Genomic DNA, 53,027 nt, shown 5'->3' on the forward strand with positions numbered 1-53,027 from the left:
GGCCAGTTCCGCGCCAACAGCCCGCGCAACGACGCGAGCATGGAAGACATGTCGATGAACGGGCGCGGCGCGTTCACCTCCGACCGTTTCAACTTCGGCGGCGGTGAATACGCCTTCAACGAAAAACGCACCCAGGTCGGCGTGTGGTACGCGGAACTGTCCGACATCTACCAGCAACAATATTTCAACCTGACCCACAGCCAGCCCATCGGCGACTGGACCCTGGGTGCCAACCTCGGCTACTTCACCGGCAAGGAAAACGGCAGCGCGTTGGCCGGCGACCTGGACAACAAAACCGCGTTCGCCATGCTCTCGGCCAAGTACGGTGGCAACACCTTTTATGTCGGCCTGCAGAAAGTCGGCGGCGATGATGCCTGGATGCGCGTCAACGGCACCAGCGGCGGCACCCTGGCCAACGACAGCTACAACTCCAGCTACGACAACGCCAAGGAAAAATCCTGGCAAGTGCGCCACGACTTCAACTTCGCCGCCGTCGGCGTGCCGGGCCTGACGTTGATGAACCGCTACATCAGCGGCGACAACGTGCACACCGCCACCGTTGACGACGGCAAGGAATGGGGCCGCGAAAGTGAGCTGGCTTATACCGTACAGAGCGGTGCGCTGAAGAGCCTGAATGTGAAGTGGCGTAACTCGACGATGCGTCGGGATTACAGCACCAATGAGTTCGATGAAAACCGGTTGATCATCAGCTATCCGCTCAGCCTGCTGTAAAAACCAAACATGGATGGAGGCTGTACCACCGTCATCGCGAGCAGGCTCGCTCCCACAGGGAATCGGTGCCGCGCACAAAATCAGTGCTCACTGAAGATCCCGTGTGGGAGCTTGCTCGCGATGACTTTGGCACATCCAACATCATCGCCAACTGACCCACCGCTATCGCGAGCAAGCTCGCTCCCACAGGAAATGAGGTAATCCCTTAAGCGCGCGATTCGACGCCCAGTTCGTCCCACACCGACTCGGCCAGATGAAAAGTGGCGTTGGCCGCCGGGATGCCGCAGTAGATAGCGCTCTGCATGATCACTTCCTTGATCTCGCTGCGGCTCACGCCGTTGTTGGCAGCGGCGCGCAGGTGCAGTTTGAGTTCTTCGTTGCGGTTCATGCCGATCAGCATGGCGATGGTAATCAGGCTACGGGTATGGCGCGGCAGGCCCGGACGGGTCCAGATGTCGCCCCAGGCGTGGCGGGTGATCATCTCCTGGAACTCGCTGTTGAACTCGGTCAGGGCATTGAGGCTGCGATCGACGTGGGCGTCGCCCAGCACCGCGCGGCGTACTTGCATGCCTTCGTCGTAACGTTGTTTCTCGTCCACAAAAAACTCCTCAGGCGCGGCTGGAATCAAGCAGGAAATCCAGTACCCGGGTGCTGAACGCAGCGCCGGCCTGGACGTTGGACAGGTGCGCGGCATGGAACTCGGCGTACTCGGCCCCACTGACCCGCTCCTGGATAAAGTGCCCACCCGACGGCGGTGTCACGGCATCTTCGGTGCCGGCGATCACCAGCAGCGGCACGCGAATCGACGACAACTGCTCGCGAAAATCGGCATCACGCACCGCCGCACAGTTGGCCGCATAACCCTGGGGCGAAGTGGCGGCGAGCATGTCGGTGATTTTTTTTGCCGTCGCAGGCTGCGCTTCAGCAAAGTCGGGGGTAAACCAACGGGCAATCGAGGCATCGCGCAACGCTACCATCGCTGCCTTGCCGTCGCGCAGCACGGTTTCGATGCGCGGGTTCCACACCGACGGATCGCCGATCTTGGCCGCGGTGTTGCACACCACCAGTTTGTACAGGCGCTCGCCGGCGTTGATTCCCAGCCATTGGCCGATCAACCCGCCCATGGACAAGCCGCAGAAATGCACCTTGTCGAGGTTCAACTGATCAAGCATCGCCAGCACATCGCGACCCAGTTGTTCGATGCTGTACGGCCCTTCCGTGACCAGCGACTGGCCATGGCCGCGGGTGTCGAAGCGCAGCACGCGAAAGTGTTCGCTGAAGGCCGCGACCTGCTCGTCCCACATGTGCAGATCAGTGCCCAGGGAATTGGAGAGCACCAGCACAGGGGCGTCTTGCGGCCCATCAAAACGATAGTTCAGATCGCCCTCGGCGAGTTTGACGAATCCCACAACAATCTCCTTTCAGGCGTTCAAGGCAAGGTGTTCGGCCACGGCCCGGGCGACCCAGGTCTGGGCTTGTCCGAGGTAGTGCGCCGGGTCGAGCAGATGATCAAGCTCGGTCGCGGATAGCTGCGCAGTGACCTGAGGTTCATCCCCCAGCACATCACGCAAATGCCGTTGTTCAGCCACGGCGCGCTTGCAGCATTGCTCCAGCAGATGGTGCGCCGCGTCGCGTCCCACACGCTGGGCCAGGACGATGCTCACCGCTTCGGCCAGCACCAGCCCCTGGGTCAGTTCGAGGTTGCGGGCCATGCGCGCCGCGTCCACTTCCAACCCTTCGGCCAGCAGCCGCGCCTGCTGCAAGGCCCCGGACACCAAGCAACAGATCTCCGGCAAGGTTTCCCATTCGGCGTGCCACAGGCCCAGGCTGCGCTCGTGTTCCTGGGGCATGGCGCTGAACAGCGTCGACAACAAGCCAGGCACGCGCGTCGCCGCGCCGATCAGCACTGCCGCACCCACCGGGTTGCGCTTGTGCGGCATGGTGGACGAACCGCCCTTGCCCGGCGCCGAGGGCTCGAACGCTTCGCCGGCCTCGGTCTGCATCAACAGGCTGATATCACGGCCGAGTTTGCCCAGACTGCCGGCGATCAGGCCCAGCACTGAACCAAACTCCACCAGGCGATCGCGCTGGGTGTGCCACGGCTGCTCGGGCAGGTTCAGTTGCAATTCGGCGGCCAAGGCTTCGGCGATGGGCAAGGCGTGTTCACCCAAGGCCGCGAGGGTGCCGCAAGCACCGCCAAACTGCAGCACCAGCAAGCGCGGCTTGAGTTCTTTCAAACGTTGGCGACTGCGGGTGATCGCTCCCAGCCAACCAGCGATCTTCATACCCAGGGTCACCGGCGTGGCGTGCTGCAGCCAGGTGCGTCCGGCCAGCGGCGTGGCGGCGTAGTGTTCGGCTTGTCGGGCCAGGGTGGCGGCCAACTGCGCCAGCTCGCCTTCGATCAGCCCCAAGGCCAGGCGCAGTTGCAGCACCAGCCCGCTGTCCATCACGTCCTGGCTGGTGGCGCCCAGGTGCACGTAGCGCTCAGCTTCGGCATCCTCGGCGGCGATGCGCTTGCCCAACGCCTTGACCAGCGGGATAGCCGAATTGCCAGCGCTGGCGATCGCTTCGCTCAGTGCCGAAAAATCGTACAGCTGCGCACGACAAGCCTGCTCGATCGGCGCCACGGCACTTTGCGGAATCACCCCGACCCGCGCCTCGGCCCGGGCCAAGGCGGCTTCGACGTCAAGCATGGCCTGGACCCGGCCCGCATCGCAGAACACCTCGCGCATGTCGCGGGCGGTGAAGTAGGCATCGAATAGTTGATTGCCCGGTCGTTCGCTCATAAACAGTCCTTGGGAAGTGGATGCCTTGTGATCAGGATTGCTGTGGCCCCAGTGACTCAAACAAACCTTGAATGATCAGGTGGGTTCAAAGGTCATGGTGCAAATACGCCGGCTGCTTGGGCAGGCGCAGGCTGAACAGGAACGCCACCACCATCATCACCGTGACATACCAGTAAAAAACGTTCTCCATGCCCTGGGCCTTCAGGCTCAAGGCAACGTACTCCGCCGAGCCGCCAAAAATCGCATTCGCCACCGCATACGCCAACCCTACCCCCAGCGCCCGCACTTCGGGTGGAAACATTTCCGCTTTCACCAGGCCGCTGATGGAGGTGTAGAAACTGACGATCGCCAGCGCCAACGTGATCAGGATAAACGCCAGGAACGGGCTGCTGATGCTTTTGAGGGTGAGTAGGATCGGCACGGTGCACAACGCCCCCAGGCCACCGAACCAGAGCATGGAATTGCGTCGGCCGATCTTGTCCGCCAGCATGCCGAACAACGGCTGCATGCACATATACAGGAACAGCGCGCCGGTCATGATGTAGCTGGCGGTCTTGGCGTGCAGGCCGGCGGTGTTCACCAGGTATTTCTGCATGTAGGTGGTGAAGGTATAGAAAATCAATGAACCGCCGGCGGTGTAGCCCAGCACGGTGATGAACGCCGCCTTGTGGTCGCGAAACAGCGCCGCGATGCTGCCAGCGTCCTTGTTTTCGCGCATTTCCTTGCTGCTGGTTTCCTTCAGGGAGCGTCGCAGGAACAGGGAAATCAACGCAGCCACGGCGCCGACCACGAACGGGATCCGCCAGCCGTAGGCACGCAGTTCATCTTCGTTGAGAAACTGTTGCAGGATCACCACCAGCGACACCGCCAGCAGTTGCCCACCGATCAGCGTCACGTACTGGAACGAGGCAAAAAATCCGCGCTGGCCCTTGAGGGCGACTTCGCTCATGTAGGTGGCGGTGGTGCCGTACTCGCCGCCCACCGACAAGCCTTGCAGCAGGCGCGCGAACAATAGCAGCACCGGCGCCCAGACGCCGATGTCCTTGTAGGTGGGCAGGCAGGCGATGAGCAACGAGCCGAAACACATCATCAGCACCGAGATCATCATCGAATTCTTGCGCCCGTGCCGGTCCGCCACCCGACCGAAAATCCAGCCGCCGATGGGCCGCATCAGGAACCCGGCGGCGAATACACCGGCCGTGTTGACCAGTTGCACCGTGGGGTTGTCGGACGGGAAGAACGCCGGGGCGAAATAAATTGCGCAGAACGCATAGACATAGAAGTCAAACCATTCGACCAGGTTGCCGGATGAAGCACCGACGATGGCGAAGATGCGCTTGCTGCGTTCTTCACCGGTGTAGTGGCTGATGATGGGGGTGGCCATGGATTATTCACTCGTTGGGGAATGGACAAAGTCTAGACACACTTCGTAACAGACCCGTTCCACAAACAGACGTTGAAGCGACAGCGCCTGTATTGACGCCATCGCGAGCAAGCTCGCTCCCACAAGGACGATGATCGTTCCCACGCTCTGCGTGGGAATGCCTCAACGGACGCTCTGCGTTCGGCTCTGGATGTGACGCAGAGCGTCACGGGCAGCATTCCCACGCGGAGCGTGGGAACGATCATCGCCTGTCAACATTCAGTAATCGAAGAACACCGTCTCGGCATCCGTGCCCTGAAGGATCACGTTCCACTGGTACACGCCCGACGCATCAGGCTTGGCCACGATTGTGCCGCGACGTTCTTCGGGCACGCAGGCCAGCAGCGGGTCGGTTTCATTGGCCTGTTCGCCATCGAAGTAGATGCGCGTCAGCAAATGCTTGACCAGCCCGCGCGCGAATACCAACACCACCAGGTGCGGTGCCTGGGTCGTGCCACTCAATCCCGGCACAGTGCCCGGCTTGATGGTGGTGAAGCGAAAACGCCCTTCGGCGTCCACCGGCACCCGGCCGAAACCTTCGAAATGCGGGTCCAGGGGTTTGTCCTGGTCGTCTTCCGGGTGGGCGTATTTGCCGGCGGCGTTGGCCTGCCAGACTTCCAGCATCGCGTCGTTGACGAACTGGCCGTTGCCGTCGACCACCTGCCCGGTGATCGCCACGCGTTGGCCGAGGGTTTCGGCGACGGTCAGGTCTTCGCGGTTCAGCCAGGTCAGGCCGATGTGGTAGTACGGGCCAACGGTGTGGGACGTGGTGGCGGTGAGCGTCATCTTATTTCTCCATCGGCGTGGCATCGCGGCCGCGCAAGACGATGTCCCAGCGGTAACCGAGGGCGTAGTGAGGGACAGTTTTTTCCAGGTCGAAACGGGCGATCAGGCGTTCCTTGGCACTCGTGTCCGGCACGCAGTTGTAGATCGGGTCGTATTCCAGCAACGGATCGCCAGGGAAGTACATCTGCGTCACCAGGCGCGTCAGAATGCTCGGCCCGAACAGTGAGAAATGGATATGCGCCGGACGCCAGGCGTTGTGGTGGTTGCCCCACGGATAGGCGCCGGGCTTGATGGTCTGGAACTGATACCAGCCATCGGCGTCGGTGACGGTGCGACCGGTGCCGGTGAAATTCGGGTCCAGCGGCGCGTCATGGTTGTCACGATCATGGTTGTAGCGACCGGCGGCGTTGGCCTGCCAGATTTCCACCAGGATGCCCGGTACCGGCTGGCCGTGCTCATCCAGCACGCGCCCGTGAATGATGATCCGTTCACCCAGTGGCTCGCCGGCATGCTGGGCGGTCAGGTCGTGGTCCTTTTCCTGCAAGCGGTCGGCGCCGACAGTCGGGCCGGTGATTTCCGACAACGAATGCGGCAGGAACACCAACGGCTTGGACGGCGAGCGCAGGTTGGTGGACTGGTACGGCGGGTGCAGATACTCCGGCTGGGTGCCCGCTTGAGGGCGACGATAACCAGGCTTGTCAGTCATGAAGCATTCCTCGATTTCTTATTAGTGGAGCGACGCGTCAGACGCGTTCGATGGCCAATGCCAGACCCTGGCCGACGCCGACACACATGGTCGCCAGGCCTTTCTTGCCGCCGGTCTTTTCCAGCTGATGCAGCGCCGTCATCACCAAACGCGCCCCACTCATGCCCAACGGATGGCCGAGGGCAATGGCGCCGCCGTTCGGGTTGACCTGCGGCGCATCGTCCGCCAGCCCCAGATCACGCAGCACCGCCAGCCCCTGGCTGGCAAACGCTTCATTGAGTTCGATCACGTCGAAATCGGCGACCGACAGGCCCAGGCGCTCAGTGAGTTTGCGCACCGCAGGTACCGGGCCGATGCCCATCACCCGTGGCGCGACGCCAGCACTGGCCATGCCCAGCACTTTGCCGCGAGGCGTCAGGCCATGCTTTTCCACCGCTTCGGCCGAGGCCAGGATCAATGCGGCCGCACCGTCGTTGACCCCCGACGCGTTGCCGGCGGTGACGGTCTTGTCCGGGCCGTTGACCGGCTTGAGTTTGCCCAAGGTCTCCAGCGTGGTGTCGGCGCGTGGGTGCTCGTCCTGCTCAACCACGGTTTCGCCTTTCTTATGGGCGATGCGCACCGGAACGATTTCTTCGGCGAAAAAACCCGCCGCCTGGGCCGCCGCCGTGCGCTGTTGGCTGCGCAAGGCGAAAGCGTCCTGGTCGGCGCGGGACACGGCGTAGTCATCAGCCACGTTATCAGCGGTCTGCGGCATCGCATCCACCCCGTACTGGGCCTTCATCAATGGGTTGATGAAACGCCAGCCGATGGTGGTGTCTTCCAGCTTCATGCTGCGGGAAAACGCCGCGTCGGCCTTGCCCATCACGAACGGCGCACGGGACATCGACTCCACCCCACCGGCGATGGCCAGTTCCATCTCACCGCTGGCGATGGCTCGGAACGCCGTGCCGATGGCGTCCATGCCCGAGGCGCATAGACGGTTGAGGGTCACACCGGGAATGCTGTCCGGCAGGCCCGCCAACAGCAGCGCCATGCGCGCCACGTTGCGGTTGTCTTCGCCGGCCTGGTTGGCGCAGCCGAGAAACACTTCGTCCACCGCGCTCCAGTCCACCGATGGGTTGCGTTCCATCAGCGCCTTGATCGGCACAGCCGCCAGGTCATCGGCGCGCACGGCGGACAAACTGCCGCCGAACCGGCCGATAGGGGTTCGAATCGCATCACAGATATACACGTCGCGCATCAGGCTTCTCCCGGTGCCTGGCCGTGGGCCGCCGCAGTGCGAGCTTCGAGATCACGCAGTGCGCGCAGCTCCACTTCGGTCGGCTCGGCGGTGGTTTGCACCTGGTCGGCGAAACGGATCGCCCACCCGGTGGCCGCAATGACCTGCTCGCGGGTCACACCGGGGTGCAGCGCGGTGACCACGAATTCATGGCTGCCGGCTTCCGGCTCCATGATGCACAGGTCGGTGATGATGCCCACTGGACCGGCGCCCGGCAGGCCCAGGCGCTTGCGGGAATCACCGCCTTCGCCGTGACCGACCGAGGTGATGAAATCCAGCTTGTCGACAAACGAACGCGCCGACTGCTTGAGGATGATCAGCACGCTCTTGGCCGAACCGGCGATCTCCGGCGCGCCACCGGCACCGGGCAGACGGACCTTGGGCTGATGGTAATCGCCCACCACCGTGGTGTTGATGTTACCGAACCGGTCGACTTGGGCTGCCCCCAGGAACCCGACATCGATACGCCCGCCCTGCAGCCAGTAGCGGAAAATCTCACCGGTCGGCACGACGGTATCGGCGGTTTCCGCCAGCTCACCGTCGCCGATGGACAGCGGCAGCACGCTGGGTTTGGCACCGATCGGGCCTGATTCGTAGATCAGCACGACGTCCGGCGACGAGGTCAACCGCGCCAGGTTGGCCGCTTTCGACGGCAGGCCGATGCCAACGAAGCATACGGCATTGTTCTTCAAGCGACGCGCCGCGGCGACGGTCATCATTTCGTTGGTGGAGTAGGTCATGGTTTCACCTGCGAAGCGGCTGCCAGTCTGGCCTGGAATTCACTAAAGTCTTTAGTGCCATGGATGTATTCGTTGATCCATGCGGTAAAGGTCTCACGGTCCCGGGCGATCGGATCCCACGCCTGGTAGAAACGGTTGTCACGCTCGGTATAACCGTGGGCGTAGGACGGATGCGCACCGCCCGGTACGTGGCACACCGCGCTCAACGCCCAGGTCGGCAGCACGCAGGCGTTCATCGGTGCATTCAGGTCGTCGACAATTTCTTCCACGGTGACGATGCAACGCTTGGCGGCCAGGGCGGCTTCTTTCTGCACACCGAGAATGCCCCACAGCAGCACGTTGCCCTTGCGGTCGGCTTTCTGGGCGTGGATCACCGTGATGTCCGGGCGCACCGAAGGTACAGCGGCCAGTACTTCACCGGTGAAGGGACAGGTCACGCTCTTGATCAGCGGGTTGACCTTCGGCAGGTCGGAACCGGCGTAGGCCCGCAGCACCGCGAACGGCAGGCCGGAGGCGCCGGCAACGTAGGCGTTGGCCAGGTCGGCGTGGCTGTGTTCCTCGATCTCCAGCGGGTGCGGCCATTGTTTCTCCACGGCATCGCGCAAGCGGTGCAACGACCCTACGCCAGGGTTGCCGCCCCAGGAGAAAATCAACTTGCGAGCACAACCGGCGCCGATCAACTGGTCATAGATCAGGTCAGGTGTCATGCGCACCAAGGTCAGATCTTTCTTTCCCTGACGAATGATTTCATGACCCGCCGCCGTAGGAATCAGGTGAGTGAAGCCTTCGAGCGCGACGGTATCGCCGTCGTTGACGAATTGCTTCACCGCGTCGTGCAGCGAAAGGATTTCAGCCATGGGGCAGGCTCCCGTTTTCCAGTAGACCGACATGAAGAAAAAGGCGCGAGGTTAAGCGCCGAAGTGACTGAAGATTAAGCCTGTGGGAAAAGCCAAACAATCCGATAATCGACTGAGTGTTCGTTTATCGAACGGATTGTTGTTTAGCTATCGATTTATCCACACCGCGAAAACGAGAACCGTGGCGAGGGAGCTTGCTCCCGCTGGGCCGGGCTGGCGTTCCAGCGCGAAGCGGCCCTGTTTTTGGGGCTGCTACGCAGCCCAGCGGGAGCAAGCTCCCTCGCCACAGGGGTGTAGGTTCGGGGTTTCAGGTGGCATCCGCATGGCTGACCATGCCTTTGATCACCACCGCCGTGGTCGCCAGGGCCGCCGGGATCACCAGCGCGGTCAGGACCTGTTCGAAGTTCCAGCCCAGGCCCAACAGGGTCGCGCCCATCCAGGCGCCGAGAATCGCGCCGAAACGACCGATGCCCAACATCCAGGACACACCGGTGGCACGGCCCTGGGTCGGGTAGAAACGCGCCGCCAGCGAAGGCATCGCCGATTGCGCGCCGTTGACACACATGCCCGCCACCAGCACCAGGGTGGCGAGCAAGGTGATGTTGCCCAGGCTCTGCCCCACCGCGTAGGCAAACACCCCCGCCATCAGGTAGAAAAGGCCGATGACCTTGTGCGGATTGAACCGGTCCATCGCCCAACCCACCCCGACAGCGCTCAACACGCCGCCGAATTGGAACAGCGCACCGATAAACGCTGCCTGCTCCATGCTCGCGCCGCTGTCGCGCATCAGGGTCGGCAGCCAACTGGTCAACAGGTAGACGATCACCAGGCCCATGAAATAGGTCAACCACAGAAGCAAGGTGCCAGCGCTGTAGGTACCGGAGAAAATCACCGCCAGCACATTGCGGGCTTTCACGGTTTTCTGTTCCGGCACACTGAAGCTCGCCGCTTGGGCCACCGTGTTCGGTTCGATCGGTGCCAGGGTCTTGCGCACCTTGTCGGTGCCGCGATTGCGCACCACCAAGTAACGCGCCGACTCCGGCAGCCAGAACAGCAACACGACCGCCAGGATCAACGGCAGGATCCCACCAATCAGCAGCAGGCTATGCCAACCGAACGCCGGTATCAGCTTGGCGGAGATGAACCCACCGCCGGCCATGCCCAAGTTGAAGCCACAGAACATGCTGGTCACCAACAGGGATTTCTTGCGTTCAGGGGTGTATTCCGAGAGCAACGTGGTGGCGTTCGGCATCCCCGCGCCCAATCCCAGGCCGGTCAGGAAACGCAATACCAACAATTGATCGACATTGGTGCTGTAGGCCGAGGCCAGGCTGAACGCGCCGAACAGCAGGACCGCGCCCACCAGTACGACTTTTCGCCCGAAGCGGTCAGCCAGCGGCCCTGAACCCAGCGCGCCAAACACCATGCCGATCAGCGCGGCGCTCATCACCGGGCCGAGGCTGGCGCGATCGATGCCCCAATCCTGGGACAGCGCCGGGGCGATGAAGCCCATGGCCGCTGTATCAAGGCCGTCGAGGAAAACAATCAGGAAACAGAGAATCACCACCCGCCACTGATAGCGCGAAATAGGTTGGGCATTGATGAAGGACTGCACATCGAGGCAGTTGCCTACGGAGGTCTGGGGCTGGTTCATTTTATTTTTATTCCACGTGATAAACGCAGGCGAACGATCAGGGACCGGCGAAACACGCCGGATGACGCTGCGCGACATTAATGAGGGCAGGCAAATACCGTCAATTCATCGCCGCCGACTCTGTGCGTTTATCGAACAGCTTAAGTGAACAGCTGCGCGCTCAAGTCGCGGCTAGCCCCCAGCAGGCCTGGCAGGAAGCGCTGTTCCAGCTCATTGCGGCTGACCCGCCCGGCATGGGTGCTGACGTTGAGCGCGGCCACCACTTGACCGGAAGCGTCGTACACTGGCACGGCAATCGAACGCAGGCCCTGTTCCAGTTCCTGGTCGACGATGCACCAGCCTTGCTGCCGCACCTGTTCCAGGCATTCAAGCAATGCCTCGGGGGTGTGCAAGGTGCGGCTGGTCTTGGCTTGCAGGTCGGCATGGTCCAGGTAGTCGCTCAGCGAAGCATCATCCAGGGCCGCCAGGAGAATCCTGCCCATCGAAGTGCAATAGGCTGGGAGACGCCCGCCGACCGACAGATCGACCGAAATCAGGCGCTGGGTGGTGGCTGATCGGGCGATATAGAGGATGTCGTCGCCTTCGAGCGTCGCCATGTTGCAGGCTTCGTGCAATTGCTCGCTCATGCGGTCCAGGTACGGCTGGGCAGAAACGGCCAGCGGCGTCGAGGACAGATAGGCGTGCCCCAGGGTCAGCACTTTGGGCAGCAGCGAATAGGTCCGTCCATCTGTGGTGGCGTAGCCAAGCTTGATCAAGGTATGCAGGCAACGTCTGACGGCGGCGCGAGGGATTTCCGTACGATGGCTGATCTGGGCAATGGTCAGGTGCCGCTTGCGCTCCTGGAAAGCCTGGACCACGGCCAACCCGCGGGCCAGGGACGTCATGAAATCAGGATCGCCGGTCAGGGCCTGGATCCGCTTGGCCGGCGAGGCGACGATCGGTGGCGCGACTGAAGTGAAAGCATTGCGCAATTGGTCGTTCATGTCTGGTCCTTCCCCGGGAATGACGGCTATTACAAGCGGCTGTCCGACGGACAGACAAGGGCCAGACCGCCAACAGTGTTCGATTATCGAACCAGCAACCGATAATCGCAATCCTGCCCGGTATCATGAGTTCGACAGCCGTCGAACGCCCGATAACAAGTTGAGCGAGAGTGACAAGCGATTTGACGTGAAGGCGCGGGCGATATTGAACTTGTCGCCTTGAACGGCATCAGGATATCGGCACTAGCAAGCATCTTCTGAAACCTGATTGACACAAGTTTGCACATACAAACATCGATTCACACAACAACAGGCCCCTTTAAATATTTCCCGATAGTGTTATTCAGCTGGACCGCTATAATGCAACTCAGCGACGGTACGGCCAATCGACCGCTCCCGTACGCAGGCACCTTGGTAATACCCTGGCGCCCGAAGCACCTTTAGGTCGCTTCCCCTGTATTGGCAACAACACGAAGCCCTGATGCTACGTCAGCTGTCAGCTCTGGTGCCGTGGCCGTCTGCATGTCTGCATGCAGTGCGTATCACCAGATTCAATTTCAATTAATTAGGTACAACTGTGACGAAAGACGAACTGCGCGCGGAACTTGAGCGCCAGGAACAACGTTACAAGGAAGTTTACGGCGGGGAAATCACCACCTACGCCGCACAACCTGAACCGGAACGCAAACCCTGGCGTAAGCGCGCCACCGTTCAGGACCAGGCCTTCACCCAGGAACTCCAGAAAATGGAAAAAGAACTCAAAGCCGAAGAGCAGTGACGCGCTGGGCCTGATGTTCTTGTGAAGAGGTCTCCGGCCGCCATCCAGGCCGGAAACCGCAGCGCACGCCCGCCATGAGCGGGCCGCCATCCGCTCCCGCCCGACGGCCGGGAAAGGCTCATGGCCGACCTTCTTTTCAGATATTTCATACAACCGCTCGAAGTGCTCTACAGGGGGCGGCGGTCAGGTTCCAGGACGCTTTGCGCCCCTGAATCAAAGGGTTACGCGCCCCACGGAAAACCTCGCGCCAGAGGCATTCCTACAAATTATTTCGTTGAAGAATGTTGCCGATGAGCAGGCAATGCATCGATTGCCATGGTTTTCTGGCATAATCGCGCCCCCTTATGACCGGGTCAGAAAACCTTCATGATCGATTTATTCAGCGGACTGGATGCTTGGGTGCTTGTGAGCCTCTTGCTCGCCCTGGCTTTTGTCCTCGCCTTCGAGTTCATCAACGGCTTTCATGACACCGCTAACGCGGTTGCCACTGTTATCTACACCAAAGCCATGCCGCCTCATCTGGCGGTGTTCTTTTCCGGTGTGTTCAATTTCCTCGGCGTGCTGCTGGGTGGTGTGGGGGTGGCGTACGCCATCGTTCACTTGCTGCCCGTAGAGCTGCTGATCAATGTGAATACCGGACACGGGCTCGCCATGGTGTTTTCGCTGCTCGCAGCGGCCATTACCTGGAACCTGGGCACCTGGTACTTCGGTATCCCGGCGTCCAGTTCCCACACGTTGATCGGTTCGATCCTCGGCGTGGGCCTGGCCAATGCGCTGATCAACGATATCCCGTTGGCCGACGGGGTGAACTGGCAGAAGGCGATCGATATCGGCGCCTCCCTGGTGTTCTCGCCCATGGCCGGTTTCCTGATCGCCGCCCTGGTGTTGATTGGTCTGAAATGGTGGCGTCCGCTGTCGAAGATGCACAAGACACCGGAACAGCGCCGCAAGATCGATGACAAGAAGCACCCGCCGTTCTGGAATCGCCTGGTACTGGTGATCTCGGCCATGGCCGTCAGCTTCGTCCACGGCTCCAACGATGGCCAGAAAGGTATCGGCCTGATCATGCTGGTGCTGATCGGGATCGTGCCTTCGCAGTTCGTGCTCGACCTGAGCAGCACCACGTATCAGATCGAGCGGACCCGCGACGCGACCCTGCACCTGAGCCAGTTCTACCAGCGCAACAGCGCATCCCTGGGTGAATTCCTGGCGCTGGGCAAGAGCGTGGAAGGCGATCTGCCGGAAAAATTCCGTTGCAACCCGCAGCAGACCGAACCCACCATCGATGCCCTGCTCAACACCCTCAAGGGCGTGGCTGACTACCATTCGCTGCCGTCGGAAAGCCGTATCGAAGTGCGTCGTTACTTGCTCTGCCTGGACGACACGGCGAAGAAGGTTGGCAAACTGCCAGACCTGGCAGCCCGTGAGAAGGACGACCTGAACAAACTGCGCAAGGACCTGACCGGCACCACCGAGTACGCCCCATTCTGGGTGATCCTGGCGGTCGCCCTGGCACTGGGCCTGGGCACCATGGTGGGCTGGAAGCGTGTGGTACTGACCATCGGCGAGAAGATCGGCAAGCAAGGCATGACCTACGCCCAGGGCATGTCGGCGCAAATCACCACCGCATGCATGATCGGCATGGCGAACATCTTCAGCCTGCCGGTTTCCACCACCCACGTACTGTCCTCGGGCGTGGCCGGTACCATGGTCGCGAACAAGAGCGGCCTGCAAGGTGGCACCGTGCGCAACATCCTGCTGGCCTGGGTGCTGACCCTGCCAGCAACGGTGGCGCTGTCGGCCGGGCTGTTCTGGTTGGCGTCCAAGGCCTTGGGCAGCTGATTCCCGCAGCCACAAAAAAGGTGCGATCCTGACGGGTCGCACCTTTTTTTATGCTTAAAACACCTACCCCTGTGGGAGCGAGCTTGCTCGCGATAGCGTCAGGTCAGTCAATATCAATGGCGCCTGGAATACCGCTATCGCGAGCAAGCTCGCTCCCACAATGGTCTTGTGTGGAACAGGGAAAATTTGGCCAAAAAAAAGGGCGACCGAAGTCGCCCAAAATGCCTTGCGTGCTCGTTTTAGCCGGAAAGACCTACGGTTTTTTCCGCTTGTGTGCGTCTTTCCAGATGAATAATCCAAAGCCTGCGAAAAATACGAACATGAGGCCGACCGTCAACACCCCGGCAAACACCACATTATCGAAAAACATGACTGGCCTCCTGGTCTTGCCCCTGTTGCGATGGGTTCAAGTTAACCAATCAGGCCTGGATGAAAATTGACCGGGGTCAATAACGCCCGCAACGGGGCGAAAAGGTGGGGAAATAACTGATCTGCATCAATGGATCGAGGGGGTTCAGCGCTTTTTCGGTTTGTTTTTCGACTTTTTCTTGGGCTTGCCCAACGGCATGGCCTGCTCGAAAGCCTGGCGGACTTCATTGAGGCGCTTTTCGTTGAGGTCGTGAACGCGCTTGGCGCGCTCGGCACTGAGGTCGATCAGCTTGTCGTCTTGGCTCATGGCGTGTGGGCATCGTGCAGTGAATTGCGGATGCGCCCATGATGCGGGGTGTTGACGGCGTTGACCAGCCTGCGTACGTCGGCAAACGCCTGAATCAGATCTGGATATCGACCCACAAGCCCTGGCGCGACTCTTCGTCTATCAGCGGCACCACCGGCACGGTGTTGTCGGCGTTGAGTTCGGTACCCGGCACGGCCAGGTGTTCTTCAGAATCTTCATTGGCCTCGCGGTGGCGCTTGTCGCGCTCCTGCCGGCGACGCTGTTCCTCGCGCAACAGCAGCGCGGCCTCTTCCGGGTCGCGGTTCTGCAGGTCGATGGTGCTTTCGTTGGAGCTTTGCTGCACCGGGACCACGGGCGGTATGTCCGGTCGCTGGCGAACCGGATCCTGTTGAGCGGTGATAGGTACGGCGCTCAAAGGGAGCATGGGTGGCAACATAAAGGTCTCCTGTCTTCAGGTTGTCGGCTGGGAAAGTGGCAGCTTGAACCGCCGGTCTGAAACTTGTGACCCAGTTGGCATTGCAGTGATCCCCGGGGTCGAGCTTGTTTGATCGCTGGGCAAGCGTAAGTTCCGTGCGTCGCTCACTAATCAACGTACGTAAATCCTTTGGTCTGAGGGATCCTTCCGTTAAGATAACCGGCTTTTTCAAGGCGGGAGTCAGGCAGCATGGCGCAGCAGTATCAACCGGGGCAACGCTGGATCAGTGACAGCGAAGCCGAGCTGGGTTTAGGCACCGTTCTGGCACAGGACGGCCGCTTGTTGACCGTGCTCTATCCGGCCACTGGCGACACTCGCCAGTACGCGCTACGGAACGCGCCGCTCACCCGTGTACGGTTTTCGCCGGGCGATGTGATCACTCACTTCGAAGGCTGGAAAATGACCGTGCGCGAAGTCGATGACATCGATGGGCTGCTGGTCTACCACGGCCTCAACGGACAGAACGAAGTCGTCACCCTGCCGGAAACCCAACTGTCGAACTTTATCCAGTTCCGCCTGGCGAGCGACCGTCTGTTCGCCGGCCAGATCGACCCATTGGCCTGGTTCTCCCTGCGCTACCACACCCTGGAACACACCAGCCGCCAGTTGCAGTCTTCGCTTTGGGGCCTGGGCGGCGTCCGTGCCCAGCCTATCGCCCACCAATTGCACATTGCCCGTGAAGTAGCCGACCGCATTGCGCCGCGGGTGTTGCTGGCGGACGAAGTGGGCCTGGGCAAGACCATCGAGGCCGGCCTGGTCATCCATCGTCAACTGCTGTCCGGCCGCGCCAACCGCGTCCTGATCCTGGTGCCGGAAAACCTCCAGCACCAGTGGCTGGTGGAAATGCGTCGACGTTTCAACCTGCAAGTCGCGCTGTTCGACGAAGAACGCTTCATCGAAAGCGATGCCAGCAACCCGTTCGAAGACACTCAACTGGCCCTGGTGGCGCTGGAGTGGCTGGTGGACGACGAGAAGGCCCAGGACGCGCTGTTCGCCGCCGGCTGGGACCTGATGGTGGTCGACGAGGCCCATCACCTGGTGTGGCACGAAGATCAGGTCAGCCCGCAGTACGCGTTGGTCGAGCAACTCGCCGAGACGATCCCGGGCGTGCTGCTGCTGACCGCGACCCCGGAACAACTGGGCCAGGACAGCCACTTTGCTCGCCTGCGCCTGTTGGACCCGAATCGCTTCCACGACCTCAAGGCCTTCCGTGCCGAGAGCGAAAACTATCGCCCGGTGGCCGAAGCCGTGCAGGAGCTGCTGGACAAAGGCCGCCTCTCGCCCGAAGCCCACAAGACCATCCACGGCTTCCTGGGTAACGAAGGCGAAGCCTTGCTGACCGCCGTCAATGATGGCGATGTCGAAGCCAGTGCCCGCCTGGTGCGTGAACTGCTGGACCGCCACGGCACTGGCCGCGTGCTGTTTCGCAACACCCGCGCCGCCGTGCAGGGTTTCCCGGAGCGCAAGTTGCACGCCTATCCGCTGCCGTGCCCGGCCGAATACCTCGAATTGCCGCTGGGCGATCACCCCGAGCTGTACCCGGAAGTCAGCTTCCAAGCCCAGCCGGACGCCAGCGAAGAAGAACGCTGGTGGCGTTTCGACCCGCGGGTCGAGTGGCTGATCGACACCCTGAAGATGCTCAAGCGCACCAAAGTACTGGTGATCTGTGCCCACGCCGAAACCGCCATGGACCTGGAAGACGCCCTGCGCGTACGTTCCGGCATTCCGGCCACGGTGTTCCACGAAGGCATGAACATCCTGGAGCGCGACCGCGCGGCGGCCTATTTCGCCGACGAAGAGTTTGGTGCCCAGGTGCTGATCTGCTCGGAAATCGGCAGTGAGGGGCGCAACTTCCAGTTCGCCCATCACCTGGTGCTGTTCGATCTGCCAGCGCACCCGGATCTGCTCGAACAACGTATCGGCCGTCTGGACCGGATCGGCCAGAAGCACACCATCGAGCTGCACGCGCCGTACCTGGAAACCAGCCCACAGGCGCGGCTGTTCCAGTGGTATCACGAAGCCCTGAATGCCTTCCTCAACACCTGCCCGACTGGCAACGCCTTGCAGCATCAGTTCGGCCCGCGCCTGCTGCCATTGCTGGAAGAAGCCGACGATGGCCAGTGGCAAGCGCTGATCGACGAAGCCCGCACCGAACGCGAGCGCCTGGAGGCCGAGCTGCACACCGGTCGAGACCGTTTGCTGGAGCTCAACTCCGGCGGCGCCGGTGAAGGCGATGCGCTGGTGGAAGCCATTCTCGAGCAAGACGACCAGTTCGCCTTGCCGATCTACATGGAAACCCTGTTCGACGCCTTTGGTATCGACAGCGAGGATCATTCGGAAAACGCGCTGATCCTCAAGCCGAGCGAAAAAATGCTCGACGCCAGCTTCCCGCTGGGCGACGACGAAGGCGTGACCATCACCTACGACCGCAACCAGGCGCTGTCGCGCGAAGACATGCAGTTCATCACCTGGGAGCACCCGATGGTGCAAGGCGGCATGGACCTGGTGTTGTCCGGTTCCATGGGCAACACCGCCGTGGCGTTGATCAAGAACAAGGCCCTCAAGCCCGGCACCGTGTTGCTGGAACTGCTCTACGTCAGTGAAGTAGTGGCCCCGCGTTCGCTGCAACTGGGCCGCTACCTGCCGCCGGCCGCCCTGCGCTGCCTGCTTGACGCCAACGGCAACGACCTGGCCGCCCGGGTTTCGTTCGAAACCTTGAACGACCAGCTCGAAAGCGTGCCACGCGCCAGCGCCAACAAGTTCATCCAGGCCCAGCGCGACCAACTGACGCCGCGGATCAACGCCGGCGAAGAGAAGATCGCCCCGCGCCACGCCGAACGCGTGGCCGAGGCCCAGCGCCGCCTGGCCGCCGATACCGACGAGGAATTGGCACGCCTGACCGCCCTGCAAGCAGTCAACCCGACCGTGCGCGACAGCGAACTGGTAGCCCTGCGCCAACAGCGCGAGCAAGGGCTGGCGATGCTTGAGAAGGCGGCGCTGCGTTTGGAGGCGATTCGGGTGTTGGTGGCGGGCTGATTGCCGCAGTAGTCCGAAAAAAGGCCCGCAGCGATGCGGGCCTTTTTGTGAACATGCCAAACACAGAAATGCCTGGCCAGGACATGGTCAACTGTGGCGAGGGGATTTATCCCCGCTGGGTTGCGCAGCAGCCCCAGAATCCATCATGCGCCGCGATAGTCAGTTGAATGCAGAGGGTTGCTGCGCAACCCAACGGGGATAAATCCCCTCGCCACAATGCCCTGTCGGCTTCAGCTCCAGCCTTGGCCTCGCTTCAAGGACTGTAGTACCCCACCGCCACCAGGAAGTGCCCGACCTTCTTCAGGTACGCGTGCTTGTCCTCGACCTTGCCGGTCACCGGGTTCTTCCACCGATACTCATATTCCCCCACGTCCTGCTTGCCGATCATGGCCAGGATCGGCTCCCCCACCGGCTTGCCATCGGGGTCCTTGACCTTGGCGAAGTCGGTATTGATCAGCCGCAGGTTGGTGCCGTGACCGACATAGCGCCGGGTATTGAGGTCGACGACAAAGACGTACAAGTCATCCTGCAGATAACCACCCTTGAGGGAGTTAACCGCCGTCAGCGTGGCCTTCTCATTTTTCAACAGGTCGCTCGAAGCCTTGTCCAGCAGCACCTTGGCCTGTTCGGCGGAAGCCCGGGGCAGGTAGTAGCCGACAGCCAGAATCCGTTCGCCGACACGCTGGAAATACACATGCTTGCGCTCGACCTTGCCGTCCGACCAGTTCTGCCAACGGTACTCGGCTTGCTGGATGCCGCTGGCCTCGGGAGTCTTCAAGGCGTCCTTGAAAGCTTTGCGCAGGTCCGGGCCCAGCACTTCAGACACGTCTCGCCCGATCAGCGCCGAGGAAGGCCCGCCGCTGGCGAGCATCACACCCTGGGTATCCACCACGAATACATAGCGATCCTTGTCGACGAATTCCCCCTGGCGACTGAAGGCGGCAAAGGCTTTGTCGCCGTTGTCGTGGTAGTAAGCCAAGGCCTTTTCCAGCAGCGAGCGGGCCGCCTGGCCGTCATCCGGTGTCGCTGCATGAACCGGTGCCAGCCCCAGCACAAGCATTGCGCCCAGCCAGGCCATCCTGTGAAAAACCCCCATATGCGCGCCCCTCGTTCTTGTTGGTGTTTCAAGAGCGTAGACGGCGTGGGGTGATGTTGGAGTATTCAGGGAATTGCTGGGGAGCCAGGGGAGTCAGCGGGTATGGTTATTGACAGAGGCGGTGCCATCGCGAGCAAGCACGCTCCCACGCTTGGCAGCGTTTCCTGTGTGCGAGCTTGCTCGCGATAGCGGCGGCACATTCACAATCGCTATCGCGAACAAACGCCCACAGGCTTATTGAGCCCCAGCGCGGAGTTGCTGCTGCAAGTTCTGGATCTGCGCTTGCAAGGTGTTGATGTTACGGGTGACCTGGCCACGGAAGGCGTCGAACTCGGCAGTGTTGCCGCCCTTGTCCTGCTGGCTCTTGAGCACGATCATGTCCTGCTCCAGGCGATCGATGGCCGAGTTTGAGGTGGCTCTTTTCAGGGCGGTGATGTCGGCTCCGATGCTCTTGAGCTGAGCATCCAGGGCACCACCCTCGCCTTGGCTTTTCAGGGCGTTAACTTCAGCCACCAGCGTCTTGACCTGGGCTTGCAGTTCCTTGTTGGACGCTTGCAACTGGGCGTTGGTGTTCTGCTGTTCAGTGGCCTGGGCAATGAGCTGGGCCAGTTCCTTGTCCAGGTCGGCGGACGGACCGAAGGTAGCTTGCTGTTGCTTATACTGCTCCAACAGTTTGTTGTCGAATTGCTTGCCCTGATCCTGCAGCTTGCTTTCCAACTGCTTGATCTGCAGTTTCAAGGCCTCACTGTCGCTCATCACATTGGACTGGCCGGCGACAACCTTGCCGGAAAACTCCTGCAGTCGTCCCGCCGCATCTTCACTGATCCGCGCGAAACTCTCCTGGGTGGCCACCAGTTGCTGCTCCATCAGGGAAATCTGCTGGAAGCTCCACCAGGCCAGGAAACCGAACGCACACAGCAGCGCGCCGACCAATGCCCACAGCGGCCCGGTGCTGGGCCCCTTGACCTTGGCCGCGGCAACGGGCGCCGGGCGTGCTTGCACGTGAGGCTGGCGGTTGGGCAGGAAATCATCGTCATCGGGAATGTCGGCCCGCATCCGCAGGCTCGGTACATCATCGAAGTCGTCGTTGGCATCGTTACGCATGGGCATGGTTCAACCTTTGGGAAACCGGTGATGGCTTGATGCGGCGAGTATAACCCCCTCGCCCGCCGCACCGATTGACCCCGAACCTGGCACTCGGTTCATGACGGGCCGATCAGCGGGTACTCGGGTGGGCTGTCTGGCTAGTCATACAGGCTGCTGTACCTTCCACCAGGCACAAAATTCATCGAGGGCGGTCCACAGGCTGACCTGCGGATCATAATCGAGATAATGCCGGGCCCGGCTGATGTCCAGGGTGAAATTTTTGTTCATGACCTGCATGCCCAGGCGCGACAGCGTCGGTTCGGGGCGCCCCGGCCACAATTTGCAGAAACCTTCATTCAGGGCCGCGACACTATAAGCCAAGCCGTAGGAACGATAACGCCGGACCTGCGGGACTTCCATCTGGCGCATCACATAATTGACCACATCCCACAGTGGAACCGGTGCCCCATTGCTGATGTTATAGGCCTTGCCCAATGCTGAATCGGTAGCCAGCAGGCTGCTGAGCAGCGCTTCGTTGAGGTTTTGCACGCTGGTGAAATCCACTTTGTTCAGCCCGTTGCCGACAATCGCCAGGCGCCCCTTGCGCTGCATTTTCAACAGCCGCGGAAAAATGCTCATGTCACCGGCACCGGTCACGAAACGCGGGCGCAGGGCCAAGACTTCGAGGCCGAACTCCTGGGCGCCGAAGACTTTCTGCTCGGCCAGGTATTTGGTGGCCGCGTAAGGGTGCTTGAAGCGCTTGGGCACCTGTTCTTCGGTCAACCCGAGGTGGTCACGACCGTCGAAGTAGATGGACGGCGAGGACAGATGAACCAGCCGGCGAACCTTTTGCTTGAGGCAGGCCTCGACGACATTTTCCGTGACTTGGACATTGCCCTGGTGGAAATCCTGGTAGCGGCCCCAAAGTCCCACGGAACCGGCGCAATGCACGACGGCGTCGACATCCAGGCACAAATCCCGGGCCAGCAGCGGGTCGCTCAGATCCCCTTGGACAAACTGTGCACCGCGACGCACCAGGTGTTCCACGCTCTCGGCCCGGCGACCATTGACCCGTACATCCAGGCCTTGCTCCAGGGCGAAACGCGCGAAGCGTCCGCCAATGAAGCCGCTCGCGCCGGTGACCAGAATTTTCATGAATGCTCCTAAGAAATGCGGTTACGAGCCTTGCGCTACAACCTGCAATGTTATCTGTGCGCCGCTTTTACCAGCAGCTTGACGTCTACTGCGCCTCCCAAGGCACCAGCCACTGCCGGGAGGAGCGGATCAACTGTTCGGTCAACAAGCCGAGCAACTGCCCGCCATTGCGCCAATGATGCCAGTACAGCGGCACATCGATCGGTTTATCTGCCAGCAACTCCACCAGCACGCCTCGCTCCAGCTGTTCGCGCACTTGCAGCTCCGGCACGAGCCCCCAGCCCAGCCCGACTTCAGCAAGACGAATAAAACCTTCGGAGGAGGGGCACAGATGGTGCTCGAAACCGCCCTCCACGCCTACGGACGCAAGGTAGCGGTGTTGCAGGAAATCATCCGGGCCAAACACCAATGCCGGCGTACGGGCCAGTTGATCGGCCCGCACCCCGTCGGGGAAATGCCGGGCGATGAACGCTGGGCTGGCCAGCGCCCGGTAGCGCATCGCCCCCAGCAAAACACTGCGGGCGCCCGCCACCGGGCGTTCGCTGGCGCAGACACACGCCGCCACTTCACCGGCGCGCATGCGCTTGAGACCAACGGTCTGGTCCTCCACCACCAAGTCGAGCAACAGGTGCTGCTCGGCGCAGAAATCGCCCACGGCCGCCGCCCACCAGGTTGCCAGGCTGTCGGCGTTCAAGGCGATGCGCAAACGCTCCGGCAAACCCTCTTCATCCAGGGCCGGCACCAGGCTTTGCAGGTCGCGCTCAAGCAGACGCACCTGTTGCACGTGATTGAGCAGCCGTCGGCCGATCTCCGTGGGCGCTGGCGGCGTGGCACGTACCAGCACGGGCTGGCCGACGCGCGCTTCCAGCAGTTTGATTCGTTGGGAAATGGCCGATTGCGACAAACCCAACACTTGGGCCGCGCGCTCGAAACCGGCCTGCTCGACCACGGCAGCCAGGGCAGAAAGCAATTTGTAATCGAACATCAGTTTTCCTAATGAGCAATCAGCAGGATTGGTTTTTCTTATACAGGCCTTCCCCGGAGAATGGCCAGCATTGAGACACAAACCGGGGATCAAACCTATGTGGCAAAGTTATATGAACGGCCTGCTGGTGGCCTTTGGGCTGATCATGGCCATCGGCGCCCAGAACGCATTTGTGCTGGCCCAGAGCCTGCGCCGCGAACATCATCTGCCCGTGGCGGCGCTGTGCGTCACGTTCGATGCGCTGCTGGTCGCCGCCGGCGTTTTCGGCTTGGCGACCTTGCTGGCCCAGAGTCCGTTGCTGCTGTCGATAGCCCGCTGGGGCGGTGCGGCGTTCCTGCTCTGGTATGCCAGCCTGGCCCTGCGCCGGGCCTGCTCGAAGCAAAGCCTGCAACAGGGGGAAAACCAGGCTGTACGCTCGCTGCGGGCGGTGCTGCTCAGCGCCCTGGCGGTGACGCTGCTCAACCCCCACGTCTACCTCGACACCGTACTGCTGATCGGCTCCCTCGGTGCCCAGCAGAGCGTGCCTGGCGCCTATGTCGTGGGCGCGGCCAGTGCCTCGCTGCTGTGGTTCTTCACCCTGGCCTTCGGTGCCGCGTGGCTGGCACCCTGGCTGGCTCGTCCAGGCACCTGGCGGATCCTCGACCTGCTCGTGGCGGTGATGATGTTTACCGTGGCGGTGCAATTGATCGTCAACGGCTGATTATTCCAAACCGCTCTGGAACCTCTATTCCACACAGTTGTTGCGTGGTTATGCCGCACCCCCGGTGCTATGATCCGACTCCTGCGCCGCAAAGAGTACAAACTCCCCGGCGCTAGTCTGGCCGCCCGTGATCGGCCTTGCGCTCACCGCAACTGACCTGATTAGGAGAATCACCATGGCTTTCGAATTGCCGCCGCTGCCCTATCCACACGACGCACTGGCGCCACACATTTCCAAGGAAACACTGGAATACCACCACGACAAGCACCACAACACCTATGTCGTGAACCTGAACAACCTGGTGCCTGGCACCGAGTTCGAAGGCAAGACCCTGGAAGAAATCGTCAAGACTTCCTCGGGCGGTATCTTCAACAACGCCGCTCAGGTCTGGAACCACACCTTCTACTGGAACTGCCTGGCGCCAAACGCCGGCGGTCAACCAACCGGCGCGCTGGCTGAAGCCATCAACAAGGCCTTCGGTTCGTTCGACAAGTTCAAGGAAGAGTTCAGCAAGACCTCCATCGGCACCTTCGGTTCCGGCTGGGGCTGGCTGGTGAAAAAGGCCGACGGTTCCCTGGCCCTGGCCAGCACCATCGGTGCCGGCAACCCGCTGACCAGCGGTGACACCCCGCTGCTGACCTGCGACGTGTGGGAACACGCTTACTACATCGACTACCGCAACCTTCGCCCGAAATACGTCGAAGCGTTCTGGAACCTGGTCAACTGGAAATTCGTCGCCGAGCAGTTCGAAGGCAAAGCCTTCACCGCCTAAGCGCCAATGCCAGACAAGAAAACCCGGCGTCGTGCCGGGTTTTTTTTGCCGGCAAAAAAATGACCGCAGGCAAACTACCTCGCGTCTGGAACCCCAAGAAAAAATCCCTGGAGGCCTCAAGTTGCGGCCCCTTCCAACCGACACAATGGTCGTAGAGCAATCACTCTGGAAAAAACGTACACCGGTAAGGTTTCAAGCGAAAACCCTTGTGTTTGATTGTCCCTTTGACTGACATCACAGGATTGCCAATACTCATGGCAACTTGACGCTACCCGCACGGAACAAGGAACCACTCTTTGAAGCTGGAACTCAAGAACAGCTTGTCTGTGAAGTTGCTCCGAGTCGTGCTCCTCTCGGCATTGATCGTTGGCATGGTCTTGAGCTGCGCCCAGATCGTGTTCGATGCCTACAAAACCAACCAGGCCGTCGCCAGTGACGCCCAACGGATCCTCGACATGTTCCGCGATCCTTCGACCCAGGCCGTCTACAGCCTGGACCGGGAGATGGGCATGCAAGTGATCGAGGGCCTGTTCCAGGACGAAGCCGTGCGCATGGCTTCCATCGGCCATCCACGCGAAACCATGCTCGCCGAAAAAAGCCGGCCCTTGCAGCGCTCCGAAAGCCGCTGGCTGACCGACCTGATCCTGGGCAAGGAGCGCACCTTCACCACGCAACTGGTGGGACGCGGCCCCTATAGCGAATATTACGGCGACCTGAGCATTACCCTCGACACCGCCACCTACGGCGAGGGTTTCATCGTCAGCTCGGTGATCATCTTCATCTCCGGGATGCTCCGGGCCCTGGCCATGGGCCTGGTGCTGTACCTGGTCTATCACTGGCTGCTGACCAAACCGTTGTCGCGCATCATCGAGCACCTGACCGAAATCAACCCCGATCGCCCCAGCGCGCACAAGATCCCGCAGTTGCGCGGCCACGAACAAAACGAGCTGGGCCTGTGGATCAATACGGCCAACCAACTGCTCGAATCCATCGAGCGCAACACGCACCTGCGCCACGAAGCGGAAAACAGCCTGCTGCGCATGGCCCAGTACGACTTTCTCACCGGTCTGCCCAACCGCCAGCAACTTCAACAGCAACTGGACAAGATCCTGGTGGACGCCGGACGCCTGCAACGCCGGGTGGCGGTGTTGTGTGTAGGGCTGGATGATTTCAAGGGCATCAACGAACAGTTCAGCTATCAGACCGGCGACCAGTTGCTGCTGGCCCTGGCCGATCGGCTGCGGGCCCACAGCGGCCGACTCGGCGCACTGGCGCGGCTGGGGGGCGATCAGTTCGCGCTGGTCCAGGCCGACATCGAACAGCCCTACGAGGCGGCCGAACTGGCTCAAAGCATCCTCGATGACCTGGAAGCGCCGTTCGCCATCGACGATCAACAAATCCGCCTGCGGGCCACTATCGGCATCACGCTCTTCCCCGAAGACGGCGACAGCACCGAGAAACTGTTGCAGAAAGCCGAGCAGACCATGACCCTGGCCAAGAGCCGCTCGCGCAATCGCTACCAGTTCTACATCGCCAGCGTCGACAGCGAGATGCGTCGGCGTCGCGAACTGGAGAAAGACTTGCGCGAGGCCCTGGCCCGCGAGCAGTTCACCCTGGTGTACCAGCCGCAGATCAGCTACCGCGACCTGCGGGTGGTGGGCACCGAAGCCCTGATCCGCTGGCACCATCCCGAGCACGGCCTGGTGCCGCCGGATCTGTTCATTCCCCTGGCCGAGCAGAACGGCACCATTATCGCCATCGGTGAATGGGTGCTGGACCAGGCTTGCAGGCAATTGCGCGACTGGCACGACCAGGGTTTCCTCGACCTGCGCATGGCGGTCAACCTGTCGACGGTGCAACTGCACCACGCCGAACTGCCGCGGGTGGTGAACAATCTCCTGCAAATGTACCGGCTGCCGCCGCGCAGCCTGGAGCTGGAGGTTACCGAGACCGGCCTGATGGAAGACATCACCACCGCAGCCCAGCATTTGCTGAGCCTGCGCCGCTCCGGGGCGCTGATTGCCATTGATGACTTCGGGACCGGCTATTCGTCCCTGAGCTACCTCAAGAGCCTGCCGCTGGACAAAATCAAGATCGACAAGAGCTTCGTCCAGGACCTGCTCGACGACGAGGACGATGCAACCATCGTCCGGGCCATCATCCAGTTGGGCAAGAGCCTGGGGATGCAGGTCATTGCCGAAGGCGTCGAAACAGTCGAGCAGGAAGCCTACATCATCGCCGAGGGCTGCCACGAAGGTCAGGGGTATTACTACAGCAAACCGCTGCCGGCACGGGAATTGGGCCTTTACCTGAAGCAGGCCGAGCGCAGCAAGGTTTCCATCATCTGACGCCTCCCCTGGGCGCCAAGCCTCGCTTCGCGAGGCAGTTCCTACAGACACTGTCGAAGGCGGCAATCTTCCATCATTAAATAAGAAATATTTACACCTGCAACCCTTTACACATAATGCAAATCTTTCGCATTATGTCGCAGTTTTGCGCACCCTCGCGCCTGTCCCATCCATCATCGAAGCAGGATGTTTGCCATGATTCGTATGCCCCTGGCTACCGCCAGTCTGCTGGCTATCGCTATTTCCCTCGCCGGTTGCGGCGAAGGCAAAGACAAGGCCGCCGCCCCGCAAGCGCCAACGCCTGCCGCCAGCACCGCGGCACCGGCCGCCCCTGCTGCCGCCGGCAAAATCGACGAAGCGGCCGCCAAGGCCGTCGTCGCGCACTATGCCGACATCGTCTATGCCGTCTACAGCGATGCCGAATCCACGGCAAAAACCCTGCAAACCGCCGTCGACGCGTTCCTGGCCAAGCCGAACGCCGAGACCCTGAAGGCCGCCCGGGCTGCCTGGGTCGCCGCACGCGTGCCTTACCTGCAAAGTGAAGTGTTCCGCTTCGGCAACACCATCATCGACGACTGGGAAGGCCAGGTGAACGCCTGGCCCCTGGACGAGGGCCTGATCGACTATGTCGACAAATCCTACGAGCACGCCTTGGGTAACCCGGGCGCCACCGCCAACATCATCGCCAACACCGAAGTCCAGGTCGGCGAAGACAAGGTCGACGTGAAGGACATCACCCCGGAAAAACTCGCCAGCCTGAACGAGCTGGGCGGTTCCGAGGCCAACGTCGCCACCGGCTACCACGCCATCGAATTCCTGCTGTGGGGCCAGGACCTCAACGGCACCGGCCCTGGTGCGGGCAACCGCCCGGCATCGGACTACCTGCAAGGTGCTGGCGCCACCGGTGGTCACAACGACCGTCGTCGTGCCTACCTCAAGTCCGTGACCCAATTGCTGGTCAACGACCTCGAAGAGATGGTCGGCAACTGGAAGCCGAACGTGGCCGACAACTACCGCGCCACCCTGGAAGCCGAGCCCGCCGAAAGCGGCCTGCGCAAGATGCTGTTCGGCATGGGCAGCCTGTCCTTGGGTGAACTGGCGGGCGAGCGCATGAAGGTGTCCCTGGAAGCCAACTCTCCAGAAGACGAGCAGGATTGCTTCAGCGACAACACCCACAACTCGCACTTCTACGATGCCAAGGGCGTGCGTAACGTGTACCTGGGCGAATACACCCGCGTCGACGGCACCAAGATGACCGGCGCGAGCCTGTCGTCCCTGGTCGCCAAGGCCGATCCGGCCGCGGATACGGCGCTCAAGGCCGACCTGGCCGACACCGAGGCCAAGATCCAGGTCATGGTCGATCACGCCAACAAGGGTGAGCACTACGACCAACTGATCGCCGCCGGCAACACCGCGGGCAACCAGATCGTGCGCGACGCCATCGCCGCACTGGTCAAGCAGACCGGTTCGATCGAACAGGCCGCGGGCAAACTGGGCATCAGCGACCTGAACCCGGACAACGCTGATCACGAGTTCTGATCAACGCCGGCTGGCTGAAAAAAAGCGACCTTCGGGTCGCTTTTTCTTGTCTGATGCCCGCCACTCAGTAGACATGAAGCCGAAGCTGTTTTTGTGGCGAGGGGATTTATCCCCGCTCGAGTGCGCAGCGCTCGCCGACAACTGGCAGCGTTGCACAGAGTTCTGGGATTGCTTCGCAATCCAACGGGGATAAATCCCCTCGCCACAGATTCGGTGCTTGCAGGTCCTTGGTGGCTCATCACTGCAACCCCGCAAGCCGCCCTTCGATAAACCGCCGTTCCGGCAGTTGCTGCGTCAGTTCGAGCGCTCGGCGGTACGCCGCCCTCGCCTCGTCCAATCGTCCCAGTTGACGACAGAATTCCGCCTGCGCCGAGTAGGCCAGGTGATAGTCGAGTAATTCCCCACGCTCCAGGATCGCCTCGACCAGGCGCAAGCCGACTTCCGGTCCGTCGCGCTGGGCCAGGGCAGCGGCGCGGTTGAGTTCGATCACCGGCGACGGCACGGCACGCAGCAGCACATCATAAAGCCCGACGATCTGCGGCCAGTCGGTCTGCTCTGCCGTCGGTGCTTCGGCATGCACCGCCGCAATCGCCGCCTGCAGGCAGTACGGCCCGAACCGCCGGGTCTTCAGCGCAGCCTCCACCAATGCACAGCCCTCGGCGATCAGCTCGGCATCCCACAAGGATCGTGCCTGTTCATCCAGCAGGATCAGTTCACCGGTCGATGACGTTCGTGCCGGGCGCCGGGATTCGTGCAGCAGCATCAATGCCAGCAACCCCATCACCTCCGCGTCGGGCAACAACTCCATCAGCAGGCGCCCGAGGCGGATGGCTTCGCGCGTCAGGTCTTCGCGGGTCAGCTCGGCGCCCATCGAGGCCGAATAACCCTCGTTGAACACCAGGTAGATCACCCGCAGCACGCTGTCCAGCCGTTCCGGCAGTTCCGCGCGGGACGGCACTTGGTAGGGGATCCTGGCATCGCGGATTTTCGCCTTGGCCCGCACGATACGCTGGGCAATGGCTGCCGGGGCGGCGAGGAATGCCCGGGCGATTTGCTCGGTGGTCAGGTCGCAGACTTCCCGCAACGTCAGGGGCACTTGGGCATCCGCCGCCAGGGCCGGGTGGCAACAGGTGAAAATCAGCCGCAGGCGATCATCTTCCACGTCTTCGTCACTCCACTGGCCCTGCTCCAGCTCTTCGAGCTGGGCGATCAACATCGGTCGGGACGCGGCGAAACGCGCGCGCCGGCGCAAACTGTCGATGGCTTTGAAACGCCCGGCAGACACCAGCCAGGCCCGCGGGTTGTCCGGCACCCCGTCGCGCTGCCAGCGCTCGACCGCAATGAAGAAGGCCTCGTGCAAGGCTTCTTCGGCGAGGTCGAAGTCCCCCAGCAGGCGAATCAACGTCGCCAGGATCCTCCGCGAGTCTTGCCGATAAACCTGCTCGACCCGCGCCTTGACCGCTTCGACCGGCATCAGTCGGGCATGCCTTGGGGGCCCCACCCTTGGATCAGCAAGGCTGGCTCGCTCCGGGGGCGGAAAATCTTCTGACCCGGGGCGTCGATCGTTCGGCTGATGAATAACGCGTGGGGGGCAGCTGCAAGGTTCATGAATGAAGTCCTGCTTGTATTTATTGTTCAGGGGTTCAGTTGGCGCACCGGTCGCACTTCGACGCAGCCGACCCGGGCCGCCGGGATATTGCCGGCGACCTGGATGGCTTCGTTGAGGTCCTTGGCATCGATCAGGTAGAAGCCGGCCAGTTGCTCCTTGGTTTCGGCGAACGGGCCGTCGATGATCGACAGCTTGCCGCCGCGCATGCGCACCGTGGTGGCGGTCTGCACCGACTCCAGGGCCTCGGCGGCCAGCATCCGCCCACTGCCCTGGATCGATTCGGCATAGGCCATGCACTCGGCGTCCTCCGGGCTGTCGGGCGAGTTGTGCAGCGTGTGTTCGTTGCTATACACCAGGCATAGGTACTTCATGGAAGGCTCCGCGATCGGACTGATCAACTATGGACGGTAGAATGTGGCTCAGCAAAAAAACCGACGATCAGGGTTGTAGGTCGAACAGCGTCGTACCGGCCATCGGGTCGAACGGCGCGGACCAATGTTCATGGACGATCCGCCATTGCCCGGCTACACGCCGGTAGCAGGCCGTCACACGCATCCAGCAGGCCTGTTCCTCGCCCTTGTCATTGGTGCCGCCACAATAGGCCAGCCAGTGGGCGAAGGCGATGTTCTCTGCCGGGGTAATCTTGACCTGATGGAAGTCGAACTTGTGCGGGCCGGGGCACATTTCCATGCAGGCTTGCCAATGGGCCCGGTAAGCGGTCTTGCCCTTGAATTGCAAGGCCTGGATGGCATCGAACGAGACGATGTCTTCGTCATAGAGTGCCATGACCTTTTCAACGTCCTTGGCCATGACCGCTTGGCGATAGGTGTCGATCAGGACCTGGATTTCGGTTTCAGTGGCTTGGGTATTCATGGTGATTCTCCGCAGTTTTTTGTTGAAGACACCCTTTGTCGTTTGGAGAAACAGCAAATCGACAACCCAACAAAAATGATTCAAAGAAAAAATTCGCTAGAATCCAGGTTCTATTCTGCTGGCAAACAACGGACGTTCTTGTGACCGCTCAGCTTGTCCCCTACGAAGACCTGACCCCGCTGCAACGCGAACAGGTCAGTGCCATCGAAATCCACCCCGAACAGATCAAGTTCGCTGGCGATATCCACGGCGCCCTGCACACGCTGCTGTCCAAGCCAGGCCCCGGGGTCAAAGGGTTTGCGCTATTGGCTGAAGAGGTGCCAGTGGCCTTCCTGCTGCTCAAGCGCCCACCGGTACTGCCCGCCTGGGCCAATGAACACAGCGCCACCCTGCATGCCCTGCAAGTCGATCACCGGGCCCAGGGCAAAGGTTATGGCAAGGCCTGCCTACAGGCGCTACCCGCCGTGGCGCGAGCCGCCTGGCCGGAAATCCGCGGGCTGGAACTGTCGGTTGACGCCGATAACGACTCGGCCATCGGCCTGTATTCCCGGCTGGGCTGGGTCGACAGTGGCGAGGCCTACAAGGGCCGCATCGGTTACGAGCGGCGGATGGGGTTGGCGTTCTGATGGACCTTGCCCCATAGACACTCATGACCGTGAAGCACCTGCGCGGGCGCAGGCCAGCCTGTACTGAAGCGGCGACGGTCAGCTTGGCTTGAGCGGGATCCAGATCTCCAGGGTGCCTTCGCCGGTCCTGGGGTTGAAATCCTCGCTGTAGCGCTCGAACTCCGGCAGCTCGGCCGCTGTATGACCGGAATGTGGCAGCCACTCGTTCCAGATGTATTGGAACGTGTCCGGTAGTTGTTTCAACGGCCCCTTGTGTTCGAAGACGGCGTAATACCCAGGCTGGATTTCGACCCAGCGGTACTGTTCCGGCAAATCGTCAAGCCGGCTGATTTCCACGCCAGCGATGTATTCGAACCCACCCTTCCCGTCCGGGTTGCAACACACGCCGTAGGTCACTTCATCTTGCTGCCCTGGCACCTTGCCGAGCCAGGGCAGGAACTTTTCCCAGAGCAAAGGGATGTCCTGGGCAGTGTCCTGGGTAAACCGAGCACCAAAGCCGGCGATAAGCTGAAAACGTCCCTGTTCAAAGCGTGGTTGGGCTGTGTAATCGCGTTTGTGCTTTTCCATGCGGCAACACTCCAGCAAAACGTGAAGTCGGGTTTGGCAGTATAGAAGCCAAACCGTGATTGCCAGGGCCGTTTCGCCTGTCAGATTCCAGGCAAGGCGTTGGCGACAGCTTTTCCTACAAACTCGTTGTAGCCAGAAATGATCACGTACACCGCGAAATAGCAGAAGATCGCGGCGGATGCCCAATAGGAGCAACGCAGCAGTTTATCCCCCAACAATTTGCCACCCTGGGTTGCCGCCAGGCACAGGGCCGCGCACCACAACAATCCGGCGCAGAGAAAACCACTGAGGAACAGCGCCGAGCTGAGCAAGGTGCCACCACCCGAACGCGCGATAAGTGTACCGCCCACCGCAGCGAACCAGAGGATGGCACTGGGCGACGACATGGCCAGGAAAATCCCGCGAAAAAACTCCTGGCGCGAGGAATTGCCCTGCACCTCCCCGGCCTCGGCAAGCACGGCGCTGTGATAAATCGCCGAATGGATCATCTTCGCCGCGAAATACAGCAACAGCACCGAGCCTCCGAGCCACAGCACCCAACGCACCGCCTCGTATTGCAGCAGGACTGTCATGCCCGCCAAGGCCAGGACGGCGTAGATCAGGTCGCCCACGCAGGTGCCCAGGCCCAAGGCGAAACCCTGGAAGTAACCGCGCTGCATCGCCAGGGTGATCATTGCGATATTGGCCACGCCTATGTCCAGGCACAGGGAGAGACTCAGCAGGAAACCGCTGGAAAATTCCATCATTCATTCCGTTCGATTGGGCTACAGCGAATTCAACGGCCCGCAGCCGGCGTTGATGGCTGCGTGGCAAGGTCGACAGTGTCGTCGAAAATAGTTGCGCGCGGCTACTGGACAATCCGACATCCGCCCGATTATCTTGCGCCGCAGGCCACCGCAGTGGCCAACGTCGCTCGGACGGTTCCGGGCGCTCACGTATCTCGAGGCAACAATGGCCGAACAAGGTTCGCCGCGCCGCTTTGCGCGCATCGATCGACTCCCCCCTTACGTATTCAATATCACTGCCGAGCTGAAGATGGCTGCGCGTCGGCGCGGCGAAGACATCATCGACTTGAGCATGGGTAACCCCGACGGCGCCACACCCCCGCACATCGTGGAAAAACTGGTCACCGTCGCCCAGCGGGAAGACACCCACGGCTATTCCACCTCCAAAGGCATCCCGCGCCTGCGCCGCGCCATTTCGCGCTGGTACAAGGATCGCTATGAGGTGGACATCGACCCGGAAACCGAAGCCATTGTCACCATCGGTTCCAAGGAAGGCCTGGCCCACCTGATGCTGGCCACCCTGGACCAGGGCGACACGGTGCTGGTGCCCAACCCCAGCTATCCGATCCACATCTACGGTGCGGTGATCGCCGGCGCCCAAGTCCGTTCGGTACCGCTGGTGCCAGGGGTGGATTTCTTCGCTGAACTGGAGCGGGCCATCCGCGGCTCGATTCCCAAGCCGAAGATGATGATCCTCGGCTTCCCCTCCAACCCCACCGCCCAGTGCGTGGAGCTGGACTTCTTCGAACGGGTCATCGCCCTGGCCAAACAGTACGACGTCCTGGTGATCCACGACCTGGCCTACGCCGACATCGTCTACGACGGCTGGAAAGCCCCGTCGATCATGCAGGTGCCCGGCGCGAAAGACATCGCGGTGGAGTTCTTCACGCTGTCCAAGAGCTACAACATGGCTGGCTGGCGCATCGGTTTCATGGTGGGCAACCCGGAACTGGTCAACGCCCTGGCGCGGATCAAGAGCTACCACGACTACGGCACCTTCACGCCGCTGCAAGTGGCCGCCATCGCCGCCCTTGAAGGCGACCAGCAATGCGTGCGCGACATCGCCGAGCAGTACCGCCAGCGCCGCAACGTACTGGTCAAGGGGCTGCATGAACTGGGCTGGATGGTGGAAAACCCCAAGGCGTCGATGTACGTCTGGGCCAAGATCCCCGAAGCCTATGCCCACCTGGGCTCACTGGAATTTGCCAAGAAGCTGTTGGCCGAAGCCAAGGTCTGCGTCTCGCCGGGGGTGGGGTTCGGGGAATATGGGGATGATCACGTGCGCTTCGCGCTGATCGAAAACCAGGACCGGATTCGCCAGGCGGTACGTGGGATCCGGGGGATGTTCAGGGCCGATGGCTTGGTTCACAAAACCAACGGCTGAGACAAGAACCCATTGTGGCGAGGGAGCTTGCTCCCGCTGGGCCGCGAAGCGGCCCCAATGCGGCCACCGCTGCATTCCAATGAATCGCGGTAGCCGTTTGCGACTGCTTCGCAGTCGAGCGGGAGCAAGCTCCCTCGCCACACATGGTGTGTTGCGCTTAGACCACCAGCGACAGCAACAGGATAAAGATCAACCCCACCACCGACAGGATGGTTTCCATCGCGGTCCAGGTCTTGAAGGTCTCGGCCACGGTCATGTTGAAGTACTGCTTGACCAACCAGAAGCCCGCGTCGTTGACGTGGGACAGGATCAACGAACCGGCACCGGTCGCCAGCACCAGCAGCTCACGGTTCACACCCGGCATCATCCCCACCACCGGCACCACGATCCCGGCACCGGTAATGGTCGCCACTGTCGCCGAGCCTGTGGCAATGCGGATCACCGCAGCCACCAGCCACGCCAGCAGGATCGGCGAGATCTGCGCACTCACCGCCATGTGGCCGATCACGTCACCCACACCACTGGTCACCAGCATCTGCTTGAAGCCACCGCCCGCACCGATGATCAGGATAATCGCGGCGGTCGGCGCCAGGCTGGCGTCCAGCCATTTGAGCATCTGGCTGGAACCGATTCCCTGCTTGTAGCCGAAGGTGTACAGCGACAGCAGCAACGCCAGCAGCAACGCCGAGATCGGGTGGCCGATCATGTCCATCCAGGCGCGGAAGAGATTGCCATCGGGCAGCGCCACGTCAGCGAAGGTCTTGAGCAACATCAGGAATACCGGCGACAGCACGGTGATCAGGGTGATGCTGAAACTTGGCAGCTCGGCAGCATTCGTCTCGCGCGCCAGTTGGTCCACCAGCTCTTGGTTCGGATGGCCGGGGATGTGCTTGGCAATGAACGTACCGAAGATCGGGCCGGCAATGATGGCCGTCGGCAGCGCTACGATCAGGCCATAGAGAATGGTCTTGCCGATGTCGGCACCAAACACGCCAATCGCCAGCAGCGGCCCCGGGTGCGGCGGCACCAGGCCGTGGACCGCGGAAAGACCTGCCAGCAGCGGGATACCGATCTTGATGATCGACACGCCCGTGCGACGTGCAACGATGAACACCAGCGGGATCAGCAGCACGAAGCCGATTTCGAAGAACAGCGGAATGCCCACCAGGAACGCGGCGAACATCATGGCCCACTGCACCTTGTCCTTGCCGAAGGCGCGGATCAGGGTCTGGGCGATCTGATCGGCCCCGCCCGACTCGGCCATCATTTTGCCGAGCATCGTGCCCAGCGCCAGGATGATGCCGACAAAGCCCAGCACGCCACCGAAGCCGTCCTGGAACGCCTTGATGATGGTGCCGGTCGGCATGCCCGACGTCAGGCCGAGGAACGCGGCGGCGATGGTCAGTGCAATGAACGGGTGGAATTTGAACTTGGTGATGAGGATGATGAGTCCGATCACCGTGACCACTGCATCGAGCAGCAGGAACGTCTCGTGGGACATGCCAAACATGGGAGGTGTCTCCTGATTTGTTGTTGTTATTGAAGCAGTTATTGGTTAGCCGTCGGGGTAGCGCTATCTTTCTGACGCAAACTTTTTGAAACTCAGCCAGCAAGCTTCAAACCATGGTCCAACCACCAGACGTAAGCCTGATGCGCCAACTCTTCAACGCTGTGGCTGGACGCATCCAGAGCCAGGGTCAGGGGCTCGCCGACAGGGGATTGCAGGGTGGCAAACTGGCTGTCGATCAACGTCGACGGCATGAAATGGCCGGGACGATGGGAAACACGGTCGGCGGCCACTTCAGGGGTCAATTCAAGGAACACGAAGCCAAGGCCTGGCAAGGCACTGCGCAGACGCTCGCGATAACTGTGCTTGAGGGCCGAGCAGGTCAGCACCGGGCGCTCGCCCTTGGCGTCGACACGGCGCAACTCATCGCACAGGCTGTCGAGCCAGCCGGCACGGTCGTCGTCGTTCAAGGGAATACCGGCGCTCATCTTCTGGATGTTGGCCGCAGGGTGGAAAGTGTCGCCTTCAATGGCAGTGGCGCCGCTCAACTCGCATAGCGCCTGGCTGACGCAAGTTTTGCCGCAACCGGCAACGCCCATGATGACCAGGGCGGTGATGGGATTATTCATGTAACACCTCAGCGCGCAGACAGCGCTACCTTTGCCAGTTATGACACCGCAGCAAAAGCAGAAGTTGCCGACGCCTTCTTGTCATTTTTGTGGTTGCAGCATGTTCGTTCACGACACCAGCACACGGGGGATCAGGCAAACCCCACTTACGCAATTGCAGCCGCGTCGAGACAGCGCTACCTTAGTGCCTTGATTTTTGTTTGGCAAGCCGCCCTGATGACCGCCCCTAAAAACGATAAGAATACTCGCACCACCGGTCGCCCTACGCTCAACGAAGTCGCACGCCTGGCCGGTGTCAGCCCCATCACCGCCTCCCGTGCCCTGCGTGGCGTCAGCACCGTCGCCGCCGACCTGGTGGAAAAAGTCCGCCAGGCCGCCGTGGAACTCAACTACGTGGTCAATCCCGCCGCCCGCGCCCTGGCTTCGGCCCAGAGCCATTCGGTGGTGGTGCTGGTGCCGTCGTTGTCCAACCTGTTGTTCATCGACACCCTGGAAGCCATTCATCGGGTGCTGCGCCCCAAGGGTTTCGAAGTGGTGATCGGCAACTATCACTACTCCCGGGACGAAGAAGAAGACCTGCTGCGCAACTACATGGCCTATCAGCCGCGTGGTTTGCTGCTGACCGGTTTCGACCGCACCGAAAGCGCCCGACGCATGATCGAAGCCAGCAACATTCCCTGCGTGTACATGATGGAACTGGACCCCGGCGCGGGGCTCAACTGCGTCGGTTTTTCCCAGCTCAAGGCCGGCGAAACAGCGGCTGAGCACCTGATTTCCAAAGGTCGCAAGCGCCTGGCCTACATCGGCGCGCAACTGGATCAACGCACCCTGCTGCGTGGCGAAGGTTTTCGCCGCGCCCTGCAGAAAGCCGGCCGCTATGACCCGGACCTGGAACTGCTGACCCCGCGTCCGTCATCGGTAGGCCTGGGCGGCGAGCTGTTCCTGCAATTGCTGGCCAGTCATCCGGACGTCGACGCAATCTTCTTCGGCAACGACGACCTGGCCCACGGCGCCCTGCTCGAAGCATTGCGCTGCGGCATCAAGATTCCCGAGCAGGTGTCGATCCTCGGTTTCAACGACCTGCCTGCCTCGGCCCACATGGTGCCGCGCCTGAGCAGCATCAGCACCCCACGGGAAGCCATCGGCCGCCGCGCCGCCGAGCAAATGCTGACGTTGATGGCCGGCAACCGCATCGCGCAGCCGGTGGTGGACATGGGTTTCGAGCTCAAGGTTCGCGAAAGCACCTGAGGCGCCACGCTCAAGCGGTCGATCCATGCCGTCCGACGGCAAGGGTTGGCCGCCCCCCTCGCCACGCACTTGTCCACACCCCTTGGAATACGGCCATCGCGCAGGCGGCATGGGAATTGCTCCTGCCCATCGCTCAGCCATTACCTACAGGTGTTCATCATGTTGGTCAGTGCCAAACAGCAAGCGATGGTCTTGCCACTCAAACGCCCGGGCGAGGACCCCACCGCCGAAGCCGCCAGCGGCCTGCAAAGCGCCGCGTTGCAGGCGTTGCGCGATAACGTCCAGGTCCAGGCCAGCCAGGGCGCAGCCCAAGTCCAGGACTCCTTCACCAAACGAGCCACGCAACAGGTCAATGCGAGCACCGCCATCAGCGACAACGTCGACGAGGCATTCGCCAAGACCCGCGTGCAATTGCAGACCGCTGCTTCACCCGCGTCCGAAGAAACCACGACGCTTGGAGGTTCTGCGACGGCAGAATTCAAGGACTACATGAGCAAGACGCCCGAAGAGCGCCTGCGCGAAAGCATTCTCGAAGAGATGGGCATTACTGAGGAAGAGTTCGAGGCGATGCCGCCCGAGAAGCAGATGGCGGTCAGCCAGGAGATCGCCCAGCGCATGCAGGACAAGTCGGCGATGGCACAAGTGGAAAAGGCCCAGCAGAGCCGCACCGACGACAAAACCTCGGCCACCGACATGTTTCTCGCCTCGCTTTGAGCCTTGGCCCATGGCGGAGCGTTTGAGCTGGGGTTAGCGCCCCAGCTCAAACCTGAGGTCAACCGAGGCAGTATCGGCTCAATGTCCGAACAGGTTCACCTTCTTGGTTTTTTTGTCGGCGCGCTTTTCATCGGCAGTCTTCGCCGGTTTTTTCTTCGCCGCTTTTTTTGAATCCATGCCTTTGGCCATGATACGTACTCCACTCATACGGGATGTGAAGTCAGGTATACACCTATCGCCGTACCTGCGTTCTTTTATAATCGCCCTCCCCTTATCGCCTACGACCTTGTCATGTCCGAAATCCATTACGCAGCGCTCGAAGAATCGCTTTGGCCGCTGATGAACAAGTTTTATCGCGCCCACCAATCCTCGATGAAAGCGGTGCGTGACGCGCAGCTTTGGGTGGCGCGGCGGGATGAAATCGTCGCAGCGCTGTGCCTGCGGCCGGTGTCGGGCGGGCATTGGTTGACGGGGTTGTTTGTCGACCCGGCGTACCGTGTACAGGGCATCGCCGCACGGTTGATAGCCGAAGCGGTGAACGGCGTGAATGAACCGGTGTGGCTGTTCTGCCACCCGGACTTGCGCGGTTTTTATGAGCGGCGCGGGTTCAGCTTCGACCCTGAACTGCCCTATGCGATGGCTGAGCGCCTGAGCCGATATGCGCGTAGCAAGCCGATGATTGCGATGGGGTGGGAGCCTTCGCGCCCTTCCTGACACAGCTCGCTCCCACAGGGTTCGGTGGGGTATCAATCGTCGGCCGCTGGGTCCAGGTCCGGGAACATCACCTCGGTAAACCCGAACTTGCTGAAATCACTGATACGCGACGGGTACAAGCGCCCGATCAGGTGATCACACTCATGCTGCACCACCCGCGCATGAAAGCCCGACGCGTAACGCACGATCGGCTCGCCCTTGGGATCGAAGCCTTCGTAGCGGATGTCCCGGTAGCGCTCGACCGCCCCGCGCAGGCCCGGCACTGACAGGCAACCTTCGAACCCCTCTTCCATCTGCGGGCCCAGTGGGGTGATCAGCGGGTTGATCAAGATGGTCTGGGGCACCGCCTCGGCGTCGGGGTAACGCGCGCTGTGCTCAAAGCCGAAGATCACCAGTTGCAGGTCCACGCCGATCTGTGGCGCCGCCAGGCCGACGCCGCCGACGCTTTCCATGGTCTGGAACATGTCGTCGATCAGTTGCCACAATTCTGGGCTGTCGAACATTTCGGTGGGCACTGGCGGGGCGATGCGCAGCAGGCGTTCGTCGCCCATTTTCAGGATGTCACGGATCATGGTCGGGCTTCGTCAGGGTGGGGATGAGGGATGGAATGGTCGCGGCCCAGGCCCGACACATGCTGTTTTTCGTGCTCGCCCGCGCTCTTTTCCCCCGGGTTCTTGCCCTCGGTGGACATGTGCTCGATCACCGCATTCATCTCCGCACCGAGCAGCAGCACTGCCGAAGAAATATAGAAATACAGCAACAACACGATGATCGCACCGATGCTGCCATACATGGCGTTGTAGTTGGCAAAGGTCTTGACGTAAAACGCAAAGCCCAGGGAGGCAATGATCCACACCACCACTGCCAGCACCGACCCCGGCGTGATGAAGCGAAACTCCTGCTTGACGTCGGGCATCACGTAATAGATCAGCGCCACGGCCACCATCAGCAAGATCACGATCACCGGCCAGCGCACGATCGTCCAGAGCGTGACGATGAACTCCTCCAAGCCGACCTGGGCCGCAATCCAGCCCATTACCTGTGGCCCGAGTACCATCAACGCCGCAGCGGCCAGCAGCATGCCGGCGATACCGACGGTGTAGAAGATCGACAGCGGAAAACGCTTCCAGGCCGGGCGGCCTTCCACCACATCGTAGGCGGCGTTCATCGCGCTCATCATCAGTCGCACGCCTGCCGAGGCGGTCCACAACGCAATGACGATACCCACCGACAACAATCCGCCCTTGGATTGCTGGAGCTGGTCGATCACCGGGTTGACCTGCTCCAGGGCCTGGGGTGGCAGCACCAGTTCCGATTGCAGGCGCAGCCAGGAGAAAAAGTCCGGCAGGTGCAGGAAGCCGATCAACGCGATCAAAAAGAGAATGAAAGGAAACAGCGAAAACAGCATTTGGTAGGCCAATGCCGAGGCGTAGGTCGACATCTCGTCGTCGAGAAACTCGGTCACGGTGCGCATCATCACACGATGCAAGGGTAAGCCTTTCAAGGCCGGGAACATCATGTGCGTCTCCTTTCGCCGCAAAAAAGGGGGTCGCTTGGCGACTCAGGGGCCGTTATCACAACAAAGTAGCCTGTTTGGCGACGCTGGATCAATTTCGTCTTTCATGCCCGACGCTGAATTGACCGGCGATTGCCGAGCCAAGTTTCATTGTTCCTACAGGCGGGGCTTTATGTTTGCCCGGCAACGACCGAGAATGCTCCACGTATTCAGGCTGCGGCCTGAAGCTCCAACCCCGTAGGAACGTTATGAAACTCGATAAAAAGCAGGCCATCGCCCGCAGGAACCAGGAACTGGGCGGCGCCGTACTGGGCGTCAACAACTGCCACTTCAGCGAATTGAACCGCAACCGCAACATCTTCTGGTTCGATATCCCGGTGGCGCGCCTGGCCATCGGTCAATACGAATGGATTCACCTGCTGCTGCACACGCCGGCCACCGATGAGCTGCTGCACCTGAAGGTGCCGACCGTGTTCCTGCGCGAGAAAATGGAAGGCTTGGAAGTGCGCAACCAGGGCAAGCGCAAGGCGGCCCTGAGCCTGGAGCTGAGCGCCGACAAGGATTCCTACCTGCAGGACATGCGGCCAGGTGGTACTAACCTGGATTTTGCGCAGTTCCGGTTGTAACCGGACCCGAGAAGCACCCGCACCCTGTGGCGAGGGGATTTATCCCCGCTGGGCTGCGCAGCAGACCCAAAAAGCGAGGGCCGCTTCGCAGCCCAACGGGGATAAATCCCCTCGCCACAAAAGCGGTCTCGCTTCAGGTCATCGCCCAACAAAAAGCCCCACTTCTGCGGGGCTTTCGTCTACAAGCTTTTACTTCTTCAGCCCCAGCTTCCTGAGTTCTTCATCCCGCAACTCGCGCCGCAGGATCTTGCCCACGTTGGTGGTCGGCAAGGCATCACGGAACTCCACGGCCTTGGGCACCTTGTAGCCGGTGACGTTGGCACGCATGTGTTCCATCACCTGCTCCTTGGTCAACGTGACGCCCGGTCGTGCGACGATGAAGATCTTGATCGCCTCGCCGGACTTCTCGTCCGGTATGCCGATGGCCGCGCACTGCAGCACGCCCGGCAGGGTTGCCAGCACGTCTTCCAGCTCGTTGGGGTACACGTTGAAACCGGAGATCAGGATCATGTCTTTCTTGCGATCGACGATCCGCATGTAGCCGTCCGGCTGGATCAGCGCGATGTCGCCGGTCTTGAGCCAGCCTTCGCTGTCGAGGATCTCGTCGGTGGCGTCCTGGCGCTGCCAGTAGCCCTTCATGACCTGCGGACCTTTCACACACAATTCGCCGATTTCGCCCAATGGCTGTTCGACGCCCGCGTCATTGATCACCTTGCACAGCGTCGACGGCACCGGAATGCCGATGGTACCGACCTGGATGTTCTGGATCGGGTTGACGGTGGCCACCGGGCTGGTTTCGGTCATGCCATAACCTTCGCAGATCGGGCAGCCGGTCACCGCTTTCCAGCGCTCGGCAGCGGCCAGTTGCAGGGCCATGCCGCCAGACAGGGTGACTTTCAGGGCCGAGAAATCCAGCTTGCGGAAGGCTTCGTTGTTGCACAGGGCCACGAACAGCGTATTGAGGCCGACGAAACCGCTGAACTTCCACTTCGACAGCTCCTTGACCATCGCCGGCAGGTCACGCGGGTTGCTGATCAGGATGTTGTGGTTGCCGATCAGCATCATCGCCATGCAATGAAAGGTGAAGGCATAGATGTGGTACAGCGGCAGCGGGGTGATCAGGATCTCGCAACCTTCATTGAGGTTGGAGCCCATCAGCGCCTTGCACTGCAACATGTTCGCCACCAGGTTGCGGTGGGTGAGCATCGCGCCCTTGGCCACGCCGGTGGTGCCACCGGTGTATTGCAGCACGGCGACATCGTCGCTGGTGGGGTTGGCTTCGCTCACGGGTTGGTCGTGGCCTTTGCTCAGCACGTCGTTGAACTTGACGGCCTTGGGCAGGTGATAGGCCGGGACCATCTTCTTGACGTACTTGATCACGCTGTTGATCAACAGGCGCTTGAGTGGCGGCAGCAGGTCGGCGACTTCGGTGACGATGACGTGCTTGACGCTCGTCTTGGGTACCACGGTCTCGGCCAGGTGCGCCATGTTCGCCAGGCACACCAGCGCCTTGGCCCCGGAGTCGTTGAACTGGTGTTCCATTTCCCGCGCGGTGTACAGCGGGTTGGTGTTGACCACGATCAGCCCGGCGCGGATCGCACCAAACACGGCCACCGGGTACTGGAGAACGTTAGGCAACTGCACGGCGATTCGATCGCCGGGCTGTAAATCGGTATGCTGCTGCAGGTACGCGGCAAAGGCACCGGACAACTCGTAGAGTTCACCGTAGGTGATCGTCTTGCCGAGGTTGCTGAATGCCGGCTTGTTGGCAAAGCGTTGGCAGGACTGCTTCAACACCGCCTGAATATTCGGATACTCGTCTGGATTGATGTCGGCAGCAATCCCAGCTGGGTACTTATCCTTCCAAAAGTCTTCAATCATGGAAGCCCACTCCTCAGCAACGCGAATTCTCACCGCATTTGATGCGATTATTATTGGTGTGTGTTTATTGGTGAATCTGGCTTGAATCAAGGCCGAGAAGTCACAAAAGCGCGCCGAGAGTAGCAGCTTTGCCGGGGGCCGACTAGAGCCAAAAACAGCCCCCACAGTCACAAACATGACTCATGAATGATTCATAGTCATTTTTAGAGTAAAAATTCCAAACACCATCTGAATCGCCCTGGATACCCAAAAAACTGTGGGAGCGAGCAAGCTCGCTCCCACAGGGGGTTCTACTGGACCTCTCTGGCCTCAGGCGATATCCCGCAGCTCCCGCCGCAGGATCTTGCCCACCGGGGTCATCGGCAATGAGTCCCGCAACACGATGTGCTTGGGTATCTTGTAGCCGGTGAAGTTCTCCTTGCAGTAGGCCTTGAGTTCTTCAAGGCTGACGCCGGTTTCGCGCGCCACCACGAACAGCTTCACCGCCTCCCCCGAGCGTTCGTCCGGCACGCCAATCACCGCACAGTTGGCCACCTTCGGATGGGCCATCACCACGTCTTCGATCTCGTTGGGGTACACATTGAAGCCCGAGACAATGATCATGTCCTTCTTGCGGTCGACGATGCGCACGAAACCGTCCGGGTCGATCACCGCAATATCGCCGGACCTGAACCAGCCGTCGTGGTCCAGCACTTCGGCCGTGGCCTCGGGCTTGTTCCAGTAGCCTTTCATGATCTGCGGGCCCTTGATGCACAGCTCGCCGCGCTCGCCCAGGGGCTGCTCGACGCCATCGTCGTTGATCACTTTCATCAGCGTGCCCGGCACCGGCATTCCCACCGTGCCCAGCCGGGACTTGCCGCCGTAAGGATTGGCACTGGCCACTGGTGAGGTTTCGGTCAGGCCATAACCTTCGGTGATGCCGCACCCGGTGATCTGCTCCCAACGCTCGGCGGTGGCTTTGATCAGCGCCGTGCCACCTGAGTTGGTGACCTTGAGGTTGGAAAAATCCAGGGTCTTGAAATCCGGATGGTCCATCAAGGCCACGAACAACGTGTTGAGCCCCAGCAGCAGCGAGAAACGCCAGTTCTTCAGTTCCTTGATGAAACCACCGATGTCCCGCGGATTGGTGATCAGCACGTTGTGGTTGCCGGTCACCATCATGCACATGCAGTTCGCCGTGAACGCATAGATATGGTAAAGCGGCAGCGGTGCGATCATGACCTCCTGGCCCTCGCGCAACAGTGGATGGCCGTCATCGCCGAGCTGCCCCAGGCAGGCCCGAGCCTGTTGCATGTTGGCCACCAGGTTGCCGTGGGTCAGCATCGCGCCCTTCGCCAACCCGGTGGTGCCGCCGGTGTATTGCAACACCGCAATATCGTCGAGGCTGACTTTCAGCGGCTTGATGCCCTGGCCGCGTCCCAGGCGCAAGGCGCTCTTGAAGGAAATGGCCTGGGGCAGCGAATAGGCCGGGACCATTTTCTTGACCTTGCTCACCATCGTGTTGACCAGCCAGCCCTTGGCGGTGGGCATCAGGTCGCCCATCTTCGCTTCGATCAGGTACTGCAGGTCCGTATCGGGCAACACCTCCTGGACTTTCTGCCCGAACATGTTCAGGTACACCAGCGCCCGGGCACCGGAGTCCTTGAACTGATGACGCATTTCCCGCGCGGTGTACAAAGGGTTGGTGTTGACCACGATCAGCCCGGCGCGCAAGGCACCGAACACGGCGATCGGGTACTGCAGGATGTTGGGCATCTGCACCGCGATTCGATCACCTGGCGCCAGGTCGGTATGGGCTTGCAGGTAGCCGGCGAAAGCCGCGCTGTAGCGCTCCAGCTCGGCATAGGTGAGGGTCACCCCCATGTTGCTGAACGCCGGACGGTCGGCAAATTTCTTACAGGAACGTTCGAACACCTCGATCACCGACTTGTAGGCCCCAAGGTCGACATCCAGGGGCACCCCGGCCGGGCGTTTGTCATTCCAGAAATCAGGCTGCATTGTTTTTGTCCTCTTTACCTGAGCATGTCCGGGCCGCATCTGTATCGCTTGCAGAGGCGGAGCTCCTGGGACACTAGCAGCTATGGCCAATCAGGCAAATATGGCAACCTGCGTCATAGATTGTGTGAATCTTCTTGCCATGGCATAGCCTGATCAGGCGAGACGCAGCGGATGCGCTATACAATGCAGCGACGCTGCGTCTGACTTTGTGCAAAGGAATCGCCATGATCCACCAAACGTTCTGGCTGACCGCGACCGACCATAGCCGCCTGTTCGTCAACCAGTGGCTGCCCGAAACCGCCCCTTTGGCGGTGATCATGCTGGCTCACGGCATGGCCGAACACAGCGGCCGCTACGCCCGTCTGGCCCAGGCACTGTGCGACGAAGGCTATGGTGTCTGCGCTGTGGACCTGCGCGGCCATGGCAAGAGCGGCGAGGAAGCGATTCTCGGCCATTTTGCCGACGAGGACGGCTGGACCAAGGTCGTGGGCGACCTGGCCAGCCTCAACCACCACATCGTCCAGCAATATCCCGATACCCCCATCCTGCTGCTGGGCCACAGCATGGGCAGCTACATCGCCCAGGGTTACCTCTTGCATCACAGCGCCAGCCTGCACGGGGCGATTCTCAGCGGCTCAAACTTTCAGCCGGTGACGCTCTACCGCAGCGCTCGCCTGATCGCCCGCTTCGAACGCTGGCGCCAGGGTGCCACGGGGCGCAGCGCGTTGATCGAGTGGCTGTCGTTCGGCAGTTTCAACAAGAAATTCAAACCCACGCGCACCCCCTTCGACTGGCTCAGCCGCGACCCGGCCGAAGTCGACAAGTACGTCCACGACCCGCTGTGTGGCTTTCGCTGCACCAATCAACTGTGGGTCGACCTGCTCGGCGGGTTGCAGCAAATCAGCAAAGCGTCCAATCTCGCCCAGATCGATCCGGGCCTGCCTCTGCTGGTGATCGGTGGCGAATGTGATCCGGTGAGCGAAGGCAAGCGTCTGAAGGATCTGGCCGACGCCTTGCGTGACGCCGGCATCCGGCACCTGCAATTGACGATTTATCCGCAGGCCCGACACGAACTGTTCAATGAAACCAACCGCGATGAAGTGACCGCCGACGTGCTGGCCTGGATTGCCCAGGCCCTTAGCCACAAGCGGCCGCCACGCAGCGAGTAGGCTTGCAGCATTTATCCTTTACTCCTTCACAGGATTTGAAACAGATGACCCAGGTTACCAACACCCCTTACGAAGCCCTCGAAATCGGCCAGACCGCCAGCTACAGCAAGACTGTCGAAGAACGTGACATCCAGCTGTTCGCCGCGATGTCGGGCGATCACAACCCGGTGCACCTGGACGCCGAGTTCGCCGCCGCGAGCATGTTCAAGGAACGCATCGCCCATGGCATGTTCAGCGGTGCGCTGATCAGCGCGGCGGTAGCCTGTGAGTTGCCTGGGCCGGGCACGATCTATATCGGCCAGCAGATGAGCTTCCAGAAACCGGTGAAAATCGGCGACACCCTGACCGTGCGCCTGGAGATCCTGGAAAAACTGCCGAAATTCCGTGTGCGCATCGCCACACGTGTGTTCAACCAGCGCGACGAGCTGGTGGTGGACGGCGAGGCCGAAATCCTCGCGCCGCGCAAGCAACAGACCGTGACGTTGCCGACGTTGCCTACGATTACTGTTGGTTGACTACCACGGTCTAAGGTGAATGACATGTGGCGAGGGGATTTATCCCCGCTGGGCTGCGCAGCAGCCCCTGTGCGCAGGCTGACACACCGCAGTGGTTTAAGGTATTGGGGCCGCTTCGCGCCCCAGCGGGGATAAATCCCCTCGCCACAAAATTATGGCTGGTCTTCGCGCACCTGCACGCTCGCCGTCATCCCGGCGCTCAGGTTCACCCCCTCCGGCACCTTGTCCAACTTGATCCGCACCGGGATCCGCTGGGCCAAGCGCACCCAGTTGAAGGTCGGCTCTACTTCCGCCAGCAACTGCGCATCGGGGTTGGTGTTGCGGTCGGTAATGCCGCGGCTGATGCTTTCGACATGCCCCTCCAGCGCATGGCCGGCGCTCATCAGCCAGATCTTGACCGGATCGCCTACGCGGATCCTCGGCAGCTTGGTTTCTTCGAAATAGGCCTGCACATAGAACGTCGAGTCGTCGATCAGCGCCATCACCGGCTGCCCGGCATTGACGTAGTTGCCTTCGGCCAGGCGCAGGTTGGTGATGTGGCCGCTGCGTGGGGCCAGGACCTGGCTGCGCGCCAGGTTCAGTTCGGCGACCTTGGCCTCAGCCTGGGCTTCGCGCAGTTCGCCGCGGGCGATGCCGGCGTTGATCTGGGCGTTTTCCCGCAGTTCGGCGCTGATGGCCTGAGGCCCAAGGGCGGCGCGGCGGCTGGCTTCGTGTTCGCGCAAGCTCAGTTGCTGCTGGCGCGTCTGCACCACCGCCCGAGCCTTCTCCAGGGCCGCCTCGAAACGCTCACGGTCGATACTCAGCAACACATCGCCGGCCTTGACCTGCTGGTTATCCACCGCCTTGAGCTCGCGCACCCAACCCGACACATCGGGTGCAATCACCACCACGTCGGCGCGGATCCGCGCATCGCGGGTCCAGGGTGTGAGCATGTAGTACTGCCACAAGTGAAACCCGGCGAAGATCGCCACGGCCACCATGCACAGCGTGACGGCGACACGTACGGATGTACGCATGTTCAACTCCTATAGCGGCCCGAGGACCACGGTAATAACGGTCAGGACACAGACATACAGGGCGCAGTCGAACAAGGCTTCATGCCAGATCCAGCGCCCGGCCGGCACCAGGCTGAGCAACAGGCGCAACGCACCGGTCACCAGCAACGCCAGCACCACATAAATCAGGAACGGGCTGAGCAACACCCCGCCAATCGACCATTCACGCAAGCCCATGGCTGTGCTCCCGTCGTTCAGGTTCGTGCTGGTGGCACCAGGCGCGCCAGCTGTTTTGCAATTGCACCACCGCGCCCTGGGCCAGCTTCAATGCGTCACCGGGCGGCTGGGTCGACAAGACTTTCAGGAACTCGGCGCTCGCTGGGGCCAGCGCATCGGCCTGGTCACCGGTCGGGCCGTGTTCGAGCACCTGCTCCAGCGCTTCGAAATAATGACGCTGAGCCCGGGTATCAGGCACTTGGGCGACGGCCAGGCTCAGGCGCAAATGCAACAGTTCATCGCCAATGTCCAGGCCAAGCAAACCATCATCCCAGCGGCTGCGCGCCTGCACCGGCAATTCAGGGTAATGCCGCGCCAGTTGCAACAACCGGTCGGCCATGCGCCCGCCGAACCAGCTCTCGGCGCCACGCAGGCTGCGATGGGTCAGGCGCACCAGATCGTGGAGGGTCGCGGCCAGCAGGCGGCGGCTGTGCCAGGCCGGGTTGCGCAAAATCAGCAGATTGAAGGCCAGCACCGCGGCGCCCACGCCAATCATCATGGCCTGGGCGTTGTTGAAGAACGCCGCGACGTCGTACTTCATGGCATTGAGCGGTGAAATCAACACCACGAAATGCAGGCAGAACGACGTCGCCGTGGCGAATATCTGCGGCTTGGCCATACCCAGCGCGCCGAAAAACAACGGCACGCCCATGGCCATGCAGAGCATCGCAAAACTGCTCCATTGCGGGAGCAGGAGCTCACCGATCACGAACGCCGTCGGCACGGCCAACAAAATGCCCCGGAGAAAACTCATGCCGATCTGCGCGCCGTTTTCGCGGCTGGCAAACAGGCTGCACACCACGCACGTCAGCACCAACGCGCCCGAAGCAGCGGGCCAGGCTGTCGCCAGCCAGAAACAGGCCACCGCCAGGAACGCCAGCGCGCTGCGAGCACCAAAGACCATGGCCAGGGACAGATCACGATGAGGCGCCAGGGTTCGCGGTGGATCCGCCGCCTCCCTGCCCTCCTGCACCGCCGTCAGGGCTGCGCAGGCGGCCAGGGCGGTATCGAGCAACAAGGCGAACCGCGCCAGGCAATAACTTTGCGCCGAGCTGATCTGCGGGTCGTGAGACGCATCCCATAACCGGGGGCGCAAGGCTTGCAGGGTCGCACTGTCGGCGTCGAGGGCCTGCTGCACCTCGTTCATCCATGGCTGGAGAGCCTCGGCCTCCTCGGGATCGAGCTGTTTCCACTGCCGCCGCACCGAGCGCGAAAGGCGCAGCAACATCAGCAATTTCTGGCTCAAGCCGCTGATCGCCCGGGCTCGCTGTCGGCCACGGCTGCCTTCGAACCAGGCATGTTCGCGCTGGGCATCCACCGCGACGATCCTGCCCAGAATTTCCAGCAACCCTTTTCGCGCCTGGACATCGCCAGCCAGGGTCGCACGGGCTGCCTGCATGCCGCTCTGCCAGGCGGCAAGGGCCTGACCGGCCAGTTGCCGCTCGACCCGCAACGGCCAGAGCAAGGCACTGGCCGCCGTGGCACAGACAATGCCCAGGCTGATCTCGGTGCAACGCGCCACTGCCTGGTCGAACACACCCAGCGGATGGGAAATGGCCGGCAAGGCAATGATCGCCACCGTGTAACCGGCCAGCACGAATGAATACGACCAGGCACTGCGCAGCAACGTCGAACAGGCTGTGCACACCCCCAGCCAGAGCGCCAAGGCCAGCAGGAACAACCAGGGCGCCTGGGCAAACAGGCCCATGAACACCACCGACATGACGGTGCCTACCAGCGTGCCGACCAATCGTGCCAACCCCTTCTGCACCACCATCCCGGACAGTGGCTGGGCGACGATGATCGCGGTCATCAGCGCCCATGACGGCTGCTCCAGCCCCCAGCGCAGCGCCAGCCACAACGCCAGCCCAGCGCCAAGCACCGTCTTGATGGCGAACTGCAAGGCGAGACGGTCGGGGGCAAACAAGGCCTGGAAGGTAATGGGCACGTAAGAGGCTCTTCTGGGGGGAAGCAATAACGATAGATGCAATATGGGGTGGTTGGCAGGCGCTAATTATTAGCTAGCTAACTATACGAGTCCAGAGGTGATTCTGACGAATTCAACAACACACTCTTTCTGGGCCTGATACACAGTTGAAGAGAATCATTGCCGCTTCGACAGGGCTAAAGAGAACGCTTTTGTGGTGAGGGGATTTATCCCCGTTGGGCTGCGCAGCAGCCCCTGGAGCCAACACCTCGGTATATCAGCTGTATTGAGTGGGGCTGGTTTGGGGCTGCTGCGCAGCCCCACGGGGATAAATCCCCTCGCCACAACGGTGCTCACTTTCGATCTGAATAGCCTCCCATGAAAAAACGCCAGGCAAGCTGGCGTTTTTTCAGGTCAGGGCCCGTGTTAGCTGGCACGCGCCTGGTTACGCAGGGCCTTGACCTGGTCATGGTTGCGTTGAACGCCATGGTACTGACGCTCGACCAGGTCACGAATACCGACCAGGTTGTGCTTGGTGATTTTTTCCAGCGCCTCTTTGTAAGCCTTGAGCGCATGGTCTTCGCCACGCTCGGCTTCGTTGAGCACCGCTTCTTCATCCTTGCCGGTGAACATGGATTTCACGTCGACCCAGCGACGGTGCAGGTCACCGGCCACGCTGGTGGAGGTTTCCGGATCACCGCCCAGGGAACGTACGGCCGCTTGCAGCTCGGCTGCCGCAGTGGCGCAATCGGCGGCACGCTTGACGAACAGGTCCTTGAGTTCTCGATGCTTGATGTCTTCAGCGCAGGTCTTGAAGCCTTCCTGGCCATCTTTGCTGGTCTCGATCAGGTCGTTCAAGACGGAGATGGATTCTTTGTTGATGTCAGTCATTTTTCAGTTCCTTTGCTTGGTGAATAAAAAACCTGCAAGGGATGTTGCATCGGCCATGCCAGTCAAAGTACCTCGTTAATTTTCTTTAAAATCAGGTAGTTAACAAAAAACAAGAAAACTGTATCCGCGTTATTTGCATGATCTGTCATTTGGCCTGCATGCAGAATGCCTGTATTTTCGAGGCAGATTTGAATCAGACGATTGCCATGAACCCGGAAAAGCTCGAATTGCTCATCACGCGTCAAATGCCGTTCGGCAAATACAAGGGTCGAATCCTGGCTGACCTGCCCGGTCAATACCTGAACTGGTTTGCCCGCGAGGGTTTTCCTCACGGTGAACTGGGTGGCTTGCTGGCACTGATGCAGGAAATCGATCACAACGGGCTGTCGGACCTGCTCGATCCCTTGCGTGCCAAACACGGCAAACCCAAGCCTCGCCCCTGACCAGTTGAGCCCCTGTCATGCCCGAAAACACGCTACGCGCCCATGATGAAGCCTTCTGGCAGACGTTTGTCGACCGCTACGATGTCGATCCCGCCGGGCCGCTCAACCTGGAAAACGGTTACTTCGGGCGCATGTCCCGCACCGTGGTGGAGGAGTACCAGCGCAACATCGAGTTCATCAACCGGGGCAACTCGGTGTACGTGCGCCAGCATTTCGACCGTGAACACGGCGAAGCCATTCGCCGCCAAGTGGCCCGACTGATCCACACCTCCCCCCAGAGCGTGGCATTGGCCGGTAGCGCGGTGGATGCCTTGCAGACGCTGATTCGCAACTACAACGGCCTCAAGCCAGGCGATCAGGTGCTGATCTGTGATCTGGAATATGCCTCGGTCAAGAGCGCAGTGCGCTGGCTGGCCCGCCTGCGTGGCGTGGAGGTGATCGAGATCGTCCACCAGCACCCTGCCAGTTTCGAAAGCCTGGTGGGCACTTATCGCGAAGCGTTCATTCGCTACCCTCGCCTCAAGTTGATGACGCTGACTTACGTCAACCACCTCACCGGACTGGTGATGCCGGTCCAGGCCATTGCCGAGAGTGCCCGCGAGTTCGCCGTCGATATCATCCTCGACGGTGCCCATGCCCTGGGCCAGATCGATTTCGACCTGAAGAAGCTCGGGATCGAATTCGCCGGTTTCAACCTGCAGAAGTGGATCGGCGGGCCCCTCTCCCAGGGCTTTCTGTACATCGCCCCGCAGCGCTTGGCCGACATCGACCCGGACATGGACGAAGACAGCTACCCCGCCACCGACGTCCGCTCGCGCACGCCCCACAGCACGCCCAACATCCCTGCCTTGCTCACCCTGCCGCTGGTCTTCGAAGAACACCAGGCCCTGGGTGGCGCTTCGGCCAAAGGCGCGCGCCTCTGTTATCTGCGTGACCTGTGGGTGAGCGCCGTGCGCGATGTGCCAGGCATCGAAGTCATGACCCCGGATGACCGACGTCTCTATTGCGGGATCACCGCGATGCGCTTCACCGCCCAGGCCGATCAACGGGCGATGGCCGATCGATTGCTCAACGACCATGGGATCTTCACCGTGGTACGCAACACCAGCGTCGGGCCGTGCATCCGCATTACCCCGGGACTGATTACCTTGGCGAGTGATATCGAGCGGTTGACCCAGGCACTGATCCATCTGAGCCGAACATAGTTGTGGCGAGGGGATTTATCCCCGCTGGGCTGCGAAGCAGCCCTAAATCCTGACAATCTATATATGTCTCGTGGGTCGAGTCAGCAGTGTTGGGGGGCGCTTCGCGCCCCAGCGGGGATAAATCCCCTCGCCACAACTATGTTCGGCCATTGCAGCGCAGCACAATAAAAGCGAGGATCGAGTAGGAGGCGGATTTGCATCCGCCGTCCTCTCACACCACCGTACGTACGGTTCCGTATACGGCGGTTCAGGTTATGCAGATAAGCCGTTGATCGTGTCCAGTATCGAGACCAGTCCGAGTTGGTTCCACAGTTTCTTCGGCAGCGCCTGATTCATATGCGACGCCCCCGAGTTCCACCATGGGCCGCGGCCATTCGACGTTGACTTGCAGGCACGAGCTTCGCCAAGCCCCAAGCGCATTAAGTTGCGCGCCCTCGTCGAGGGCTGCTTCCATTGGCGCCAGATGGCACACCGAAGCTTACGTCGCACCCATCC

General features: G+C 61.2%; 51 protein-coding genes and 1 pseudogene. 18 read left to right on the forward strand and 34 right to left on the reverse strand.

Annotated features, from left to right (window positions below; all coding sequences use genetic code 11):
- Nucleotides 1–732 (forward strand): OprD family outer membrane porin (locus BT116_RS08035; protein WP_139271880.1); only part of this gene is annotated, 732 nt, incomplete at its 5' end.
- A gap of 205 nt (nt 733–937) precedes the next feature.
- Here the strand turns inward: BT116_RS08035 and pcaC are convergent.
- The 11 genes from pcaC to pcaR all read right to left on the reverse strand — a co-directional run bounded on the left by pcaC (nt 938) and on the right by pcaR (nt 11,946).
- Entirely contained in the window at nt 938–1,330 is a 393-nt protein-coding gene (gene pcaC, locus BT116_RS08040; RefSeq protein ID WP_014336968.1) for a 4-carboxymuconolactone decarboxylase, read from the reverse strand.
- Nucleotides 1,331–1,340: 10 nt separating this feature from the next.
- Nucleotides 1,341–2,141 carry a 3-oxoadipate enol-lactonase gene (pcaD, locus tag BT116_RS08045; protein WP_072342021.1) on the reverse strand — a complete coding sequence of 267 codons (801 nt, stop codon included), beginning with the start codon at nt 2,139–2,141 and terminating at the stop codon, nt 1,341–1,343.
- Nucleotides 2,142–2,153: 12 nt separating this feature from the next.
- Complete coding sequence (locus BT116_RS08050) at nt 2,154–3,518, reverse strand: 3-carboxy-cis,cis-muconate cycloisomerase (RefSeq protein WP_072342024.1); 1,365 nt, start codon at nt 3,516–3,518, stop codon at nt 2,154–2,156.
- 85 nt (nt 3,519–3,603) lie between these two features.
- Nucleotides 3,604–4,902: an MFS family transporter gene (locus BT116_RS08055; protein ID WP_072342027.1), complete on the reverse strand. Its 1,299-nt coding sequence runs from the start codon at nt 4,900–4,902 to the stop codon at nt 3,604–3,606.
- 258 nt (nt 4,903–5,160) lie between these two features.
- Nucleotides 5,161–5,727 (reverse strand): protocatechuate 3,4-dioxygenase subunit alpha, encoded by a 567-nt coding sequence (gene pcaG, locus BT116_RS08060; RefSeq protein WP_072342030.1) that lies wholly within the window; start codon nt 5,725–5,727, stop codon nt 5,161–5,163.
- Between the two features lies 1 nt (nt 5,728).
- Complete coding sequence (gene pcaH, locus BT116_RS08065; protein ID WP_072342033.1) at nt 5,729–6,433, reverse strand: protocatechuate 3,4-dioxygenase subunit beta; 705 nt, start codon at nt 6,431–6,433, stop codon at nt 5,729–5,731.
- A gap of 37 nt (nt 6,434–6,470) precedes the next feature.
- On the reverse strand, nt 6,471–7,676 hold the full coding sequence (gene pcaF, locus BT116_RS08070; protein ID WP_170845984.1) for a 3-oxoadipyl-CoA thiolase: 1,206 nt from the start codon (nt 7,674–7,676) through the stop codon (nt 6,471–6,473).
- The gene (locus BT116_RS08075; RefSeq protein WP_053182625.1) at nt 7,673–8,452 is read right to left on the reverse strand and encodes a CoA-transferase subunit beta; all 780 of its coding nucleotides are present in this window, start codon (nt 8,450–8,452) and stop codon (nt 7,673–7,675) included. The genes pcaF and BT116_RS08075 overlap by 4 nt, the downstream gene beginning before the upstream one ends.
- Nucleotides 8,449–9,309 (reverse strand): CoA transferase subunit A, encoded by an 861-nt coding sequence (locus tag BT116_RS08080; protein ID WP_018610924.1) that lies wholly within the window; start codon nt 9,307–9,309, stop codon nt 8,449–8,451. The genes BT116_RS08075 and BT116_RS08080 overlap by 4 nt, the downstream gene beginning before the upstream one ends.
- Nucleotides 9,310–9,616: 307 nt before the next feature.
- The gene (locus BT116_RS08085) at nt 9,617–10,963 is read right to left on the reverse strand and encodes a 4-hydroxybenzoate transporter PcaK (RefSeq protein ID WP_072342041.1); all 1,347 of its coding nucleotides are present in this window, start codon (nt 10,961–10,963) and stop codon (nt 9,617–9,619) included.
- A 140-nt stretch (nt 10,964–11,103) separates the two neighbouring features.
- Nucleotides 11,104–11,946, reverse strand: coding sequence for a pca regulon transcriptional regulator PcaR (gene pcaR, locus BT116_RS08090; protein WP_072342044.1), 843 nt, complete (start codon nt 11,944–11,946; stop codon nt 11,104–11,106).
- A 577-nt stretch (nt 11,947–12,523) separates the two neighbouring features.
- Here pcaR and BT116_RS08095 point away from each other — a divergent pair.
- Nucleotides 12,524–12,724 carry a hypothetical protein gene (locus BT116_RS08095; RefSeq protein WP_003198635.1) on the forward strand — a complete coding sequence of 67 codons (201 nt, stop codon included), beginning with the start codon at nt 12,524–12,526 and terminating at the stop codon, nt 12,722–12,724.
- Nucleotides 12,725–13,090: 366 nt separating this feature from the next.
- Nucleotides 13,091–14,566, forward strand: coding sequence for an inorganic phosphate transporter (locus BT116_RS08100; RefSeq protein ID WP_072342047.1), 1,476 nt, complete (start codon nt 13,091–13,093; stop codon nt 14,564–14,566).
- Nucleotides 14,567–14,819: 253 nt separating this feature from the next.
- Here the strand turns inward: BT116_RS08100 and ccoM are convergent, their stop codons facing one another.
- The 3 genes from ccoM to BT116_RS08105 form a co-directional block, all read right to left on the reverse strand.
- Complete coding sequence (gene ccoM, locus BT116_RS31570; protein WP_025212288.1) at nt 14,820–14,936, reverse strand: cytochrome c oxidase subunit CcoM; 117 nt, start codon at nt 14,934–14,936, stop codon at nt 14,820–14,822.
- Between the two features lie 144 nt (nt 14,937–15,080).
- Nucleotides 15,081–15,242 carry a hypothetical protein gene (locus BT116_RS31015; RefSeq protein ID WP_003198631.1) on the reverse strand — a complete coding sequence of 54 codons (162 nt, stop codon included), beginning with the start codon at nt 15,240–15,242 and terminating at the stop codon, nt 15,081–15,083.
- 94 nt (nt 15,243–15,336) lie between these two features.
- Nucleotides 15,337–15,678 (reverse strand): aspartate-semialdehyde dehydrogenase, encoded by a 342-nt coding sequence (locus BT116_RS08105; protein ID WP_072342050.1) that lies wholly within the window; start codon nt 15,676–15,678, stop codon nt 15,337–15,339.
- Between the two features lie 228 nt (nt 15,679–15,906).
- On the opposite strand from BT116_RS08105, the gene rapA reads away from it, so the two are divergent.
- The gene (gene rapA, locus BT116_RS08110; protein WP_072342053.1) at nt 15,907–18,753 is read left to right on the forward strand and encodes an RNA polymerase-associated protein RapA; all 2,847 of its coding nucleotides are present in this window, start codon (nt 15,907–15,909) and stop codon (nt 18,751–18,753) included.
- A gap of 253 nt (nt 18,754–19,006) precedes the next feature.
- Here rapA and BT116_RS08115 read toward each other — a convergent pair whose 3' ends face one another.
- From BT116_RS08115 to BT116_RS08130, 4 genes are all read right to left on the reverse strand, one after another.
- Nucleotides 19,007–19,849 (reverse strand): cache domain-containing protein, encoded by an 843-nt coding sequence (locus BT116_RS08115; protein WP_072342056.1) that lies wholly within the window; start codon nt 19,847–19,849, stop codon nt 19,007–19,009.
- A gap of 234 nt (nt 19,850–20,083) precedes the next feature.
- The gene (locus tag BT116_RS08120) at nt 20,084–20,959 is read right to left on the reverse strand and encodes an ATPase (protein ID WP_072342058.1); all 876 of its coding nucleotides are present in this window, start codon (nt 20,957–20,959) and stop codon (nt 20,084–20,086) included.
- A gap of 138 nt (nt 20,960–21,097) precedes the next feature.
- Nucleotides 21,098–22,090, reverse strand: a complete 993-nt coding sequence (locus BT116_RS08125) for an NAD-dependent epimerase/dehydratase family protein (RefSeq protein ID WP_072342061.1) — start codon at nt 22,088–22,090, stop codon at nt 21,098–21,100.
- Nucleotides 22,091–22,175: 85 nt separating this feature from the next.
- Nucleotides 22,176–23,075, reverse strand: coding sequence for a LysR family transcriptional regulator ArgP (locus tag BT116_RS08130; RefSeq protein ID WP_072342064.1), 900 nt, complete (start codon nt 23,073–23,075; stop codon nt 22,176–22,178).
- 97 nt (nt 23,076–23,172) lie between these two features.
- Between BT116_RS08130 and BT116_RS08135 the strand changes: the two genes are divergently transcribed.
- The 4 genes from BT116_RS08135 to BT116_RS08150 all read left to right on the forward strand — a co-directional run bounded on the left by BT116_RS08135 (nt 23,173) and on the right by BT116_RS08150 (nt 28,434).
- Entirely contained in the window at nt 23,173–23,775 is a 603-nt protein-coding gene (locus BT116_RS08135) for a LysE/ArgO family amino acid transporter (protein WP_072342067.1), read from the forward strand.
- A 175-nt stretch (nt 23,776–23,950) separates the two neighbouring features.
- Nucleotides 23,951–24,547 carry a superoxide dismutase gene (locus tag BT116_RS08140; RefSeq protein WP_063322607.1) on the forward strand — a complete coding sequence of 199 codons (597 nt, stop codon included), beginning with the start codon at nt 23,951–23,953 and terminating at the stop codon, nt 24,545–24,547.
- 296 nt (nt 24,548–24,843) lie between these two features.
- Nucleotides 24,844–26,895 carry a putative bifunctional diguanylate cyclase/phosphodiesterase gene (locus BT116_RS08145; protein ID WP_072342070.1) on the forward strand — a complete coding sequence of 684 codons (2,052 nt, stop codon included), beginning with the start codon at nt 24,844–24,846 and terminating at the stop codon, nt 26,893–26,895.
- A gap of 195 nt (nt 26,896–27,090) precedes the next feature.
- Nucleotides 27,091–28,434, forward strand: coding sequence for an imelysin family protein (locus tag BT116_RS08150; RefSeq protein ID WP_072342073.1), 1,344 nt, complete (start codon nt 27,091–27,093; stop codon nt 28,432–28,434).
- Between the two features lie 238 nt (nt 28,435–28,672).
- Here BT116_RS08150 and BT116_RS08155 read toward each other — a convergent pair whose 3' ends face one another.
- The 3 genes from BT116_RS08155 to BT116_RS08170 form a co-directional block, all read right to left on the reverse strand.
- Nucleotides 28,673–29,908 carry an RNA polymerase sigma factor gene (locus BT116_RS08155; protein ID WP_072342076.1) on the reverse strand — a complete coding sequence of 412 codons (1,236 nt, stop codon included), beginning with the start codon at nt 29,906–29,908 and terminating at the stop codon, nt 28,673–28,675.
- Between the two features lie 161 nt (nt 29,909–30,069).
- Complete coding sequence (locus BT116_RS08165) at nt 30,070–30,414, reverse strand: YciI family protein (RefSeq protein WP_063322612.1); 345 nt, start codon at nt 30,412–30,414, stop codon at nt 30,070–30,072.
- A 67-nt stretch (nt 30,415–30,481) separates the two neighbouring features.
- Nucleotides 30,482–30,916, reverse strand: coding sequence for a YybH family protein (locus BT116_RS08170; RefSeq protein ID WP_072342082.1), 435 nt, complete (start codon nt 30,914–30,916; stop codon nt 30,482–30,484).
- A 140-nt stretch (nt 30,917–31,056) separates the two neighbouring features.
- On the opposite strand from BT116_RS08170, the gene BT116_RS08175 reads away from it, so the two are divergent.
- Nucleotides 31,057–31,542, forward strand: a complete 486-nt coding sequence (locus BT116_RS08175) for a GNAT family N-acetyltransferase (protein WP_063322614.1) — start codon at nt 31,057–31,059, stop codon at nt 31,540–31,542.
- A gap of 78 nt (nt 31,543–31,620) precedes the next feature.
- On the opposite strand, the gene BT116_RS08180 is transcribed toward BT116_RS08175, so the two are convergent.
- Both BT116_RS08180 and BT116_RS08185 read right to left on the reverse strand, forming a co-directional pair.
- The gene (locus BT116_RS08180) at nt 31,621–32,109 is read right to left on the reverse strand and encodes a GyrI-like domain-containing protein (RefSeq protein ID WP_063322615.1); all 489 of its coding nucleotides are present in this window, start codon (nt 32,107–32,109) and stop codon (nt 31,621–31,623) included.
- 80 nt (nt 32,110–32,189) lie between these two features.
- On the reverse strand, nt 32,190–32,852 hold the full coding sequence (locus tag BT116_RS08185; protein ID WP_072342085.1) for a LysE family translocator: 663 nt from the start codon (nt 32,850–32,852) through the stop codon (nt 32,190–32,192).
- Nucleotides 32,853–33,060: 208 nt separating this feature from the next.
- On the opposite strand from BT116_RS08185, the gene alaC reads away from it, so the two are divergent.
- Complete coding sequence (gene alaC / locus BT116_RS08190; protein ID WP_063322617.1) at nt 33,061–34,278, forward strand: alanine transaminase; 1,218 nt, start codon at nt 33,061–33,063, stop codon at nt 34,276–34,278.
- A 157-nt stretch (nt 34,279–34,435) separates the two neighbouring features.
- Here the strand turns inward: alaC and BT116_RS08195 are convergent, their stop codons facing one another.
- Both BT116_RS08195 and BT116_RS08200 read right to left on the reverse strand, forming a co-directional pair.
- A complete protein-coding gene (locus tag BT116_RS08195) occupies nt 34,436–35,788 on the reverse strand; it encodes a GntP family permease (RefSeq protein ID WP_072342088.1) in 1,353 nt (450 codons plus the stop codon).
- Between the two features lie 92 nt (nt 35,789–35,880).
- Nucleotides 35,881–36,414: a gluconokinase gene (locus tag BT116_RS08200; RefSeq protein ID WP_072342091.1), complete on the reverse strand. Its 534-nt coding sequence runs from the start codon at nt 36,412–36,414 to the stop codon at nt 35,881–35,883.
- A 216-nt stretch (nt 36,415–36,630) separates the two neighbouring features.
- On the opposite strand from BT116_RS08200, the gene BT116_RS08205 reads away from it, so the two are divergent.
- From BT116_RS08205 to BT116_RS08215, 3 genes are all read left to right on the forward strand, one after another.
- Nucleotides 36,631–37,662 (forward strand): HTH-type transcriptional regulator GntR, encoded by a 1,032-nt coding sequence (locus tag BT116_RS08205; RefSeq protein ID WP_072342094.1) that lies wholly within the window; start codon nt 36,631–36,633, stop codon nt 37,660–37,662.
- Between the two features lie 159 nt (nt 37,663–37,821).
- Entirely contained in the window at nt 37,822–38,376 is a 555-nt protein-coding gene (locus tag BT116_RS08210; protein ID WP_072342097.1) for a hypothetical protein, read from the forward strand.
- A 291-nt stretch (nt 38,377–38,667) separates the two neighbouring features.
- Nucleotides 38,668–39,090, forward strand: coding sequence for a GNAT family N-acetyltransferase (locus tag BT116_RS08215; RefSeq protein WP_072342100.1), 423 nt, complete (start codon nt 38,668–38,670; stop codon nt 39,088–39,090).
- A gap of 32 nt (nt 39,091–39,122) precedes the next feature.
- On the opposite strand, the gene def is transcribed toward BT116_RS08215, so the two are convergent.
- Together def and BT116_RS08225 are read right to left on the reverse strand one after the other, a co-directional pair.
- Nucleotides 39,123–39,662 carry a peptide deformylase gene (def, locus tag BT116_RS08220; protein ID WP_072342103.1) on the reverse strand — a complete coding sequence of 180 codons (540 nt, stop codon included), beginning with the start codon at nt 39,660–39,662 and terminating at the stop codon, nt 39,123–39,125.
- A complete protein-coding gene (locus BT116_RS08225; protein WP_057448927.1) occupies nt 39,659–40,609 on the reverse strand; it encodes a YihY/virulence factor BrkB family protein in 951 nt (316 codons plus the stop codon). Before BT116_RS08225 ends, def begins: the two co-directional genes overlap by 4 nt.
- A 245-nt stretch (nt 40,610–40,854) precedes the next feature.
- Between BT116_RS08225 and BT116_RS08230 the strand changes: the two genes are divergently transcribed.
- A complete protein-coding gene (locus BT116_RS08230) occupies nt 40,855–41,232 on the forward strand; it encodes a hypothetical protein (RefSeq protein ID WP_030139341.1) in 378 nt (125 codons plus the stop codon).
- 189 nt (nt 41,233–41,421) lie between these two features.
- Here BT116_RS08230 and fadD1 read toward each other — a convergent pair whose 3' ends face one another.
- Both fadD1 and fadD2 read right to left on the reverse strand, forming a co-directional pair.
- Complete coding sequence (fadD1, locus tag BT116_RS08235; protein WP_072342106.1) at nt 41,422–43,113, reverse strand: long-chain-fatty-acid--CoA ligase FadD1; 1,692 nt, start codon at nt 43,111–43,113, stop codon at nt 41,422–41,424.
- A 309-nt stretch (nt 43,114–43,422) separates the two neighbouring features.
- The gene (fadD2, locus tag BT116_RS08240; RefSeq protein ID WP_072342109.1) at nt 43,423–45,111 is read right to left on the reverse strand and encodes a long-chain-fatty-acid--CoA ligase FadD2; all 1,689 of its coding nucleotides are present in this window, start codon (nt 45,109–45,111) and stop codon (nt 43,423–43,425) included.
- 224 nt (nt 45,112–45,335) lie between these two features.
- On the opposite strand from fadD2, the gene BT116_RS08245 reads away from it, so the two are divergent.
- Together BT116_RS08245 and BT116_RS08250 are read left to right on the forward strand one after the other, a co-directional pair.
- Complete coding sequence (locus tag BT116_RS08245) at nt 45,336–46,280, forward strand: alpha/beta hydrolase (protein ID WP_072342112.1); 945 nt, start codon at nt 45,336–45,338, stop codon at nt 46,278–46,280.
- 44 nt (nt 46,281–46,324) lie between these two features.
- The gene (locus BT116_RS08250) at nt 46,325–46,795 is read left to right on the forward strand and encodes a MaoC family dehydratase (RefSeq protein ID WP_072342114.1); all 471 of its coding nucleotides are present in this window, start codon (nt 46,325–46,327) and stop codon (nt 46,793–46,795) included.
- Nucleotides 46,796–46,947: 152 nt separating this feature from the next.
- On the opposite strand, the gene BT116_RS08255 is transcribed toward BT116_RS08250, so the two are convergent.
- From BT116_RS08255 to BT116_RS08270, 4 genes are all read right to left on the reverse strand, one after another.
- A complete protein-coding gene (locus BT116_RS08255) occupies nt 46,948–47,811 on the reverse strand; it encodes an efflux RND transporter periplasmic adaptor subunit (RefSeq protein WP_072342117.1) in 864 nt (287 codons plus the stop codon).
- 9 nt (nt 47,812–47,820) lie between these two features.
- Nucleotides 47,821–48,027, reverse strand: a complete 207-nt coding sequence (locus BT116_RS08260; protein ID WP_003198565.1) for a DUF1656 domain-containing protein — start codon at nt 48,025–48,027, stop codon at nt 47,821–47,823.
- A complete protein-coding gene (locus tag BT116_RS08265) occupies nt 48,014–50,014 on the reverse strand; it encodes an FUSC family protein (RefSeq protein WP_072342120.1) in 2,001 nt (666 codons plus the stop codon). The genes BT116_RS08260 and BT116_RS08265 overlap by 14 nt, the downstream gene beginning before the upstream one ends.
- A 405-nt stretch (nt 50,015–50,419) precedes the next feature.
- Nucleotides 50,420–50,884 carry a PA2169 family four-helix-bundle protein gene (locus BT116_RS08270; protein ID WP_072342123.1) on the reverse strand — a complete coding sequence of 155 codons (465 nt, stop codon included), beginning with the start codon at nt 50,882–50,884 and terminating at the stop codon, nt 50,420–50,422.
- Nucleotides 50,885–51,090: 206 nt separating this feature from the next.
- On the opposite strand from BT116_RS08270, the gene BT116_RS08275 reads away from it, so the two are divergent.
- Both BT116_RS08275 and BT116_RS08280 read left to right on the forward strand, forming a co-directional pair.
- The gene (locus BT116_RS08275) at nt 51,091–51,327 is read left to right on the forward strand and encodes a DUF3820 family protein (RefSeq protein WP_014336924.1); all 237 of its coding nucleotides are present in this window, start codon (nt 51,091–51,093) and stop codon (nt 51,325–51,327) included.
- A gap of 17 nt (nt 51,328–51,344) precedes the next feature.
- On the forward strand, nt 51,345–52,532 hold the full coding sequence (locus tag BT116_RS08280; RefSeq protein ID WP_072342126.1) for an aminotransferase class V-fold PLP-dependent enzyme: 1,188 nt from the start codon (nt 51,345–51,347) through the stop codon (nt 52,530–52,532).
- Between the two features lie 252 nt (nt 52,533–52,784).
- Here the strand turns inward: BT116_RS08280 and BT116_RS31395 are convergent.
- Nucleotides 52,785–53,027 (reverse strand): annotated as a pseudogene (locus BT116_RS31395) (group II intron reverse transcriptase/maturase); the annotation flags it as partial.

The organism is Pseudomonas sp. NFACC16-2 (assembly GCF_900119205.1).
GTDB lineage: Bacteria > Pseudomonadota > Gammaproteobacteria > Pseudomonadales > Pseudomonadaceae > Aquipseudomonas > Aquipseudomonas fluorescens_Q.

Excerpts from the sequence above, each read along its gene's own strand:
- BT116_RS08050 (WP_072342024.1), bottom strand. The coding sequence starts at position 3,518 with ATGAGCGAACGACCGGGCAATCAACTATTCGATGCCTACTTCACCGCC.
- BT116_RS08055 (WP_072342027.1), bottom strand. The coding sequence starts at position 4,902 with ATGGCCACCCCCATCATCAGCCACTACACCGGTGAAGAACGCAGCAAG.
- pcaG (WP_072342030.1), bottom strand. The coding sequence starts at position 5,727 with ATGACGCTCACCGCCACCACGTCCCACACCGTTGGCCCGTACTACCAC.
- pcaH (WP_072342033.1), bottom strand. The coding sequence starts at position 6,433 with ATGACTGACAAGCCTGGTTATCGTCGCCCTCAAGCGGGCACCCAGCCG.
- BT116_RS08075 (WP_053182625.1), bottom strand. The coding sequence starts at position 8,452 with ATGACCTACTCCACCAACGAAATGATGACCGTCGCCGCGGCGCGTCGC.
- BT116_RS08080 (WP_018610924.1), bottom strand. The coding sequence starts at position 9,309 with ATGGCTGAAATCCTTTCGCTGCACGACGCGGTGAAGCAATTCGTCAAC.
- BT116_RS08085 (WP_072342041.1), bottom strand. The coding sequence starts at position 10,963 with ATGAACCAGCCCCAGACCTCCGTAGGCAACTGCCTCGATGTGCAGTCC.
- pcaR (WP_072342044.1), bottom strand. The coding sequence starts at position 11,946 with ATGAACGACCAATTGCGCAATGCTTTCACTTCAGTCGCGCCACCGATC.
- BT116_RS08100 (WP_072342047.1), top strand. The coding sequence starts at position 13,091 with ATGATCGATTTATTCAGCGGACTGGATGCTTGGGTGCTTGTGAGCCTC.
- ccoM (WP_025212288.1), bottom strand. The coding sequence starts at position 14,936 with ATGTTTTTCGATAATGTGGTGTTTGCCGGGGTGTTGACGGTCGGCCTC.
- BT116_RS31015 (WP_003198631.1), bottom strand. The coding sequence starts at position 15,242 with ATGAGCCAAGACGACAAGCTGATCGACCTCAGTGCCGAGCGCGCCAAG.
- BT116_RS08105 (WP_072342050.1), bottom strand. The coding sequence starts at position 15,678 with ATGTTGCCACCCATGCTCCCTTTGAGCGCCGTACCTATCACCGCTCAA.
- rapA (WP_072342053.1), top strand. The coding sequence starts at position 15,907 with ATGGCGCAGCAGTATCAACCGGGGCAACGCTGGATCAGTGACAGCGAA.
- BT116_RS08115 (WP_072342056.1), bottom strand. The coding sequence starts at position 19,849 with ATGGGGGTTTTTCACAGGATGGCCTGGCTGGGCGCAATGCTTGTGCTG.
- BT116_RS08120 (WP_072342058.1), bottom strand. The coding sequence starts at position 20,959 with ATGCCCATGCGTAACGATGCCAACGACGACTTCGATGATGTACCGAGC.
- BT116_RS08125 (WP_072342061.1), bottom strand. The coding sequence starts at position 22,090 with ATGAAAATTCTGGTCACCGGCGCGAGCGGCTTCATTGGCGGACGCTTC.
- BT116_RS08130 (WP_072342064.1), bottom strand. The coding sequence starts at position 23,075 with ATGTTCGATTACAAATTGCTTTCTGCCCTGGCTGCCGTGGTCGAGCAG.
- BT116_RS08135 (WP_072342067.1), top strand. The coding sequence starts at position 23,173 with ATGTGGCAAAGTTATATGAACGGCCTGCTGGTGGCCTTTGGGCTGATC.
- BT116_RS08140 (WP_063322607.1), top strand. The coding sequence starts at position 23,951 with ATGGCTTTCGAATTGCCGCCGCTGCCCTATCCACACGACGCACTGGCG.
- BT116_RS08150 (WP_072342073.1), top strand. The coding sequence starts at position 27,091 with ATGATTCGTATGCCCCTGGCTACCGCCAGTCTGCTGGCTATCGCTATT.
- BT116_RS08155 (WP_072342076.1), bottom strand. The coding sequence starts at position 29,908 with ATGCCGGTCGAAGCGGTCAAGGCGCGGGTCGAGCAGGTTTATCGGCAA.
- BT116_RS08165 (WP_063322612.1), bottom strand. The coding sequence starts at position 30,414 with ATGAAGTACCTATGCCTGGTGTATAGCAACGAACACACGCTGCACAAC.
- BT116_RS08170 (WP_072342082.1), bottom strand. The coding sequence starts at position 30,916 with ATGAATACCCAAGCCACTGAAACCGAAATCCAGGTCCTGATCGACACC.
- BT116_RS08180 (WP_063322615.1), bottom strand. The coding sequence starts at position 32,109 with ATGGAAAAGCACAAACGCGATTACACAGCCCAACCACGCTTTGAACAG.
- BT116_RS08185 (WP_072342085.1), bottom strand. The coding sequence starts at position 32,852 with ATGGAATTTTCCAGCGGTTTCCTGCTGAGTCTCTCCCTGTGCCTGGAC.
- alaC (WP_063322617.1), top strand. The coding sequence starts at position 33,061 with ATGGCCGAACAAGGTTCGCCGCGCCGCTTTGCGCGCATCGATCGACTC.
- BT116_RS08195 (WP_072342088.1), bottom strand. The coding sequence starts at position 35,788 with ATGTTTGGCATGTCCCACGAGACGTTCCTGCTGCTCGATGCAGTGGTC.
- BT116_RS08200 (WP_072342091.1), bottom strand. The coding sequence starts at position 36,414 with ATGAATAATCCCATCACCGCCCTGGTCATCATGGGCGTTGCCGGTTGC.
- BT116_RS08205 (WP_072342094.1), top strand. The coding sequence starts at position 36,631 with ATGACCGCCCCTAAAAACGATAAGAATACTCGCACCACCGGTCGCCCT.
- BT116_RS08210 (WP_072342097.1), top strand. The coding sequence starts at position 37,822 with ATGTTGGTCAGTGCCAAACAGCAAGCGATGGTCTTGCCACTCAAACGC.
- BT116_RS08215 (WP_072342100.1), top strand. The coding sequence starts at position 38,668 with ATGTCCGAAATCCATTACGCAGCGCTCGAAGAATCGCTTTGGCCGCTG.
- def (WP_072342103.1), bottom strand. The coding sequence starts at position 39,662 with ATGATCCGTGACATCCTGAAAATGGGCGACGAACGCCTGCTGCGCATC.
- BT116_RS08225 (WP_057448927.1), bottom strand. The coding sequence starts at position 40,609 with ATGATGTTCCCGGCCTTGAAAGGCTTACCCTTGCATCGTGTGATGATG.
- BT116_RS08230 (WP_030139341.1), top strand. The coding sequence starts at position 40,855 with ATGAAACTCGATAAAAAGCAGGCCATCGCCCGCAGGAACCAGGAACTG.
- fadD1 (WP_072342106.1), bottom strand. The coding sequence starts at position 43,113 with ATGATTGAAGACTTTTGGAAGGATAAGTACCCAGCTGGGATTGCTGCC.
- fadD2 (WP_072342109.1), bottom strand. The coding sequence starts at position 45,111 with ATGCAGCCTGATTTCTGGAATGACAAACGCCCGGCCGGGGTGCCCCTG.
- BT116_RS08245 (WP_072342112.1), top strand. The coding sequence starts at position 45,336 with ATGATCCACCAAACGTTCTGGCTGACCGCGACCGACCATAGCCGCCTG.
- BT116_RS08250 (WP_072342114.1), top strand. The coding sequence starts at position 46,325 with ATGACCCAGGTTACCAACACCCCTTACGAAGCCCTCGAAATCGGCCAG.
- BT116_RS08255 (WP_072342117.1), bottom strand. The coding sequence starts at position 47,811 with ATGCGTACATCCGTACGTGTCGCCGTCACGCTGTGCATGGTGGCCGTG.
- BT116_RS08260 (WP_003198565.1), bottom strand. The coding sequence starts at position 48,027 with ATGGGCTTGCGTGAATGGTCGATTGGCGGGGTGTTGCTCAGCCCGTTC.
- BT116_RS08270 (WP_072342123.1), bottom strand. The coding sequence starts at position 50,884 with ATGACTGACATCAACAAAGAATCCATCTCCGTCTTGAACGACCTGATC.
- BT116_RS08275 (WP_014336924.1), top strand. The coding sequence starts at position 51,091 with ATGAACCCGGAAAAGCTCGAATTGCTCATCACGCGTCAAATGCCGTTC.
- BT116_RS08280 (WP_072342126.1), top strand. The coding sequence starts at position 51,345 with ATGCCCGAAAACACGCTACGCGCCCATGATGAAGCCTTCTGGCAGACG.